Annotated in this window: 54 protein-coding genes, 1 tRNA gene and 1 pseudogene (1 of these 56 running past the window's edge); 34 read left to right on the top strand and 22 right to left on the bottom strand. The window is 67.7% G+C overall.

All coding sequences use genetic code 11. The annotated features are described in order from the left end of the window. Positions 1 to 345 precede the first annotated feature (345 nt). The 4 genes from gap to secG all read left to right on the top strand — a co-directional run bounded on the left by gap (position 346) and on the right by secG (position 3,888). The gene (gene gap / locus CXQ96_RS14170; RefSeq protein ID WP_104118670.1) at positions 346 to 1,356 is read left to right on the top strand and encodes a type I glyceraldehyde-3-phosphate dehydrogenase; all 1,011 of its coding nucleotides are present in this window, start codon (positions 346 to 348) and stop codon (positions 1,354 to 1,356) included. Positions 1,357 to 1,367: 11 nt separating this feature from the next. Beyond that, positions 1,368 to 2,618, top strand: coding sequence for a phosphoglycerate kinase (gene pgk / locus CXQ96_RS14175; RefSeq protein ID WP_104118671.1), 1,251 nt, complete (start codon positions 1,368 to 1,370; stop codon positions 2,616 to 2,618). 150 nt (positions 2,619 to 2,768) lie between these two features. Beyond that, positions 2,769 to 3,584, top strand: a complete 816-nt coding sequence (gene tpiA / locus CXQ96_RS14180) for a triose-phosphate isomerase (protein WP_104118672.1) — start codon at positions 2,769 to 2,771, stop codon at positions 3,582 to 3,584. Between the two features lie 52 nt (positions 3,585 to 3,636). Then, the gene (secG, locus tag CXQ96_RS14185; protein WP_104118673.1) at positions 3,637 to 3,888 is read left to right on the top strand and encodes a preprotein translocase subunit SecG; all 252 of its coding nucleotides are present in this window, start codon (positions 3,637 to 3,639) and stop codon (positions 3,886 to 3,888) included. A gap of 85 nt (positions 3,889 to 3,973) precedes the next feature. Here secG and pgl read toward each other — a convergent pair whose 3' ends face one another. The 6 genes from pgl to tkt form a co-directional block, all read right to left on the bottom strand. Further along, positions 3,974 to 4,792, bottom strand: coding sequence for a 6-phosphogluconolactonase (gene pgl / locus CXQ96_RS14190; RefSeq protein WP_104118674.1), 819 nt, complete (start codon positions 4,790 to 4,792; stop codon positions 3,974 to 3,976). Continuing rightward, positions 4,789 to 5,727 carry a glucose-6-phosphate dehydrogenase assembly protein OpcA gene (locus CXQ96_RS14195; RefSeq protein ID WP_104118675.1) on the bottom strand — a complete coding sequence of 313 codons (939 nt, stop codon included), beginning with the start codon at positions 5,725 to 5,727 and terminating at the stop codon, positions 4,789 to 4,791. The genes pgl and CXQ96_RS14195 overlap by 4 nt, the downstream gene beginning before the upstream one ends. Next, positions 5,724 to 7,268, bottom strand: a complete 1,545-nt coding sequence (gene zwf / locus CXQ96_RS14200) for a glucose-6-phosphate dehydrogenase (RefSeq protein WP_104118676.1) — start codon at positions 7,266 to 7,268, stop codon at positions 5,724 to 5,726. Before zwf ends, CXQ96_RS14195 begins: the two co-directional genes overlap by 4 nt. 2 nt (positions 7,269 to 7,270) lie before the next feature. Then, complete coding sequence (locus CXQ96_RS14205; protein WP_104118677.1) at positions 7,271 to 8,920, bottom strand: glucose-6-phosphate isomerase; 1,650 nt, start codon at positions 8,918 to 8,920, stop codon at positions 7,271 to 7,273. A gap of 5 nt (positions 8,921 to 8,925) precedes the next feature. Beyond that, positions 8,926 to 10,035 carry a transaldolase gene (gene tal / locus CXQ96_RS14210; RefSeq protein WP_104118678.1) on the bottom strand — a complete coding sequence of 370 codons (1,110 nt, stop codon included), beginning with the start codon at positions 10,033 to 10,035 and terminating at the stop codon, positions 8,926 to 8,928. Positions 10,036 to 10,098: 63 nt separating this feature from the next. Further along, the gene (tkt, locus tag CXQ96_RS14215) at positions 10,099 to 12,285 is read right to left on the bottom strand and encodes a transketolase (RefSeq protein WP_104118679.1); all 2,187 of its coding nucleotides are present in this window, start codon (positions 12,283 to 12,285) and stop codon (positions 10,099 to 10,101) included. Positions 12,286 to 12,781: 496 nt separating this feature from the next. Here tkt and CXQ96_RS14220 point away from each other — a divergent pair, with 496 nt between their 5' ends. The 3 genes from CXQ96_RS14220 (at position 12,782) to CXQ96_RS14230 (ending at position 15,941) form a co-directional block, all read left to right on the top strand. Then, positions 12,782 to 13,726 (top strand): heme o synthase, encoded by a 945-nt coding sequence (locus CXQ96_RS14220; protein WP_104118680.1) that lies wholly within the window; start codon positions 12,782 to 12,784, stop codon positions 13,724 to 13,726. Positions 13,727 to 13,805: 79 nt separating this feature from the next. Continuing rightward, entirely contained in the window at positions 13,806 to 14,705 is a 900-nt protein-coding gene (locus CXQ96_RS14225) for a dihydrodipicolinate synthase family protein (protein ID WP_104118681.1), read from the top strand. Between the two features lie 216 nt (positions 14,706 to 14,921). Beyond that, positions 14,922 to 15,941 carry a DUF808 domain-containing protein gene (locus tag CXQ96_RS14230; protein WP_104118682.1) on the top strand — a complete coding sequence of 340 codons (1,020 nt, stop codon included), beginning with the start codon at positions 14,922 to 14,924 and terminating at the stop codon, positions 15,939 to 15,941. A 126-nt stretch (positions 15,942 to 16,067) separates the two neighbouring features. Here the strand turns inward: CXQ96_RS14230 and CXQ96_RS14235 are convergent, their stop codons facing one another. From CXQ96_RS14235 to CXQ96_RS14245, 3 genes are read right to left on the bottom strand one after another with little or no spacing between them, the layout of a single operon-like run. Beyond that, positions 16,068 to 17,039 (bottom strand): heme A synthase, encoded by a 972-nt coding sequence (locus CXQ96_RS14235; RefSeq protein WP_104118683.1) that lies wholly within the window; start codon positions 17,037 to 17,039, stop codon positions 16,068 to 16,070. Between the two features lie 2 nt (positions 17,040 to 17,041). Beyond that, the gene (locus tag CXQ96_RS14240) at positions 17,042 to 17,848 is read right to left on the bottom strand and encodes an ABC transporter permease (RefSeq protein WP_104118684.1); all 807 of its coding nucleotides are present in this window, start codon (positions 17,846 to 17,848) and stop codon (positions 17,042 to 17,044) included. Beyond that, entirely contained in the window at positions 17,845 to 18,795 is a 951-nt protein-coding gene (locus CXQ96_RS14245; protein ID WP_258059136.1) for an ABC transporter ATP-binding protein, read from the bottom strand. The genes CXQ96_RS14240 and CXQ96_RS14245 overlap by 4 nt, the downstream gene beginning before the upstream one ends. A gap of 235 nt (positions 18,796 to 19,030) precedes the next feature. On the opposite strand from CXQ96_RS14245, the gene CXQ96_RS14250 reads away from it, so the two are divergent. From CXQ96_RS14250 to CXQ96_RS14275, 6 genes are all read left to right on the top strand, one after another. Continuing rightward, on the top strand, positions 19,031 to 19,852 hold the full coding sequence (locus tag CXQ96_RS14250) for a metalloregulator ArsR/SmtB family transcription factor (protein WP_104118751.1): 822 nt from the start codon (positions 19,031 to 19,033) through the stop codon (positions 19,850 to 19,852). Further along, positions 19,852 to 21,324 carry a Fe-S cluster assembly protein SufB gene (sufB, locus tag CXQ96_RS14255; protein WP_104118685.1) on the top strand — a complete coding sequence of 491 codons (1,473 nt, stop codon included), beginning with the start codon at positions 19,852 to 19,854 and terminating at the stop codon, positions 21,322 to 21,324. Before CXQ96_RS14250 ends, sufB begins: the two co-directional genes overlap by 1 nt. Positions 21,325 to 21,326: 2 nt before the next feature. Then, positions 21,327 to 22,667: a Fe-S cluster assembly protein SufD gene (gene sufD / locus CXQ96_RS14260; protein ID WP_104118686.1), complete on the top strand. Its 1,341-nt coding sequence runs from the start codon at positions 21,327 to 21,329 to the stop codon at positions 22,665 to 22,667. Next, positions 22,667 to 23,026: a non-heme iron oxygenase ferredoxin subunit gene (locus CXQ96_RS14265; RefSeq protein WP_104118687.1), complete on the top strand. Its 360-nt coding sequence runs from the start codon at positions 22,667 to 22,669 to the stop codon at positions 23,024 to 23,026. The genes sufD and CXQ96_RS14265 overlap by 1 nt, the downstream gene beginning before the upstream one ends. A gap of 63 nt (positions 23,027 to 23,089) precedes the next feature. Further along, positions 23,090 to 23,857 (top strand): Fe-S cluster assembly ATPase SufC, encoded by a 768-nt coding sequence (sufC, locus tag CXQ96_RS14270; RefSeq protein WP_104118688.1) that lies wholly within the window; start codon positions 23,090 to 23,092, stop codon positions 23,855 to 23,857. 56 nt (positions 23,858 to 23,913) lie between these two features. Further along, positions 23,914 to 24,243 carry a metal-sulfur cluster assembly factor gene (locus CXQ96_RS14275; protein WP_104118689.1) on the top strand — a complete coding sequence of 110 codons (330 nt, stop codon included), beginning with the start codon at positions 23,914 to 23,916 and terminating at the stop codon, positions 24,241 to 24,243. Positions 24,244 to 24,319: 76 nt separating this feature from the next. Here the strand turns inward: CXQ96_RS14275 and CXQ96_RS14280 are convergent, their stop codons facing one another. From CXQ96_RS14280 to CXQ96_RS14290, 3 genes are read right to left on the bottom strand one after another with little or no spacing between them, the layout of a single operon-like run. After that, positions 24,320 to 25,027, bottom strand: coding sequence for an energy-coupling factor transporter transmembrane protein EcfT (locus CXQ96_RS14280; RefSeq protein ID WP_104118690.1), 708 nt, complete (start codon positions 25,025 to 25,027; stop codon positions 24,320 to 24,322). Next, entirely contained in the window at positions 25,024 to 25,722 is a 699-nt protein-coding gene (locus CXQ96_RS14285) for an energy-coupling factor ABC transporter ATP-binding protein (RefSeq protein ID WP_104118691.1), read from the bottom strand. Before CXQ96_RS14285 ends, CXQ96_RS14280 begins: the two co-directional genes overlap by 4 nt. Further along, complete coding sequence (locus tag CXQ96_RS14290; protein WP_104118692.1) at positions 25,719 to 26,357, bottom strand: biotin transporter BioY; 639 nt, start codon at positions 26,355 to 26,357, stop codon at positions 25,719 to 25,721. Before CXQ96_RS14290 ends, CXQ96_RS14285 begins: the two co-directional genes overlap by 4 nt. A gap of 167 nt (positions 26,358 to 26,524) precedes the next feature. On the opposite strand from CXQ96_RS14290, the gene CXQ96_RS14295 reads away from it, so the two are divergent. Beyond that, entirely contained in the window at positions 26,525 to 28,123 is a 1,599-nt protein-coding gene (locus tag CXQ96_RS14295; protein WP_104118693.1) for an ABC-F family ATP-binding cassette domain-containing protein, read from the top strand. A 98-nt stretch (positions 28,124 to 28,221) separates the two neighbouring features. Continuing rightward, positions 28,222 to 28,626, top strand: coding sequence for an MmcQ/YjbR family DNA-binding protein (locus CXQ96_RS14300; protein ID WP_104118694.1), 405 nt, complete (start codon positions 28,222 to 28,224; stop codon positions 28,624 to 28,626). Between the two features lie 13 nt (positions 28,627 to 28,639). On the opposite strand, the gene CXQ96_RS14305 is transcribed toward CXQ96_RS14300, so the two are convergent. From CXQ96_RS14305 to CXQ96_RS18485, 4 genes are all read right to left on the bottom strand, one after another. Further along, on the bottom strand, positions 28,640 to 29,467 hold the full coding sequence (locus CXQ96_RS14305; protein WP_104118695.1) for an SURF1 family protein: 828 nt from the start codon (positions 29,465 to 29,467) through the stop codon (positions 28,640 to 28,642). After that, a complete protein-coding gene (locus CXQ96_RS14310) occupies positions 29,468 to 29,767 on the bottom strand; it encodes a hypothetical protein (protein WP_258059137.1) in 300 nt (99 codons plus the stop codon). It lies immediately after the preceding gene. After that, complete coding sequence (locus CXQ96_RS14315) at positions 29,760 to 30,185, bottom strand: DUF3099 domain-containing protein (RefSeq protein WP_104118696.1); 426 nt, start codon at positions 30,183 to 30,185, stop codon at positions 29,760 to 29,762. The genes CXQ96_RS14310 and CXQ96_RS14315 overlap by 8 nt, the downstream gene beginning before the upstream one ends. Before the next feature lie 68 nt (positions 30,186 to 30,253). Continuing rightward, complete coding sequence (locus CXQ96_RS18485; protein ID WP_181036483.1) at positions 30,254 to 30,397, bottom strand: hypothetical protein; 144 nt, start codon at positions 30,395 to 30,397, stop codon at positions 30,254 to 30,256. 39 nt (positions 30,398 to 30,436) lie between these two features. Between CXQ96_RS18485 and fabG the strand changes: the two genes are divergently transcribed. Next, positions 30,437 to 31,174: a 3-oxoacyl-ACP reductase FabG gene (gene fabG / locus CXQ96_RS14320; protein WP_104118697.1), complete on the top strand. Its 738-nt coding sequence runs from the start codon at positions 30,437 to 30,439 to the stop codon at positions 31,172 to 31,174. A gap of 62 nt (positions 31,175 to 31,236) precedes the next feature. Then, positions 31,237 to 31,986, top strand: coding sequence for an SDR family oxidoreductase (locus CXQ96_RS14325; RefSeq protein ID WP_104118698.1), 750 nt, complete (start codon positions 31,237 to 31,239; stop codon positions 31,984 to 31,986). A 170-nt stretch (positions 31,987 to 32,156) separates the two neighbouring features. Here CXQ96_RS14325 and serB read toward each other — a convergent pair whose 3' ends face one another. Beyond that, on the bottom strand, positions 32,157 to 33,038 hold the full coding sequence (gene serB / locus CXQ96_RS14330; RefSeq protein ID WP_104118699.1) for a phosphoserine phosphatase SerB: 882 nt from the start codon (positions 33,036 to 33,038) through the stop codon (positions 32,157 to 32,159). On the opposite strand from serB, the gene CXQ96_RS18490 reads away from it, so the two are divergent. The 5 genes from CXQ96_RS18490 to CXQ96_RS14350 all read left to right on the top strand — a co-directional run bounded on the left by CXQ96_RS18490 (position 33,037) and on the right by CXQ96_RS14350 (position 36,566). Beyond that, entirely contained in the window at positions 33,037 to 33,213 is a 177-nt protein-coding gene (locus CXQ96_RS18490; protein WP_181036484.1) for a hypothetical protein, read from the top strand. The genes serB and CXQ96_RS18490 overlap by 2 nt on opposite strands. Positions 33,214 to 33,301: 88 nt before the next feature. After that, positions 33,302 to 34,087, top strand: a complete 786-nt coding sequence (locus CXQ96_RS14335; protein ID WP_104118700.1) for an ABC transporter ATP-binding protein — start codon at positions 33,302 to 33,304, stop codon at positions 34,085 to 34,087. Between the two features lie 43 nt (positions 34,088 to 34,130). Further along, on the top strand, positions 34,131 to 34,982 hold the full coding sequence (locus CXQ96_RS14340) for an RNA methyltransferase (RefSeq protein ID WP_104118701.1): 852 nt from the start codon (positions 34,131 to 34,133) through the stop codon (positions 34,980 to 34,982). 78 nt (positions 34,983 to 35,060) lie between these two features. Next, the gene (locus CXQ96_RS14345) at positions 35,061 to 35,318 is read left to right on the top strand and encodes a type B 50S ribosomal protein L31 (RefSeq protein WP_104118702.1); all 258 of its coding nucleotides are present in this window, start codon (positions 35,061 to 35,063) and stop codon (positions 35,316 to 35,318) included. A 171-nt stretch (positions 35,319 to 35,489) separates the two neighbouring features. Then, on the top strand, positions 35,490 to 36,566 hold the full coding sequence (locus tag CXQ96_RS14350) for a biotin/lipoate A/B protein ligase family protein (protein ID WP_104118703.1): 1,077 nt from the start codon (positions 35,490 to 35,492) through the stop codon (positions 36,564 to 36,566). On the opposite strand, the gene pepN is transcribed toward CXQ96_RS14350, so the two are convergent. Further along, entirely contained in the window at positions 36,551 to 39,160 is a 2,610-nt protein-coding gene (gene pepN / locus CXQ96_RS14355) for an aminopeptidase N (RefSeq protein ID WP_104118704.1), read from the bottom strand. The two genes, CXQ96_RS14350 and pepN, sit on opposite strands and share 16 nt — an antisense overlap. A 109-nt stretch (positions 39,161 to 39,269) precedes the next feature. Between pepN and CXQ96_RS14360 the strand changes: the two genes are divergently transcribed. The 3 genes from CXQ96_RS14360 (at position 39,270) to CXQ96_RS14370 (ending at position 42,691) form a co-directional block, all read left to right on the top strand. Further along, on the top strand, positions 39,270 to 40,838 hold the full coding sequence (locus CXQ96_RS14360) for a circularly permuted type 2 ATP-grasp protein (RefSeq protein ID WP_104118705.1): 1,569 nt from the start codon (positions 39,270 to 39,272) through the stop codon (positions 40,836 to 40,838). A 78-nt stretch (positions 40,839 to 40,916) separates the two neighbouring features. Then, a complete protein-coding gene (locus tag CXQ96_RS14365; RefSeq protein WP_104118706.1) occupies positions 40,917 to 41,843 on the top strand; it encodes an alpha-E domain-containing protein in 927 nt (308 codons plus the stop codon). Continuing rightward, a complete protein-coding gene (locus CXQ96_RS14370; RefSeq protein WP_104118707.1) occupies positions 41,840 to 42,691 on the top strand; it encodes a transglutaminase family protein in 852 nt (283 codons plus the stop codon). The genes CXQ96_RS14365 and CXQ96_RS14370 overlap by 4 nt, the downstream gene beginning before the upstream one ends. 96 nt (positions 42,692 to 42,787) lie before the next feature. Here CXQ96_RS14370 and glgC read toward each other — a convergent pair. Continuing rightward, positions 42,788 to 44,053: pseudogene (gene glgC, locus CXQ96_RS14375) on the bottom strand (glucose-1-phosphate adenylyltransferase); the annotation flags it as partial. Positions 44,054 to 44,182: 129 nt separating this feature from the next. Between glgC and glgA the strand changes: the two are divergent. Further along, positions 44,183 to 45,376, top strand: a complete 1,194-nt coding sequence (gene glgA / locus CXQ96_RS14380) for a glycogen synthase (protein ID WP_104118709.1) — start codon at positions 44,183 to 44,185, stop codon at positions 45,374 to 45,376. Between the two features lie 26 nt (positions 45,377 to 45,402). On the opposite strand, the gene CXQ96_RS14385 is transcribed toward glgA, so the two are convergent. Continuing rightward, positions 45,403 to 47,532 carry an acyl-CoA dehydrogenase gene (locus CXQ96_RS14385; RefSeq protein WP_104118710.1) on the bottom strand — a complete coding sequence of 710 codons (2,130 nt, stop codon included), beginning with the start codon at positions 47,530 to 47,532 and terminating at the stop codon, positions 45,403 to 45,405. After that, positions 47,529 to 48,296 carry a TetR/AcrR family transcriptional regulator gene (locus CXQ96_RS14390; protein ID WP_104118711.1) on the bottom strand — a complete coding sequence of 256 codons (768 nt, stop codon included), beginning with the start codon at positions 48,294 to 48,296 and terminating at the stop codon, positions 47,529 to 47,531. The genes CXQ96_RS14385 and CXQ96_RS14390 overlap by 4 nt, the downstream gene beginning before the upstream one ends. Before the next feature lie 63 nt (positions 48,297 to 48,359). Between CXQ96_RS14390 and CXQ96_RS14395 the strand changes: the two genes are divergently transcribed. From CXQ96_RS14395 to CXQ96_RS14420, 6 genes are all read left to right on the top strand, one after another. Next, a complete protein-coding gene (locus CXQ96_RS14395) occupies positions 48,360 to 49,676 on the top strand; it encodes an acetyl-CoA C-acetyltransferase (protein WP_104118712.1) in 1,317 nt (438 codons plus the stop codon). Next, positions 49,676 to 51,052 (top strand): 3-oxoacyl-ACP reductase, encoded by a 1,377-nt coding sequence (locus tag CXQ96_RS14400; RefSeq protein WP_104118713.1) that lies wholly within the window; start codon positions 49,676 to 49,678, stop codon positions 51,050 to 51,052. Before CXQ96_RS14395 ends, CXQ96_RS14400 begins: the two co-directional genes overlap by 1 nt. Next, complete coding sequence (locus tag CXQ96_RS14405; protein WP_258059138.1) at positions 51,049 to 51,972, top strand: MaoC/PaaZ C-terminal domain-containing protein; 924 nt, start codon at positions 51,049 to 51,051, stop codon at positions 51,970 to 51,972. Before CXQ96_RS14400 ends, CXQ96_RS14405 begins: the two co-directional genes overlap by 4 nt. A gap of 155 nt (positions 51,973 to 52,127) precedes the next feature. Next, a complete protein-coding gene (locus CXQ96_RS14410) occupies positions 52,128 to 53,114 on the top strand; it encodes a serine protease (protein ID WP_258059139.1) in 987 nt (328 codons plus the stop codon). A 178-nt stretch (positions 53,115 to 53,292) separates the two neighbouring features. Beyond that, positions 53,293 to 54,543 (top strand): kynureninase, encoded by a 1,251-nt coding sequence (locus CXQ96_RS14415; protein ID WP_104118715.1) that lies wholly within the window; start codon positions 53,293 to 53,295, stop codon positions 54,541 to 54,543. Positions 54,544 to 54,552: 9 nt separating this feature from the next. Next, the gene (locus tag CXQ96_RS14420; RefSeq protein ID WP_104118716.1) at positions 54,553 to 55,302 is read left to right on the top strand and encodes a M50 family metallopeptidase; all 750 of its coding nucleotides are present in this window, start codon (positions 54,553 to 54,555) and stop codon (positions 55,300 to 55,302) included. Between the two features lie 25 nt (positions 55,303 to 55,327). On the opposite strand, the gene CXQ96_RS14425 is transcribed toward CXQ96_RS14420, so the two are convergent. Then, on the bottom strand, positions 55,328 to 55,612 hold the full coding sequence (locus tag CXQ96_RS14425; protein ID WP_104118717.1) for a hypothetical protein: 285 nt from the start codon (positions 55,610 to 55,612) through the stop codon (positions 55,328 to 55,330). Positions 55,613 to 55,891: 279 nt separating this feature from the next. Here CXQ96_RS14425 and CXQ96_RS14430 point away from each other — a divergent pair. Beyond that, positions 55,892 to 55,975, top strand: a tRNA-Leu gene (locus CXQ96_RS14430). A 424-nt stretch (positions 55,976 to 56,399) separates the two neighbouring features. Beyond that, positions 56,400 to 56,642, top strand: partial view of a hypothetical protein gene (locus CXQ96_RS14435; protein ID WP_146070903.1) — the beginning only. The gene runs 399 nt beyond the window's last position; only the first 243 of its 642 coding nucleotides appear in the window; the start codon lies at positions 56,400 to 56,402; its stop codon lies off the right edge, out of view.

Below are 56,642 nucleotides of genomic sequence, written 5' to 3' on the forward strand. Positions count from 1 at the left end.
GGCCGACGTCCAGACCCGCTTCCAGGCGGCCCGGACCGGCGCGTCCGTCCTCATCACCCCCGGCCTCTGACCCCGGACAGCAACACCTTCAGGCAACGGCACCATGCCCGTCCATTCACGGCAATCCGCGTCATGAGTGGGTGCGGGAACGCCGCGCTGAGTAAGGTTGGAGCCGTGCAGGGACGCGTCCCCGCACGGCTCCGACGAGGACACCGCTCCACAGGGAGCCAGCAGGACCCCGATTGACTTCGGCACGAAGGTGTGCCCGGTACCAGATTTATTCGTCGCCGGCGCCACCCGAGAAGGGTCGGCCGGCGGCACCACCTATGAAGGAGATGGAAACCAGTGACTACTCGTGTTGGAATCAATGGCTTCGGCCGCATCGGCCGCAATTACTTCCGCGCGGCCCTCGAGCAGGGTGCCGACCTCGAGATCGTTGCCGTCAACGACCTGACGAGCCCCGAGGCCCTTGCCCACCTGCTGAAGTACGACTCCGTCACCGGTCGCCTGAAGGCCTCCGTCGAGGTGGACGGCGGTGACCTCGTGGTCGGCGGCAAGCGCGTCAAGGTGCTGGCCGAGCGCGATCCCGCCAACCTCCCTTGGGCCGACCTCGGTGTCGACATCGTCATCGAATCGACCGGTTTCTTCACGAAGGCGGCCGATGCGCAGAAGCACATCGATGCGGGCGCCAAGAAGGTCCTGATCTCCGCACCGGCATCGGACGAGGACATCACCGTGGTCCTGGGCGTCAACGACGGAGACTATGACCCCGAGAACCACCACATCATCTCGAACGCCTCCTGCACCACCAACTGCCTGGGCCCCCTCGCCAAGGTGCTGAACGATGCATTCGGCATCGAGCGCGGCCTGATGACGACGATCCACGCGTACACGGCGGACCAGAACCTGCAGGACGGCCCCCACAAGGACCTCCGCCGCGCCCGCGCAGCAGCGATCAACATGGTTCCCACCTCCACCGGTGCGGCCAAGGCGATCGGCCTCGTCCTGCCGGAACTCAAGGGCAAGCTCGACGGCTACGCCATCCGCGTTCCGGTCCCCACCGGCTCCGCAACCGACCTGACGGTCACCCTCAACCGCGAGGCGACGGTCGACGAGATCAACGCTGCGTACGCGGCGGCGGCAGCGGACGGCTCCCTCAAGGGCTACCTCTCCTACACCGATGCCCCCATCGTCTCGTCGGACATCGTCACCGACCCGTCGTCGTGCATCTTCGACTCCGGCCTGACCAAGGTCCTGGGCAACCAGGTCAAGGTGGTGGGGTGGTACGACAACGAGTGGGGCTACTCCAACCGCCTGGTCGACCTGACCGAAATCGTCGCCGCCAAGCTCTCCTAGGCGGACCGCACGTGGCTTACGCATCACTCGACGATCTCCTCGCCGAAGGGGTACGGGGACGTCGTGTCCTCGTCCGCTCGGACCTCAACGTGCCCCTGGAGGGCGAGGTCCCGGGGCTGAGGGTCACGGACGACGGTCGCGTGCGGGCTTCGCTGCCCGTTCTGCGCAAGCTGAGCGAGGCAGGAGCCGCCGTCATCGTCATGGCGCACCTCGGACGCCCCAAGGGTGCGCCCGAGGAGAAGTACTCTCTGAAGCCGGCGGTCGATGCGCTTCGCGGGCTCGCCGACTTCCCGGTGACCCTCGCGCCGGACACCACGGGGGAGGGAGCCCGCAGCGCTGCGGCGGCACTCGGCGACGGTGAGGTGCTGGTGCTCGAGAACGTGCGCTTCGACGCGCGCGAGACCAGCAAGGACGACGCCGAGCGCAAGGCATTCGCGGCGGAGCTCGCTGCGCTGGCGGGCGACGACGGCGCCTACGTGGACGACGCCTTCGGCGCTGTCCACCGGAAGCACGCCAGCGTGTACGACGTCGCTGCACTGCTGCCGTCCTATCAGGGAGACCTGGTCAGGGCTGAACTCGTGGTGCTCGAGAAGCTGACGAAGGACCCGCAGCGGCCCTTCGTCGTCGTTCTCGGGGGTTCGAAGGTGTCCGACAAACTCGCCGTCATCGAGAACCTGATCGGCACGGCCGATCGGATCCTGGTGGGCGGTGGGATGGTGTTCACGTTCCTCGCGGCCCAGGGTTACGCGGTGGGCGCGAGCCTGCTCGAGAAGGACCAGATCGACACCGTCCGCGGGTATCTCGAGAGGGGGGCACGGGACGGTACCCAGTTCGTGCTGCCGACGGACATCGTCGTGGCCGAGAGGTTCGCCGCCGATGCCGGTCACAGCGTGGTCGCGGCCGACGCCATGGAGTCGGGCACCTACGGTGCCTCCGGCATCGGGCTCGACATCGGGCCGGCGACGGGCGAGGATTTCGCCGCCAACATCGCCGAAGCGAAGACCGTCTTCTGGAACGGCCCGATGGGGGTCTTCGAGTTCGAGGCCTTCGCAAGTGGTACTCGGGCGGTGACCCAGGCACTCGTCGACGCGCAGGCCAACGGTGCGCTCACCGTGGTAGGTGGGGGCGACTCCGCTGCTGCCGTGCGCGGCCTCGGTTTCGCCGACGACCGTTTCGGGCACATCTCGACCGGAGGCGGGGCGAGCCTCGAATATCTCGAGGGCAAGGAGCTGCCGGGCCTGACCGCATTGGCTCGCGACTAGCAGGCGGTCGATGGCCGGGCCCGGTCTCGAGCCGGGCAGGTGCAGCACCGGTAGGACCAGCCGCCCGGCACCGGGCGCAGGAGTGGCGGGATCCCATGGCCCAGGCCGTGCGGATCCCGCCGTCATGGAACGAACAGATGGAGTACGACGATGACCACCTCGACAAATGGCGCTTTCGACCGCCGTCCGCTGATCGCGGGCAACTGGAAGATGAACCTGGACCACATGCAGGGCATCACGTTCCTGCAGAAGCTGGCCTGGACCCTGGATGACGCCGGCCACGACTTCTCACGCGTCGAGGTGTCCGTCTTTCCCCCCTTCACCGATCTGCGGGGCGTCCAGACCCTCGTGAAGGGTGACAACCTGGAACTCGTCTACGGGGGCCAGGACCTCTCTCCGGAGGACTCCGGAGCCTACACCGGAGACATTTCCGGCCAGTTCCTCGCGAAGCTCGACTGCACCTACGTGCTGGTCGGCCACTCGGAGCGCCGCACCATCCACCACGAGTCGGACGAGCTGCTCAACCGCAAGGTGCACGCCGCGTACCGGCACCGACTCGTTCCCGTCCTCTGCGTCGGCGAAGGCCTCGAGGTCCGGCAGGCCGGCTCGCACGTACCGCACACGCTGGAGCAGCTGCGCCAGGGCGTCGCGGGGCTCTCGGCCGAGCAGGCGTCGTCGCTCGTTGTCGCCTACGAACCCGTCTGGGCCATCGGCACGGGAGAAGTGGCTGGTCCCGAGGACGCACAGGAGATGTGCGCGGCGATTCGCGCGGAGCTGGCAGAACTGTTCGACTCCGCGACCGCTTCGACGGCACGCCTGCTGTACGGCGGCTCGGTGAAGGCCGCGAACGCCGCGAGCATCCTGAGGGAGCGGGACGTGGACGGGGTCCTGGTCGGCGGTGCGAGCCTCGATGTGTCCGAGTTTGCTAGTATTGTCAAGTTCGAACAGCATCTGGTAACAGACTAGTTTCGTGCGCCGGCCGCTCCACAGAGCGGCTATCGAGCCTTGAAAGGGCCCCGTGGAAATCATTCGTATCATCCTGCTTGTCCTGCTCGGGATCACCAGCCTGCTGCTGACCCTGCTCATCCTGCTCCACAAGGGCCGTGGTGGCGGCATGTCGGACATGTTCGGTGGCGGCATGACTTCGAGCATGGGCTCTTCGGGCGTAGCCGAGCGCAACCTCAACCGCTTCACAGTGGCCCTCGGTCTCGCGTGGGGCGTCGTCATCGTCGCCCTGGGTCTCCTCCAGCGCTTCGCCGGTGAGTCGTAGGCCTAACTCTCCCGCACAATGACAAAGCCCCCGCTTCCATCGGAAGCGGGGGCTTTGTCGTCGTGCGGTGTACCGCGGGCGGGAACTAGGAGTCCGAGGACTCGTCATGGTGGTCGATCAGGCGTCCGGGCAGCTTCTGGGCGGCGTCCTGGTCGATCAGCCACAGGGTCTTCTTCATGCCGCGGGCGCCGGCGGCAGGCACCTGCACGTGGCCCGCGCCGGCGAGGGCGAGCCCCACGGCCCCTGCCTTGTCACTGCCACTGACGGACAGCCATACTTCCTGCGCGGTATTGATCGCCTCGAGGGTCAGGGAGATACGCTGCGGCGGAGGCTTGGGCGCATCGGGGACGCCCACCGTCGTCACCCCCTTCGTCCGGATGCCCGCCATCTCCGGGAAGAGGGACGCGACGTGCGCGTCCGGTCCGACGCCCAGCAGGAGGACATCGAAGCGGGGAAGGCGAGGATCGGGCTGGACGGTGTCGCCATCCGCCGCGAGCTCCGCCCGGGCCGCCGCTGCCAGCTGCTCTGCGTAGTCGGCAGCAGCCGCGTCCTCGTCCGGGAACTCATCCTTCGAGCCGAACTCGTGCACCTTCACCGGGTCGACGGCGATGCGGTCCAGAAGAGCCGCACGCGCCTGCACGGCGTTGCGGTCCGCGTCCTCCGCACGCAGGAAGCGCTCGTCGCCCCACCAGAAATGCACGTTGGCCCAGTCGACGGCGGTGTGCGCCGGGGACTCGACCACTGCCTGGAGTGCCGCGGTGCCGATCGAGCCGCCCGTGAGGACTACCGTCGCCGTTCCGCGGTCGCTCTGCACGTCGACCAGCCGTGTGATCAGTCGCGCGGCGACCGCCGCCGCGAGGGACGTCTGGGACGGATGGATGCTGACTTTCGGTTCAGCGCTCACGCGTTTTCCACGCTCCTTAGGTTGGTTAGGGCGAGACCCTCCGTGATGACTTCCCCGAAGACCTCGTCCGGATCCAGCCGCCTCAACTCCTCCGCCAGGCAGTCCCGCAGGCTGCGCCGTGGAAGGGAGATGCGCTGGATCGGCTGGTGCGGTTGGTGCAGTTCCGCGACGTCGTGTCCCGGGCGGTGCAGTTCGATGTCCCCACCGCTCCCGGACAGGAGCACGCGCTTGAGGCCTGTTCCCGCGGGTCCGGCCACGATGTTCACCGGGACGTCGAGCGATTTCGCCAGCCAGGCGGCCAGGAGCACGGTGCTGGGCGAGTCGGAGGCGCCTTCGACCGTCACCGCGGTGATCTGCTGATTGCCTTCCGCCTGGTCTAGGACCGCTGCGAGCTGTATCCGCCAGTTGGTCAGGCGCGTCCAGGCCAGGTCGGTGTCCCCGGCCGTGTAGGTGCTGCTGATGTTGAACAGCGCCGCCGTCGGGTCCTCCTCATTGGCAGAATCGGTGATCCTCCGATGGGCGATGCCGCCGATCGAGGTCTGGGATGCGGCTTCGGGCACGCCGTGCGGCCACCACGCGACGATCGGGGCATCCGGCAGGAGGAGGGCTGACACGAGGGACTCGTTCTCGTCCGAGAGCTCGCCGTATCCGCGGAGCACGATTACCTCCGAGGCGCCGGCGTCACCGCCGACCCGGATCTGCCCGTCGAGGCGCGTCGCTTCATCGGCCGATCCTTCAGCGAGGACGATGATCCGGCAGGGGTGTTCCCGGCTCGCCTCGTTGGCTGCGTCGATCGCCTCCTCCTCGTAGCCGGACTTCGTGATGACGACCAGGGTCAGCACGCGTCCCAGTGCGACGACGCCACCGCGTTCGCGCATCGTCATGAGTTCCTTCGACACCTTCGAGGTGGTGGTGTCCGGCAGCTCCACGATCATGGCCTTCTCCAGGTTCGTCCGTCGGCTGCGAGCAGCTCGTCAGCGGATGCAGGGCCCCAGCTACCCGGCACATAGGGCTCGGGCTGTCCGTCGAGCGACTCCCAGTACTTCTCGAACGGGTCGAGGATCTTCCAGGACAGCTCCACTTCCTCCTGTCGCGGGAAGAGCGGCGGCTCGCCGAGCAGGACGTCGAGGATGAGTCGTTCGTAGGCCTCGGGGCTGGACTCGGTGAAGGAGTGGCCGTAGCCGAAGTCCATCGTCACGTCGCGGACCTCGGTCTGGGTGCCGGGCACCTTGGAGCCGAACCGGATGGTCACGCCCTCATCGGGCTGCACCCGGATGACGACGGCATTCTGCCCGAAGTCCTCCTCGTTGTGATCACGGAACAGCAGGTTGGGAGCACGCTTGAACACGACGGCGATCTCCGTGACCCTGCGCCCGAGCCGCTTGCCGGCCCGCAGGTAGAACGGAACACCGGCCCACCGACGCGTGTTGATGTCCAGACGGAGCGCCGCGAAGCTCTCGGTGGTCGAGTCGGACGGTATGCCGTCCTCCTCGAGGAAGCCGTTCACACGCTCACCGCCCTGCCACCCGGCCTCGTACTGGCCCCTGGCGGAGCGTCCCGCGAGGTCCTCAGGCAGGGAGACGGCCGCGAGGACCTTCTCCTTCTCCGACCGGAGGTGGTTGGCGTCGAACGAGATCGGTTCCTCCATCGCCGTCAGGGCGAGCAGCTGGAGCAGGTGGTTCTGGATGACGTCGCGGGCCGCCCCCACGCCGTCGTAGTACCCCGCCCGGCTGCCGATGCCGATGTCCTCGGCCATGGTGATCTGGACGTGGTCGACGTAGTTGGCGTTCCAGAGCGGTTCGAAGAGCTGGTTGGCGAAGCGCAGCGCCAGGATGTTCTGGACCGTCTCCTTGCCCAGGTAGTGGTCGATTCTGAAGACGGCGTCGGGTGGGAAGACCTCCTCGACGATGCTGTTGAGCTCACGGGCGGACTCGAGGTCGTGACCGAAGGGCTTCTCGATGACGACACGGCGCCACTGGCCGGCGTCGGGCTGAGCCAACCCGTGCTCGGACAGCTTCTGGCACACCGACTCGAACGCGTTGGGCGGGATGGAGAGGTAGAACGCGTGGTTGCCCCGCGTGCCCCGGCTCTGGTCCAGCTCCTCGATGCACTCCTTGAGGTTCTTGAATGCCTCGTCGTCGTCGAAATTGCCCTTCACGAATCGGATCCCCGCCGAGAGCTGCTCCCACACCGTGTCGTTGAACGGCGTCCGCGCGTGGCGCGTGACGGAGTCCTTGACCTGTTCGACGAACTCCTCGTCGGTCCAGTCACGCCGGCCGAAACCGACGAGCCCGAAGCTCGGCGGCAGCAGCCCACGATTGGCGAGGTCGTAGATGGCGGGCATGAGCTTCTTGCGGGCGAGATCCCCGGTGACACCGAACAGGACGAGCGACGATGGTCCCGCGATCCGGCTCAGCCGCCTGTCGCGCGAGTCACGCAGGGGGTTCGCGGCTTTCGCCGTGGTGCTTTCTGGCATGCTTACCCGTTCTCGTGCCGGTCCTCGCCGCGCACGGCAAGGGAGGAGATGACGTGATGGAGCTGCGCAACTCCTGCAGCGCGGTGCGTGAGGTGGAGGCGGAGAACGGGGCGTCCGTGGTCCGCGAGCACCTGCGCATCACCGGCGGCCTGGGCGGAGATGAGCTGCCCGAACGTGAAGGGCCGGTCCGGGATGGCGAGGTCGGTGCTGCTTGCCCCAGTCAGCTGGAGGTACACACCGATGGGGGAACCGCCCTTGTGGTACTGCCCGGTGGAGTGCAGGAAGCGCGGTCCCCAGCCGAAGGTCACCGGGCGCCCGGTGGCTGCAGCGAGCGGTGAGCGGATCTCCTCGAGGGACGCCTGATGGTGACGGTCGAGGTAGGCCTGCACGGACAGGTAGCCGTTGGCGGGCAGGGCTGCGAGGAGCGCTTCGAGGGCTTCCGCGACTGTGCTCGACGAACCGAGCAGGCCGGCGTCGCCACGCACTTCCAGTTCGCCGTCGACGAAAGCGGCAGGGACCGGTTCCGGCTGTGCGTCCAGCAGGCCGCGGGCGGCCTTCTTCGCTGCCTCGACGTCGGGCTGGTCGAACGGATTGATCCCCAGCAGGCGTCCCGCGACGGCGACGGCGTACTCCCAGACGAACAGCTGGCTGCCCAGAGTGCCACTGACGGTGACTCGCGTACCCTCGGTGGCCTCGTCGCTGGGCGCCTCGTCGAACGGAGCCAGGATCACGGGCAGGACGTCGTCCGCCACGTCAGCCAGCTCGGGCGCGTCGAGGGTGGCGACGACGGGAAGCAGTCCGGTGCCGAGCTTCCCGGTCGATTCCGCGATGAGCTGCTCCGCCCAGTCCGCGAACCCGGGCAGGCCCGAGCCGGCGTCGGCGAACACGATCTTGTCCCGCAGCGGAGTCGTGCCGCCGAGGACGGCGCCGAGTTGCAGTCCCACGTTGTCGGTCGTGTCGTCACCGAGGAACTCGGCGCTGTCCTCGGCGTCGTTCAGGAGTGCCTCGATGTCCGCGCCCGCGAGGCCGGACGGTACGAGACCGAAGGCCGTCAGGGCCGAGTACCGGCCTCCCACCTCGGGGTTGGCGTTGAACACCTTGCGGTATCCGGCCTTCCGGGAAGCCTCGTCGAGCGGAGAGCCCGGATCGGTGACGATGATGATGCGCGAGGCGGCGTCGATGCCCGCGTCGCTGAATGCCTGTTCGAAGAGGCGGCGCTGCGAATCGGTCTCCACGGTGGAACCCGACTTCGACGACACGACGATGGCAGTGCGCTGGAGGTCCTCCTCGAGGGCCGTCCGGACCTGCTCCGGGTCGGTGGCGTCGAGCACGACGAGCTCGACGCCCGCTTCCTTGGTGATGACCTCCGGCGCGAGCGAGGACCCGCCCATGCCGCACAGCACGATGCGGTCGACGCCTTCGGCCTGGAGATCCGCCCGCAGGCCCGCGATCTCCGGCAGGAGGGCGCGCGAACCTTCGAACAGATCGAGCCAGCCCAGGCGGATCGACGCCTCGGATTCGGCATCGGCGCCCCAGAGGGTGGGGTCCTTCGCCATGAGTCGTGAGGCGAACCGGTCACTCACGAGCGCGGGCACGGCCGCATCGACGGCGGCGAGCGCCGCCCCCGATGCGGTGAGAGCGAATGAGCCCATCGGGATCAGCCCTTCGAAGCGTCGAGTGCGGTCTGGACGGTCTCGAGGAGCTCCGACCAGCTGGTGACGAACTTGTCCAGGCCCTCGGTCTCGAGCTGCTCGACGACCTCGTCGTAGGAGATGCCGATGGCATCGAGCTTGTTGAGGATGTCGTTGGACTCGTCGTACGTGCCGGTGATGGTGTCGCCCTCGACGACGCCGTGGTCCGCCATGGCTTCGAGCGTCTTCTCGGGCATGGTGTTGACGACATCCGGTGCGACGAGACCGGCGACGTACAGGGTGTCCGGCAGGTTGGGGTCCTTGACGCCCGTGGAGGCCCAGAGGGGTCGCTGTGCGTTTGCGCCCGCGGCCTTCAGGACCTGCCAGCGCTCCGAGGAGAACTGCTCCTGGAAGACCTGGTAGGCGAGACGCGCGTTGGCGAGGCCTGCCTTGCCCTTGAGTGCCGTCGCTTCATCGGTCCCGATCGCGTCGAGCCGGGCGTCGATCTCTGCGTCCACGCGGGAGACGAAGAACGAGGCGACGGAGTGGATCCTGGCCAGGTCGTGCCCATTCTCCTTCGCCTGCTCCAGGCCCACCATGAAGGCGTTGATGACGGCGCGGTAGCGCTCGAGGGAGAAGATCAGCGTCACGTTGACGCTGATGCCCGCTGCGAGCGTCGACGAGATGGCCTCGAGACCCTCGACGGTTGCCGGGATCTTGATCAGCACGTTGGTGCGCTGCACCTTGGCGTGCAGGCGCTTGGCTTCGGCCACCGTTCCCGCGGTGTCGCGGGACAGCCGGGGATCGACCTCGATGGAGACACGGCCATCGGCACCGTTGGTGCGCTTGGCCTCCTCGGCGAAGATGTCGCAGGCCTGCGCGACGTCGTGGGTGGTGATGTCGAAGACTGCCTGGTCGACGTCGGCGCCGGCCTCGGCGAGTGCGCCTACCTGCGAGGCGTAGGACTCGCCCTTCTTCAGCGCTGCGGCGAAGATGCTCGGGTTGGTGGTCACGCCGACGACGTTGAGGTCCTCGATGAGGTGCTTGAAGGCGCCCGAGTTGATGCGCTCCCGGGAGAGATCGTCGAGCCAGATGGATACGCCGGCGGCCGAGAGGTCAGCTGTGGGTGTTGTCATGGTGTGCTCCTTGTCCGCTTCCGCGGAAATATGTGCTGGACGGGTCTGACGGATGGGGCTGACTTACTGCTGGTCGCCGGTCTCGGTGGCGCGGTGACCGGACGGCATCGCCGAGGTGCCGTTCGGCGCCAGCGGATCGGCGGCCACGGCCTCGAGCGAGTCCTTGGCTGCAGCGACGACGGCGTCCGCCGTGATGCCGAACTCACGGTAGAGCGTCTTGTAGTCGGCGGAGGCGCCGAAGTGCTCGAGCGAGACGCTACGGCCGGCGTCGCCCACGATGCCGTGCCAGCTCTGCGAGACTCCGGCCTCGACCGAGACACGGGCGCGGACGGTGCGCGGGAGGACACTCTCGCGGTAGGAGACGTCCTGCGCGTTGAACCATTCGAGGCACGGCATCGACACCACGCGCGCGGAGATGCCCTGCGCTTCGAGTGCGTCGCGGGCCTCCACGGCGAGCTGGACCTCCGACCCGGTACCGATCAGGATGACGTCGGGGGAGCCGTTCTTCGCTTCCGCGAGGACATAGCCGCCCTTGGCGACCCCCTCGGCCGACCCGAAGGTGTCTCCCTCGGCCGCGCCCTCGCCCCGCTCGTAGGTGGGGATGTTCTGGCGCGTCAGGACGATGCCCGCCGGGTTCTCGGTGTTCTCGAGGATCGTTCGCCAGGCGATGGCGACCTCGTTCGCATCCCCGGGGCGGACGACGTCGAGCCCCGGGATGGTGCGCAGCGAGGACAGCTGCTCGACGGGCTGGTGGGTGGGGCCGTCCTCGCCGAGGCCGATCGAGTCGTGTGTCCAGACGTAGATCGCCGGGACGCCCATCAGTGCACCGAGACGGACGGCAGGACGCTGGTAGTCGCTGAAGATCAGGAACGTGCCGGAGAACGCCCGCGTGCTGCTGTGCATCACGATGCCGTTGACGATCGCGGCGGCGGCGTGCTCACGGATACCGAAGTGCAGGACACGGCCGTACTCGTTGCCGGACCAGGCCTTCGTCTGCCGGCTCGGGGGGATGAACGACGGCGAGCCCTCGATCGTGGTGTTGTTCGACTCCGCGAGGTCCGCGCTGCCTCCCCAGAGTTCGGGAAGAACGGGTCCGATGGCTGTCAGCACCTTGCCGGACGCCGCGCGGGTGGACATGTCCTTGCCGGACTCGAACGTCGGGAGGCTGGCCTCCCAGCCCTCGGGCAGCGTCCGTGCCTGGATGCGCTCGAGCAGGGCTGCCTCGTCCGCGTGGCCGGCCTTCCAGGAATCGAAGCCCTCCTGCCACGCGCTGTGAGCCTCAGCGCCACGCTGGACGACGCCGCGTGCGTGTTCGAGGACCTGGGGGTCGACGTCGAAGTGCTTTTCGGGGTCGAAGCCGAGGGCTTCCTTGAGGCCCACCAACTCGTCCTTGCCCAGCGCCGAGCCGTGGATCTTGCCCGTGTTCTGCTTGTTCGGGGCAGGGTAGCCGATGATGGTGCGCAGCGAGACGATGCTCGGCCTGGAGGTCTCGTTCTTTGCGGCCACGAGGGCGGAGTACAGCTCGGCGACGTCCTCGACGTACTCGCCGGTCTTGGTCCAGTCGACGCGCTGCGTGTGCCAGCCGTAGGCCTCGTAGCGCTTGAGGACATCCTCCGTGAACGCGATGTCGGTGTCGTCCTCGATGGAGATGTGGTTCTCGTCGTAGAGCACCACGAGGTTGCCGAGCTCCTGGTGGCCCGCGAGGGAGGACGCTTCGGCGGTCACTCCCTCCTGCAGGTCGCCGTCGGAGGCGATGACCCAGATGGTGTGGTCGAAGGGGCTGGTGCCTGCGGGTGCATCGGCGTCGAACATGCCGCGCTGGCGGCGCTGGCCGTATGCGAAGCCGACCGAGGTCGCGAGACCCTGGCCCAACGGGCCCGTGGTGATCTCGACGCCCTTGGTGTGGCGGTACTCCGGGTGGCCCGGAGTGAGCGATCCCCACGTGCGCAGCGCCTTGAGGTCGTCGAGCTCGAGCCCGTAGCCGGACAGGTAGAGCTGGATGTAGAGGGTCAGCGACGTGTGGCCGGGGGAGAGGACGAACCGGTCGCGGCCGGTCCACTCGGGGTCCGACGGATCGTGACGCATCAGCTTCTGGAACAGGAGATAGGCCGCCGGCGCCAGGCTCATCGCCGTTCCCGGGTGCCCGTTGCCCACCTTCTCCACGGCGTCCGCCGCGAGGATACGGGCTGTGTCGACCGCCTTCTGGTCGAGCTCGGTCCAGGTCAGTTCCTGCTCTTGCGTCTGTGGCACGTTTCCGGGCCCCTCTCTGTGCGGAACGGTCGCTGACGGGGAAGTGCCTCCAGGCACGCCGTCAGGCTGGCCGTTCACCGTTGAATCCTGCGAAGTTCGGCGCCGAGCGGAGACAGCACGAACCCGGACGACATATTCCGGGCATGCTTCCACAGCGGGCTTTCGAATCCACACTATCCCTTCCGCCCTTAGTTGCGGCGTGGGTGTCGAAGAATGTCGTGCGTCACTTTTCGTGGTCACGCAGCTGCTTCTCGGGTTATCCCTCCGAGCGGCGGATTGCCGGCGCAGCGTTGACGCTCCACGCGTCCGCGGATGCGCACCGGCATGGACGGTAGCGCGACGGAGGGAGCAGGACATCCCTGCGGCCCCGCTTCGCTCTCACGCGGGTGGCGCCTCGGCAAGGATCGTCAGGACCCCGACCGCGCCAATTTCTACACAGCGTAAAAGGGTATGATGGGGGTGTCTTTAACTCCGGAAGAAACGAAAGTGTTGCCTTGTGAAGACCCAGCAGGCTCCTGCTCCGGCACGTTCCCCGCAGGCCCGTGAGGGTTTCGGCCGCAAAGCGAAGGCCTACCTCGCGCTGACGAAGCCTCGCGTGATCGAGCTTCTCCTGGTCACCACTCTTCCCACCATGATCTTCGCCCAGGGCGGGTTCCCTCCGCTCGGTCTGATCCTCGCCACCATGATCGGCGGAGCCCTCGCAGCCGGTAGCGCAGGAGCCTTCAACTGCTACATCGACCGCGACATCGACAAGCTGATGCACCGCACGGAGAACCGTCCGCTCGTGACGGGAGAGATCACGCCCCGCGAGGCGCTCGTCTTCTCGTGGATCCTGGGTGTCGTCGCGATCGCCGTGCTCTGGTTCGGGGCCAATCCGCTGGCCGGCATGCTCGGTGTCGCAGCGATCTTCCTCTATGTGGTCGTCTACACCCTGGTGCTCAAGCGCCGCACGCCGCAGAACATCGTGTGGGGTGGAGCGGCCGGCTGCATGCCCGTCCTGATCGCGTGGGCCGCCGTGACCGATTCCGTCGAGTGGCCCGCGGTCGTCCTGTTCCTGATCATCTTCCTCTGGACGCCCCCGCACTACTGGCCGCTGTCCATGAAGTACAGCGACGACTACAACGCGGCAAGCGTCCCCATGCTCGGAGCGATCGCCGGTGCCAGGGTCGTGTCCGTGCAGGTCGTCCTCTACGCATGGGCGATGGTCGCCTGTTCGCTCCTGCTGATCCCAGCAGGAGCCGGCTGGGTCTACTCCGTGGCGGCGCTCGTCGGAGGTGCGTGGTTCATCCGCGAGTCGCACCGCTTGTACTCGCTCGCGCAGCAGGGGGAACTGAGCAACAAGGCAGCCATGAAGGTCTTCCACGGCTCCATCAGCTACCTGACCGTGCTCTTCCTCGGTCTCGCCGTCGATCCCTTCGTCGGATCGGCGCTCCTGCCCTGATCCGCCCTGGTCGGACCGGCTGACTGCGCAATGGTGTTCGCTGCAGCGATTCGGCTCGCTCGCCCCTAGGCTGGCACTCATGGATTTCACCGGACTGATCGCGTACCCCGTCACGCCCTTCTCCGCGGACGGGAGCATTTCGCACGATGCCCTCAGCGGTCTCGTCGAAGGACTGGCGACCTCCGGAGTCGACGCCATCACCGTGCTCGGCTCGTCGGGCAGCTTCGCCTACCTCGACCGGGCCGAACGATCCGCAGTGGCGCGGACGGCCATCGAAGCAGTCGGCGGGCGCCTTCCAGTAGCCGTCGGCATCAGCTCGGTGGGTACCCGCGAGGTTCTCGACGCCGCCGTCGACGCCCAGGCGGCAGGGGCCTCCGGGCTGGTCCTGTCACCGGTCTCCTACGTCCCCCTCACCGACGACGAGGTGAAGACGCAGGTGCGTGCTGTCTGCGCAGCGACCGATCTGCCGGTCTGTCTCTACAACAACCCGGGGACCACGCAGTTCGACTATTCGCTCCAGGTGGTCGCCGAGCTGTCGGTCCTTCCGGAGGTCGTCGCGTTCAAGGACACGGCCGCCGATGCCGCGACCTTCAACGCACGGCACGCCGCACTCTCGGCGCTGGTTCCCGGCGTCCTCAGCCACGGGGTCAGCGGAGACCTCCTCATGATGACGGGCGAGATCGCCGCGGACGCGTGGCACAGCGGCCCTGCCGCCCTCCTGCCGGTGCACTACGCCCGCCTCCGGTCAGCGGTCGTCGCCGGCGACCAGCACGAGGTCGACCGCGTGCGCCACGTGCTCGCACCCCTCGTCGACCACGTCGCCGGCCTGCGCAAGATCAGCGGGCTGCACCTGCTGGCGCGGGCCTGCGGGGTCGCGGCCGGCGATCCGCGCCCGCCCCTGCTGCCGAGTCCGGGCTCGGAACTCCGCGAACTGGGCAGGCTCCTCGACGTCCTCGAGTCGGAGTTCGGCGACGACTGACGGGCGCGCACTCTCCCTCGGGACGGTCTGCCCGACGGCGATGCCGTCGTCACGGACCTAGGGCAGCAGCTGCCCGGGGACTCGCGGTGTACCCGTGATCGGTTGAGGCTGCCCATCGGCAGGCGTCCTCCGACCGTATAATTCGAGCATGCCGATCACGCGCCCCCATGGCCTTCCCTGTCAGCCGTTCGCACACGAGCCGTGCGGAGGCCGGCTGTGAGCGGCGGTCTCGTCGCCCTGCTCGACGACGTCGCTGCCCTGGCGCGCATAGCGGCCGCCTCGGTCGACGACGTCGCTGCCGGGGCGGCGAAAGCAGGGGCGAAGGCCGCCGGCGTGGTGATCGACGACGCCGCCGTCACTCCGCAGTACGTGTCAGGCGCCGATCCGTCCCGCGAGTTGCCGATGATCAAGCGGATCTTCTGGGGCTCGCTGCGGAACAAGCTCGTGATCATCCTGCCGGCTCTGCTGCTCATCAGTGCTTTCATCCCCGGTGTCATTCCCTTCATCCTCATGCTGGGCGGGACCTACCTCTGCTACGAGGGCGCAGAGAAGGTGTGGCACAAGCTCCGCGGCCACTCCGCGCACGAGGAGAAGGCTCCGGCCGTGGAACGCGGCCCGGAGGCAGAGGCCAAGGTCACCAAGGGTGCGATCACGACGGACTTCATCCTGTCCTGCGAGATCATGGTGATCTCGATGAACGAGGTCGCGGCGGAGTCCCTGTGGGCCCGCGCGCTCATCCTCGTCGTCGTAGCTCTCGCCATCACCGTGCTCGTGTACGGCGCAGTCGCGCTCATCGTGAAGATGGACGACATCGGCCTGCACCTGACGACCAAGGATTCTGCAGGCTCCCAGCGGTTTGGAGCGCTCCTCGTCAAGGGGATGCCGTCCGTGCTCGCGGCGATCACCCTGGTGGGAACGATCGCCATGCTATGGGTCGGTGGCCACATCATGCTCCAGGGGGCCTATGACCTCGGCTGGCACCTGCCCTACGACGTCGTCCACAGCCTCGAAGCTCCCGTCGCCGGCATCGCCGTCGTCGGCGGTGCCCTGGCCTGGCTGGTGAACACCCTGTGCTCTGCGATCCTCGGCGCCGCCTGGGGCCTCGTGGTGATGGCCGTCGTGCACCCGCTGCTGAAGATGCTGCCGTTCGGGAAGAAGGACGGCCACGAAGAGGGCGACGTGCGCGCCGCAGTGGCCGGCCATCGCTTGACGAAACATGGAAGCGATTCCGCCTAGGACAGGGCGAGCTCCCTTCCGGGGGTCGGAACTCCGGCCCCCGGTGCTCGGAAGGACAACTCCCGAGGCCTGGCGTGCTGAACGGTACTCCGGCGTGGCTGGCCGGGTCCTAGGAGAGGCCGAGTCCTAGGAGACGGTCTGCGGCAGCCTGGTGTCCGCAGCGCTGCCCGGCAAGGGTTTGCGCGTCGTGCCGGAGTACAGGGCATGGACCGCCGCGGCCATGAGCAGGGACGCGCCGAGCATGTGAAGGGCCACCAGCGCGATGGGCAGGTGGAGGAAGTGTTGCGTATAGCCGATGGCACCCTGTACCAGGACGACGGCCGCGAGCATCACGACCGGCTTCCGCAGCGTGCTGTGCGCCTCGGAACGGTAGGCGACCACCACAGCGAGGACCACCGTGGCGACCAGGAGATACACCGGGAGGGCGTGCACGCGGGTCACGAGGTCGGAGTCCAGGCCGTTGCGGGCGGCTCCGTGGTCACCGGCATGCGGCCCGGACCCGGTCACGACGACGCCCAGCAGCACAGCGAGCGACGTCAGCACGGCTGATGTGACGAGCAGCTGCCGCATCAGGGGTGAGCCCACGGGTCCCGTGTCGGCCCGGTACTGCTCGGTGGTGAGCCGCGCGCGGTTCACGAGGACGGTAGCCAGGGAGACGAGGACCATCGAGACGACGAAGTGGAGACCGACGACCCACGGGTTCAGTCCCGTCCAGACCGTGATCCCGCCGATGACGGCCTGGGCGGGGATACCGAGGAAAAGCCCGATGGAGAGCCGGAACAGGTCCTTGCGCTCGCGCCTCATGCCAATCACCGAGACGATCATGGCGACGGCGATGAGGACCAGCACGAAGGTCAGGAGCCGGTTCCCGAATTCGATCACGCCGTGGAACCCCATCTCCGGGGTGGTCACGAGGGAGTCGGGCGTGCAGCGCGGCCACTCGGGGCAGCCGAGACCGGAAGCGGTGAGGCGTACCGCCCCTCCGGTGACCACGATCGCGATCTGCGAGACGAGCGAGGCCAGTGCCAGTCTGCGCACCAACGGCGTCGTCGTTCGGGGAAGGTTGTTCCTGAGGCGGGAGAGCGCGGGAAGGGTCATGGTCAGCTCCATTTGAACCAGCGGATGGCCGCCAGGCTAGCGAGAGCGGCCCAGGCGAGAAGCACGAGGCACGCTATGGGGTCGAGGAAGCCGTCCGCCAAGGCGTGCCGCAGCCCGTCACCCAGAGCGGCGGAGGGAAGCACGGCGACGAAGGGCTCGGCCGCCGCCGGCAGGGCGGCTGCGGGGATGATCACGCCACCCGCAGCAGCCAGCAGGATCCAGACGAGGTTGGTGACGGCGAGGGTCGCCTCGGGACGGAGGGTGCCCGCCACGAGGAGCCCGAGGGCGGTGAACGCGGCGGAACCGATCAGCAGGAGCAGGGCGGCCGGCAGGATGCCCTCCGGCCGCGGCGACCACCCCATGAGGGCCGCGGTGCCACCGATCACTACGAGCTGGACGGCCAGCACGACCGCGACCGCGACCGCCTTGCCCAGGATGAGGCCCGAGCGGCCCAGTGGTGTCGTCGACAGGAAGCGCAGCACACCGTACCGGCGGTCGAAGCCCGTCGCGATGCCCTGGCCGGTGAAAGCGGTGGACATGGTGCAGAGCGCGAGGACGCCCGGCGCGGCAACGTCTATGCGGCTCGATCCGTATGCGTCGAGCAGGGGAGTGAGGACGAGCCCGGTGAGCGCGAGCAGCGGCAGGACGATCGCCAGGACGAGCTGCTCGCCGTTGCGGAGCATCGCCAGCGCCTCGTAGGCGCCGTGTCGCAGGACGCGCGTCGGCAGCGGAGCGGCGCTTCCGCCGATGATTCCCTGCGCTTCGCCGGGCGCAGCGGGGCGTGACGGCACTCCTGCCCTCGTACTCATCGGATGCTCCGTCCGGAGATGTCGAGGAAGACGTCCTCCAGAGACCGCGGCGCCATCGCGATGGCCGTCGGCATGACACCGAGGGAGGCCCACCACGTAGCCAGCTGCGCGACGTCGTCGGCTGTCAGCGCTCCGCGGAGTACGTACTGGCCGGGCTCCGGCTCACGCTGGTGCAGGTGGGGGAGAAGGTCCGCAGGGAGCATGAGTCCCGGTACCGTGTCGAAACGGAGCTCGCGCATTCCGTCGGTGTCCGTGTCGGCCGTCAGTTCGGCGACAGTGCCCTCCGCCACGGTGCGGCCGCTCTCGATGATGTAGACGTAGTCGGCGAGCTTCTGTGCATCGTCGAGCAGATGGGTGGTGAGGATGACGGCGAGGCCGTCGGCGCGCAGTTCGTTGATGAGGTCGAACACGATCGTGCGGGACTGGGGGTCGAGCCCTGCGCTCGGCTCATCCAGGAACACGACCTCCGGCCTTCCCACGAGCGCACACGCGAGGGCCAGGCGCTGCTTCTGCCCGCCCGACAGCCGACGGATGGAGACCGCGCCGAACTCGTCGAGCCCGAGGCGCTCGGCCAGCGCGTCGACGGGCAAGGGGGAGCTGTACATGGACGCGACGTGGCGCAGCAGGGCGAGCGGCCGTACGGAGGGTGGGAGTCCGCCGTCCTGCAGCATCACGCCCACGCGCGCACGCAGGTGCGGGCTCGCCCGGTGGGGATCCTCACCGAGCAGCCTGATCGTGCCGCCGTCGGCGCGCTGAAGACCCTGGGCGCACTCCAGCGTCGTCGTCTTCCCGGCCCCGTTCGCTCCCAGCAGCACCGTCACGGCGCCGTGTGCGGCGCTGAGGCTCACGCCATCGAGCACGCGTACCATCCTGCCGTCGAGGGAACCGACGGGACCGAAGTCCTTGATCAGGCCGTCGATGACGAGGGCGGAGGGAGTTGTCGGCACGGCACTATTCTACGTCAGGTAGTAGGAGGGCGGCGGGGCCGAATGGAAGCCTCACCTAAGTGGTGGGGCGGAATACATTAGGTCATGATTATGTTGTGTATTTTGTCGCCTACGGGAGGAATGGATCGTGACCGCATCAGCCCGCGCTGCCGTGTCGGTGGCAGTTTCCCCTCCCACCGCGTCGGCTCGCACGACCTCGAACCCTGGTGGCACGCCGTCCGAGCGGACAGCCCAGATCGTCTCGCCGGATCCGGACGAGCGGACTCGTGACCGAGTTTTGTCGGCCGTGCTGGAGAGGGGTCCGGTCAGCGCCGCCGAACTCGGCGATTGCCTGGGGTTCACCCCCGCCGCCATGCGCCGTCACCTCGATGCACTGTCCTCCGACGGCCTGATCGAGGTCAAGCGCGTGCGGAGCTCGGCCAGCGGAGCCGGTCGGCCGGCCCGTCGCTACGTGCTCAGCCAACGCGGCCAGACCAAGATGGGCAACGACTACCTCGACATCGCGACTGCCGCCCTGGCGCAGCTCGGGCAAGCGGCCGGACCCGAGGCCATCGAGGAGTTCGCACGGACACGCTTCGCCGGCATGGAGGAGCGCTACCGGCCTATTGTCGAAGCTGCTGGTCCCGACCTCGTGGCGCGTGCCCACGCGCTGGCCGGCGCGCTGACGACCGATGGTTTCGTCGGATCGACCAAGACGGTGGGCCTTCCGCAGGGCGGCGGCAGCCGGACAGTAGGAGTCTCCCGACCCGTGATGCTGAGCGTCCAGTTGTGCCAGGGGCACTGCCCTATCCAGGGACTCGCCTCCGCGTTCCCGGCATTCTGCGAGCAGGAGACCGGCGTCTTCGCCCGCCTGCTCGACGTCGACGTGCGCCGCCTCTCGACCCTGGCCAGCGGCGGTCATGTCTGCACAACCCACATACCCCTGGGACGGACGACGACGGCTCCGGCTCCTGCCGGCCCGGAAGCATCCATGCCGGCCGTCGATCAGGCGGCAGCGGATGCGGCTTCCCCCAGCAACCCCGCAACGTTATCCATCCATCAGCAAGGAAGGCCGTGATGACGGATCAAGTAGACCGCAAGCCAGCTGCATCGGCAGTGCCGGAGTCGGTGATCAATGACATCCTCGAGAAGAACCCCGAGCTCGAGGGCATCGGCACCTACCAGTACGGGTGGGCCGACAAGAACGAGGCTAGCGACAACGCACGACGAGGGCTCAGCGAGGAGGTCGTCCGCGACATCTCGGCCAAGAAGAACGAGCCCGAGTGGATGCTCGACCTCCGCCTCAAGGGTCTCAAGTACTTCGACCGCAAGCCGATGCCCGCCTGGGGCGCCGACCTCTCCGGCATCGACTTCGACAACATCAAGTACTTCGTGCGTTCCACGGAGAAGCAGGCGAACACGTGGGAGGACCTCCCCGAGGACATCCGCAATACCTACGAGAAGCTGGGCATCCCCGAAGCCGAGCGTGCCCGCCTCGTCTCCGGCGTCGCTGCCCAGTACGAGTCCGAGGTGGTCTACCACCAGCTCCGTGAGGACCTCGAGCGCCAGGGAGTCATCTTCCTCGACACCGATACCGCGCTGCGCGAGCACCCGGAGATCTTCAAGGAATACTTCGGCACGATCATTCCCGTGGGCGACAACAAGTTCGCGTCGCTGAACACGGCAGTGTGGTCCGGCGGCTCCTTCGTGTACGTCCCCAAGGGCGTCCACGTCGAGATCCCCCTGCAGGCCTACTTCCGGATCAACACCGAGAACATGGGCCAGTTCGAGCGCACGCTGATCATCGCGGACGAGGACTCCTACGTGCACTACATCGAGGGCTGCACCGCTCCGATCTACACATCGGACTCCCTGCACTCGGCCGTCGTCGAGATCGTGGTGAAGAAGGGCGCACGCGTCCGGTACACCACCATCCAGAACTGGTCGAACAACGTGTACAACCTCGTGACCAAGCGGGCCATCGCGCACGAGGGCGCCACCATGGAGTGGATCGACGGGAACATCGGCTCGAAGGTCACCATGAAGTACCCGGCCGTGTACCTGGTGGGGGAGCACGCGAAGGGCGAGACGCTCTCCATCGCCTTCGCCGGCGAGGGACAGCACCAGGACACCGGATCGAAGATGGTGCACATCGCGCCGAACACGAAGTCCTCGATCATCTCGAAGTCCGTGGCACGCGGTGGCGGGCGGGCCGCCTATCGCGGGCTCGTCCAGGTCCGTGAGGGCGCCAAGCATTCCGCGAACACCGTGCGCTGCGACGCGCTCCTGGTGGACACGATCTCCCGCTCGGACACGTATCCCTACGTGGACATCCGCGAGGACGACGTCACGATGGGGCATGAGGCGACGGTGTCACGCGTCAGCGAGGAGCAGCTGTTCTACCTGATGTCCCGCGGGCTTCCCGAGGACGAGGCCATGGCCATGATCGTGCGTGGGTTCATCGAGCCGATCGCACGGGAACTGCCGATGGAATACGCGCTCGAGCTGAACCGGCTGATCGAACTGCAGATGGAAGGGGCCGTAGGCTAGCAATGGCTGAGACCACCCACACGGAATTTTCACCCAACACCGCCCCTGAGGGCGAGGTCACCGATCTCGGCGACCTCGACGAGAAGGCCCGCCTGGGGGCACCGTCGGGCGCCGCGGCGTCGGCCTCGATCGACGGCTTCACCGAAGAGGGCGAGCGGCTCTCGGCCCAGAACACGGGCAGCGAGCAGTTCGGGCTCAAGAAGCACAGCCACGGCAACGCCACCGTCATCCCAGAGGCATCGCGCGGGGAACGCCGCAGGTCCTTCGACCTCGCGGACTACCCGACGCTGACGGGCCTCGAGGAGGACTGGCGCTTCACGCCGCTCAAGCGCCTGCGCGGGCTGCACACCGATGCCCTCACGGGAGCGTCCCCGGCCGTCGCGGTGACGGGTGCCGGGAAAGTCACGGTCGAGACGGTCGGCCGGGACGACGCCCGCCTGGGCACCGCCGCGACGCCGGAGGACCGCGTGTCCGCAGCGGCATGGAACGCGTTCACCGAAGCCACCGTGATCACCATCCCGAAGGAGACGGCTGCGGACGGCGAGGTCATGGTGAGCGTCACCGGCTCGGCGATGGAGGCAGCAGCCCAGCAGATCCTGATCAACGCCGAGGCCTTCTCGAAAGCCGTCGTGGTCCTGGATCACTCCGGCTCCGCCACGCTTGCACAGAACGTCGAGATCATCGTGGGCGACGGCGCGGAGCTGACCGTCGTCAGCGTCCAGGAATGGAACGACGACGCCGTGCACGTCTCCTCCCAGCAGGCCAAGGTAGGTCGGGACGCCCGCTACAAGCACGTGGTCGTAAGCCTCGGCGGCGATCTCGTGCGTCTCACGCCGTCGTCGATCTTCACCGCCACCGGTGCCGAGGTCGAGATGTACGGACTGTACTTCGCGGATGCGGGCCAGCACCTCGAGCAGCGACTGCTCGTGGATCACGCCGTCCCGAACTGCAAGTCGCGTGTGACCTACAAGGGTGCACTGCAGGGCCAGGACGCGCACACCGTCTGGGTGGGCGACGTCCTGATCCGCAAGGCCGCCGAGGGGACGGATACCTACGAGACGAACCGCAACCTGATCCTCACGGACGGTGCGCGCTCGGATTCGGTACCGAACCTGGAGATCGAGACGGGCCTCATCGAGGGTGCGGGCCATGCCAGCGCCACGGGCCGGTTCGACGACGAGCACCTCTTCTACCTCATGGCGCGTGGTATCCCCGAGAAGGCTGCACGCCGGCTCGTGGTCCGCGGATTCCTCAACGAGGTCATCCAGCAGATCAAGGTGCCGGCCCTCGAGGAGCGGCTCTCCGAGTCGGTCGAACGCGAACTCGCGGCGGGCAACCTCTGATGGCGGATGCACCCCGCGGGGAGCTGATCTGCAGCGTCGACGACATCCAGGTCAAGCAGGCGCTGCGCGTGCTGATCGACGACTACCCCGTCGCTGTCGTGCGTGATTCGGACGGCGAGATCCACGCGCTGGGAGACACGTGCTCGCACGCGGACATCTCGCTGTCCGAGGGCGATGTCGAGGGATGCGCAATCGAATGTTGGGGCCACGGCTCGCAGTTCGACCTCCGTAGCGGGGCTCCCCTGCAGCTCCCTGCCTACGAACCGGTTCCCGTCTTCGCACTCGAGATCCACGACGGCAACGTCTACGTCGACGTCACGACGGTCACCAATGGAGCACCCGCGCCGCAGCTCGGCTAGCTGCCGCCGACCCACGTACTTCCTGCACACTTCCTGCACAGCAGGCGAAGGAGAAAGAACACGATGTCCACACTTGAAATCAAGGACCTGCACGTCAGCATCGACACCGAGCAGGGCAACATCCCCATCCTCAAGGGCGTCACGCTGACGATCAACACCGGCGAGACCCACGCGATCATGGGTCCGAACGGTTCCGGAAAATCGACGCTCGCGTCGACCATCGCCGGCCACCCCCGCTACAAGGTCGACAGCGGGTCCATCACGCTCGACGGGGAGGACGTCCTCTCGATGAGCGTCGACGAGCGCGCCCGCGCCGGGCTCTTCCTCGCGATGCAGTACCCGGTCGAGGTCCCCGGCGTCACGATGACGAACTTCCTGCGCACGGCCAAGACCGCACTCGACGGCGAAGCTCCGAGCCTGCGGCACTGGACCAAGGACGTCAAGACGGCCATGGCGCAGCTCCGTATCGATGCGGACTTCGCCCAGCGCAACGTCAACGAGGGCTTCTCCGGCGGCGAGAAGAAGCGTGTCGAGATCCTCCAGCTCGAGCTCTTCCGCCCCAAGTTCGCGATCCTCGACGAGACCGACTCCGGCCTCGACGTCGACGCCCTCAAGGTCGTCTCCGAAGGAGTCAACCGCGAGCACTCGAAGGGCGAGATGGGCACTCTGCTCATCACCCACTACACGCGGATCCTGCGCTATATCAAGCCCGATTTCGTGCACGTGTTCGTCGCGGGGCGCATCGCCGAGGAGGGCGGCCCGGAACTCGCTGACCGCCTCGAGGAAGAGGGCTACGATCGTTTCACGGCCCAGTCCGCGGTCGAGGCCTAGGACCACCAGGATTACCGGCACGTCCGCGTGCCGAATCGCCCGAAAGGAAAAGTGCGATGAGTGATGTGCAGCAGGCGCAGACCGCGCTGGATGACGTCGAGGAAGCGCTGAGGGACGTGATCGACCCGGAGCTCGGTGTGAACATCGTGGACCTCGGCCTCCTCTACGGACTGAAGTACGCCGACGACGGCGCCCTCCTGATCGACATGACCCTCACCACGGCCGCGTGCCCCCTGACCGACGTGCTCGAGGAGCAGGTCGGCCAGGCGTTGGACGGCGTCGTCGACGAGTGGCGGCTCAACTGGGTGTGGATGCCGCCGTGGGGTCCCGAGCGGATCACCGAGGACGGCCGCGACCAGATGAGGGCTCTCGGCTTCAATATCTGATCGGCAGGACAGTCGTTCCGACCACAGGGCGGTTCCAGCGGTTGCTGGGGCCGCCCTGTGGTCGTTTCTGCTCGGGTCAGCTCGTGCCCGTGTCCTCGTGGTCGAGTGACGGGTCATCGCCGATGTCACCCGCTGATTTGGCGTCGCTCTTCTCACCACGGTCGTCGTGATCACCGAGGCCCCGTGCGGCCAGGGCTTCCCCCGTCCGATGGGCATAGGCGACCGCACCGACGACGAGGGGAGTGACGGCGACACGCGGATTGCGTTCGAGGCCGCGCGCCTTCGCCGCCTCCCGGACGTCGACGAACAGGCCGGCGAGGTAGGGGATGCTCCGCAGCATGATGGACAGTGCGAGCGCGAAGCGTTCGGGGTCCGCGCCCACGGCGCGGAGGGGCGTCACGAGCCGCACGATGCCGTCGAGCAGCGCCTGCGTCGGCGTCGTCAGTGTCACCGCTCGCGCCACGAGCAGGCACGCGGCGACGCCTCCCACCACGACGAATGCCCGCAGCCACCCCTGCGTCATGCCCTGATAGAGCCCGAGAATGCCGAGCACCGGTGCGGCAGGCAGCAGCATCCGCAGGATCCTCAGGGGGGAGAGGCGTGCGCCGGTCAGGAGCGCTCCGAGGGCCATCACCAGCACGGCCGAGGTGGTGGGTGGGGAGCGCCAGGCGACGACGGCCACGGCGCACCCGACGGATACCGCCGCCTTGACGCACAGCGGAGTCCGGTAGAGGAACCCACGGCCCTCCTCGTACAGCCCCAGCGTGCTGCCGAAACCCCTCATGCGCCGGCGGCCGGGGTTCCAGCGAGGGTGCGATAGTGCGCCACGGCGGCGGCGGGAGCGCCGTCGAACACCACCCTGCCGTCGTCGACCACGAGCGTCCGCTGGGCCTCGAGCGCGAAGTCAAGGTTGTGGGTGGTGTAGACGACCTGCTGGTCGAGCCCGGCGAGGAGGGTCCGCACCAGGACATCGTTGCGCAGGTCCAGAAGGGTCGTCGGTTCGTCGGCGACGAGGATACGCGGATCCACGGCGAGGACGACGGCAAGCGCGAGGACCTGGCGTTCGCCGCCCGAGAGATCGTAGATGCTGCGGTCGGCAAGGTGCTCCACGCCGAAACGCCGCAGGACCTCCTCACCACGCCGGCGGCGGTCCGTCGCGGACAGCCTGCGGGTCCGGAGGGACAGTTCGACGTCCTCCCGGCCGGTCGGCATGACGAGCTGGGAGAGGGGGTCCGTGAAGACGAACCCGACGGCGCGTCGCACAGCCCGGCCCCCAGCACGCGTGTCGTGGCCGAAGACCGCCACCGATCCTCGGCTGGGAAGAAGGAGGCCGTTGATGAGGCGCAACAGCGTGGACTTGCCGGACCCGTTGGCTCCGATCACGCTGACGCGTTGCTCGGCCAGCGTCAGCGAGGTCGGATGCAGGAGCGTCCGGGTGCCGTCGTCCGTGCTGACCTGCGCTCCCCTGAGCTCGATCACTGTGCGCCGCGCGCCCTCGCGCCGAGGAGTCGGGGGAACGCCCGATGGACCGACACGGCAACCGCTGCGGCGAGAAGGTCCTTCACGACGTCGCCGGGCAGGTACGCGGCGTCGACGATGATCGCGTCGCGCAGCGGGAGGCCCGCGTTCACCATGAGTCCTGCAATGCCCAGCGGATGAATGGTCAGCAGGCTGGCCGCGAGGCAGGCCAGGAACAGGAGGCCGACGCGGAACCTGCGCGTCCTGCGGAGGACGACGACGGCCAGCAGACCGGCCACGAGGGCCGCGAGGGGGAACGCCACGAGGTATCCGGCCGACGGTCCGGCCAGGACGCCGAAACCTCCGTTGAAGCCGCTGAACACCGGCAGGCCGATCAGCCCGGCGGCGAGGTAGAGCAGGACGGCGGCCGCTCCGCGGGTGGGGCCGAGGACCACCCCGGCGAGCAGGACGCCGAGCGTCTGCAGTGTGATCGGCACACCGAGCGGACCCACCGGTATACCGGGTAGGATTGCAAGGGCGGCGATGAGGGCGGCGAAGACCGCGACCAGGGAGAGATCGGTGGTATCCCACCGCTTGCGCGCCGGGGACCGGCCGGTGTCGGTCGATCCGGCAACGGTTTGCTCCGCTGGCTGCATGGCACACGCTCCTTCAGCAGGCCGGAGTCGCACCGACTGCTCCGGTGCTTTGTCGACTTCCTCCAGCCGCAACTGCTTCTGTACCGAGACTAGCGCCGGTCATCAGGGGATCCCTTGTGGGATTCCTACAACAAACGCCGTCTCCGGCACCATTGAAAGGCCTCACCGTGATTAGCGTATCGAACCTGGAGCTGCGGGCCGGAGCCCGCCTGCTCATGGATGAGGTGTCCTTCCGCGTCGACAAGGGCGACAAGATCGGTCTCGTCGGGCGCAACGGCGCCGGGAAGACGACCCTCACGAAGGTGCTCGCCGGGGAATCGCTGCCCGCCGGAGGTACCGTGACCCGCTCGGGCGAGATCGGGTACCTGCCACAGGATCCCCGCACCCCGAACATGGAGCAGCTCGCTCGCGATCGGATCCTCTCCGCGCGCAACCTCGACGCCGTCGTCGGCGAACTGCGCCAGGCCCACGAGGACATGGCGAGCGAGAAGACGTCGGTGCGCAACAAGGCGATGGCTCGCTACGACCGCATCGAATCCGCATTCCTCGCCGGCGGTGGCTATGCAGCCGAAGCCGAGGCGGCTTCCATCTCGTCCAACCTCGCCTTGCCCGAGCGCATCCTGAACCAGCCCCTGAAGACGCTGTCCGGCGGTCAGCGTCGGCGCGTCGAGCTCGCCCGGATCCTGTTCTCCGGCGCGGAGACCATGCTCCTCGACGAACCGACCAACCACCTCGACGCCGATTCAATCACCTGGCTGAGGGATTTCCTGAAGAACCACCAGGGCGGGTTGATCGTCATCAGTCACGACGTCGAGCTGCTCGAGGCCACCGTCAACAAAGTGTTCCAGCTGGACGCCAATCGGGCGACGATCGACATCTACAACATGGGTTGGAAGCGCTACCAGCTGCAGCGCGAGACCGATGAGCGCGCCCGCAAGCGCGAACGCGCGAATGCCGAGAAGAAGGCGCAGGTCCTCATGGACCAGGCCAACAAGATGCGGGCCAAGGCGTCGAAGGCCGTCGCCGCCCAGAACATGGCCAAGCGCGCCGAGCGGCTGCTGGGCGGACTCGACGCCGTGCGCGCCTCGGACCGGGTGGCAGCGCTCCGCTTCCCGGAGCCGTCCCCGTGTGGCAAGACCCCCATGACCGCGGAGGGGCTCAGCAAGTCCTACGGGTCGCTGGAGATCTTCACTGATGTCGACCTCGCGATCGACCGCGGCTCGAAGGTGGTCATCCTGGGACTCAACGGTGCGGGGAAGACCACCCTGTTGCGGATGCTCGCAGGTGTGGACAAGCCCGATACGGGGAAGGTCATCGCGGGCCACGGACTGAAGGTGGGGTACTACGCGCAGGAGCACGAGACGCTCGACACGCAGCGTACCGTGCTCGAGAACATGAAGTCCTCGGCCCCGGACATGCAGGACGCGGAGGTCCGCGGGATCCTCGGGTCGTTCCTTTTCTCCGGGGACGACGTCGACAAGCCTGCCGGCGTACTGTCCGGCGGCGAGAAGACCCGACTGGCCCTCGCGACCATCGTCGCGTCGTCGGCGAACGTCCTCCTGCTCGACGAACCGACGAACAACCTGGACCCGGCAAGCCGCGCCGAGATCCTCGGTGCGCTCAAGAACTACAGCGGGGCGGTCGTCATGGTCAGCCATGACGAGGGCGCCGTCGACGCCCTCGATCCCGAACGGGTCGTGATGCTGCCGGACGGCGTGGAGGACCTGTGGAACCAGGACTACCTGGAACTCGTCACGCTGGCGTAGACGATGCGACGCCCCGACGGGAGCAAGCAGCCCTACGGTCGCACTGCACATGAGCGACGCGCGGGGCACAGCGGTCCTGCTCCGGGCACGCTAGGGTGATGCCCGTAAACTTGGATCGGCTGCGAACCTCGTGCCTGTCCTTCACGGGCGCCGTCGAGGATTATCCGTTCGGTCCGGAAATCGCCGTCTTCCGGGTGCGGGCGCCGCAACGGGCGGCGATTCCGAATCGCGGGAAGATCTTCGCGCTGGTCCGTCTCGACGTCCATCCGCCCGCGATCTCCCTCAAGTGCGACCCTGCACTCGCCGTGCAGCTGCGGGCGGCCAATCCCGAGATCACCGGCGCCTGGCACCTGAACAAGAAGCACTGGAACTCGGTACGGCTGGACGGAGCGCTGTCACCCGGGACCGTGCTGGACATGATCGAGGATTCCTACGACCTCGTCGTCGCCTCGCTCACTGCTGAGCAGCGGGCTTCGCTCGGCTGGTCGGCGGGTGCTCCGTGAGAGTCTGCAGCTACTAGCGGATTCCCTGCGAATCGAGGATGGCGTCCTCTTCATCCTCCGAGGAAGGGCGGCGCCGCGGTCGAACGGGCTGCCGTAGATCGCTGCCGTCCTGCTCGGAGTCGCTCCTGCGTTGCTGGCGCGCGGCATAGCCCAGCCCCACGAACGCCAGGACCCCGAAGGCGAACCACTGCATCGAGTACGAGAGATGCGGGCCCTCGTCGATCGACGGTTTCGGTGCAGCAACAGGCGTCTGCGCCGCTGCCGGCCGTTCCAGCGCCAGAAGGCCGTACGCGGCGTCCTGCACGGGATAGTCCAGGGTGGCGGCCAGGGCCTGCAGGTCGATCGATGCCACCTGTCCCTCCGGAGCGCCGCGGTTGACGGCGGGTTCCCCGGGCTTCATCCTGGCGGTGACCTCGACCCGCCCGGCCGGCGGTGCCGGAATCTCGTCCGGACGGCCGGCCTCTACGTTTCCGATGGGAAGCCAGCCACGATCGATGATCACGGCGGTGCCGTCCTCGAGCTTCAGGGGAGTGAGCACCTCGTAGCCGGGTTGGCCATTGAGCGGCCGGTTGCGCACAATCACCTGGTTCTCGACGTCGTAGGTCCCCTCGAAGGTGATCGGCGTCCATTCGCGGGAAGCGTCATAGCTGTCGAAACCGTTCTCGCCGGGCGCGTACCGTTCCGGTGCGGCGTCGTAGTTCGCCTCGATGCGCTGGATGTCCTCCACGACCGCCTCACGACGATCCAGCTGCCAGCGTCCGAGACCCACGCATCCGGCGGCGATCACCATGACCATGGCCAGCCAGCCGAACCAGCGGGCGGAGAAGAGGAAGCGGTACACCTAGCGGGTCTCCATCGGTCGGTCGGACGCCAGCGGAAGGGTCTCCTTCCAGAGGCCACGGGCGCGAAGGTACTCCTCGAACCACTCGACGTGGTCGGGACACGAGGCCCAGGCCTTCCTCCGCTCCGGGGTGTGGATACGCGGGTTGTTCCACATTAACTGCCACTCGGCGTCGCTGCGACAGCCCTTGCGCGAGCACACGGGTACGGCGTCGTGCGCCCGCTGCGGCCCGGCGAACAGTCCCAGACCCGCGGGTGGAAACGCCCCCGCCGGCTCCGGGTTCTGTGCTCCGTCAGCCATGTGTGGACGGCCTGTCGTGACCGGCGGCGTGCGAGCCGTGCTGAACCGGCCCGGTGTCGTCGTCGATGATCTCGCCGCTGAGCACGTCGTCGCCGTCCCCGGGATCCGCATCGACGACCTTCGCCTCGATCTCGCGGACGGGCGCCCGGTCGATCAGCGCGTCGCTGTGTCGGATGTTGCTGGTGTCGCTGCCACCATTGGCGACGATCACGGCGAAGTACGGCAGGAACACCGCCCCGGCGATCATCACCCACTGCAGCCATACGTAGGGAACGACGAAGACCAGGACGAAGCAGACGAGACGGATGCTCATCGACACCGTGTACCGGATCATTCGTGTACGCATTTCCTCGCTGTGTGATTCACGAGCGTCGGAGATGCTGTGGACGTCTGTGTTGTGCTTCGTTTGTCTACTCATCACACTCCATAAAGACTCCCTCTATTGTCTCACTCAGGGTCCCGTTCCCGAAGTTGAGGGATGCGCCGCTAGGATCGTCGGGATAGTTTGACGAAAGAGTCGCCGAGCCGGTTCGACGGCGCCGAAGCCCTCGCCGGATCGCCTCCGTCGTCGGGATCGAACCGGACACCGGACCGGACGTCGAACTGGACATCGATCGGTATCTCGAACAACGCGGGCCCCTTCGAGCCCGCAGACAGAGGAGTTTCCCCTTGGCACCTGATGCAGACAGCACGACCACCGCGACTGGACGCAGTGTCCTCGTCACCGGTGGCAACCGAGGGATTGGCCTTGCCATCGCACAGGCATTCGTAGCGAACGGCGACAAGGTTGCCATCACTCATCGAAGTGGCGAGGTTCCGGAGGGGATGCTCGGCGTCAAGGCGGACGTGACGAGTCAGGAGCAGGTCGACGCGGCCTTCACCGAGGTCGAGGCCCAGCACGGACCGGTCGAGGTGCTCGTCGCGAATGCCGGCATCACACGGGACACGCTGCTGCTCCGGATGACGGAGAGCGACTTCACCGACGTCATCGACACGAACCTCACGGGCGCCTTCCGGGCGGTGAAGCGCGCATCACGCGGCATGATCCGGATGCGTCGGGGGCGCGTGATCCTCATCTCGAGCGTCACCGGCCTCTACGGGGCACCAGGGCAGATCAACTACTCCGCATCGAAGGCGGGGCTCGTCGGCGTCGCGCGGTCCCTGACCCGCGAACTAGGGTCCCGCGGCATCACGGCGAACGTCGTCGCTCCAGGATTCATCGACACCGACATGACGGCCGAGCTGCCCGAGGAGACGCGCAAGAGCTATCTCGCCACCATCCCCGCGGGACGCTTCGCTTCGCCGGCCGAGGTAGCCGGCGTCGTAGCCTGGCTCGCAAGTGATTCAGCGGCCTACATCTCCGGCGCCGTCATCCCGGTCGACGGCGGCCTCGGCATGGGTCACTGACGCTCCTGCCGAGCCACCGCACCGATCCACTCCCTATCCCAGACTTCACCAGAAGGAGCACCATGGCCACTCTCGAGGGCACCACAGCTATCGTCACCGGTTCGTCGCGCGGCATCGGAGCCGACGTCGCGCAGCAGCTCGCTGCGCAGGGCGCCGCCGTCGTCGTCAACTACCGGCAGAAGGCCCCGCGCGCCAACAAGGTCGTCGCGGGCATCGAGGCAGCGGGCGGCAAGGCCGTCGCCGTGGGAGCGGACCTCACGACGCCGGAGGGACCGGCCGCGCTGGTCGATGCTGCCGTTACCTCCTTCGGCGGCCTCAACCTGCTGGTCCTCAACGCGTCCGGCGGCATGGAGACGGGAATGGGGGAGGACTACGCGCTGAAACTCAATCGCGATGCCCAGGTCGCCATGCTCACGGCTGCTGTCGAGGTCATGCCCGCCGGCTCGCGCGTCGTCTTCATCACGAGCCATCAGGCCCACTTCATCGAGAAGGTGGAGACGATGGACGCCTACGAGCCCGTGGCGCGCAGCAAGCGCGCCGGTGAGGACGCCCTGCGCGCCCTGATCCCGCAACTCGACGAGAAGGGCATCTCCCTCGTCGTCGTGTCCGGCGACATGATCGAAGGAACGGTCACCGCGACCCTGCTCGACCGGGCGACTCCGGGCGCGATCGAGGCACGCCGCCAGGAGGCCGGACGGCTGTATTCCGTCGCCGAGTTCGCCACCGAGATCGTCAGGATGGTCACCGCCGACGTCCCCACGGGTCACACCGAGTATGTGGGTGGCGCCGAGGACTTCCTCGCCAAGAGCTGAGCCGCGCGCCGCGGCGCGCCCCTGCCACCCCGGCCGGCACGGTCCATGCGCCGGAGGGGTTTGCAGGGGCGTGGGTCCGGCCGTGCACTCTCCCCCCGGGGACCGCGCTCTTGCCGTTCGCAAGGCGGACTCCAAAAACCCTTGGGCCGGGAGCCTGCAGCCGTGCGGGCCTAGAGTCCGGCGAAGTGCCGCACGAGGTCGAGGTCCGGAAGATCCACTGCGGCATCGGCTGCTGCACGTACGGCGGGCTTCGCATTGAAGGCGACGCCGAGACCTGCCGCCCCGAGCATGTCGAGGTCGTTCGCTCCGTCGCCCACGGCGAGTGTCGCGGCGAGGGGCACGCCCGCCCGCTCCGCCTCGGCCCGCAGCATCCGCTCCTTCTCACGGCGGTCGACGACGGCGCCCACCACTCGACCGGTCAGCACCCCATCGACGATCTCCAGGTCATTGGCCTTTGCGAACGACAGCCGCAGGCGCGTGGCGAGTGGCTCGAGGACCTGCGTGAACCCTCCTGACACCACCCCGACACGGTGACCCGCGTCGAGGAAGGCGGCCACGAGCTCTTCCGCGCCATCGCTCAGCTCAATCCTTCCGACCACCGCGTCGATGACGGACGCGGGCAACCCCTCCAATGCTCGTACGCGGTGGTGCAGGGACTGGGCGAAGTCGAGCTCCCCGCGCATCGCCGCCTCCGTCACCGCCGCCACCTCCGACTCGCGCCCGGCGTGTGCCGCGAGCAGTTCGATAACCTCCTGCTTGATCAGCGTGGAGTCGACGTCCATGATCAGCAGCCGCGGACCCGCGCTGTAGAGAGCCTCCGGGACGAGGGCGGCACCGATGCCTGTCCTCGCGGTCCAGTCGGTGAGGCCGGCACGCGTCCTCGCGGGATCGGTGAGCTCGACATCGAGCGTCAGGACGTCGTAGGTGCCCGCGCCGGTGAGCACCTCGGTTCTGACATCGGCCCCGAGGCGTCGAAGCATCGCTGACAGATCGTCGCGGTGTCCGTCGTCGAGGCGGCGCGCGTACGCAACCACCCTGGCGTTGTCGGGCATGTGTTCCGCTCCTGTCCGGGCGCTGTCGGCGCCCCTGATCGTGCTCGAGTTCCTGCTCGCGTGGTTCGTTCTTCGTGTCATCCGTACCCGTACCCTGGTGCCGATCGCAGGACCCGATCGCCTTTCCCCGATGCGCCGGGACAAGCGCGTGAAGGAGCCACGCCGAAGCGAGTAGCGGAACCGGAGTGTGACCAGCGAGCCCGACCGGGCCGGGGGCCGTTGGTTTAGCCACGAAGCCGGTCCTTAGCCTAGTGTCTAGAACCATGAGTGGCGTTCTGGAACTGGCGGGAGTGAGCCTCGTCAGGGGTGGCAAGACACTGCTCGACGACATCGACTGGCAGGTCAGCGAGGGCGAGCGCTGGGTGGTCATGGGTCCCAACGGAGCGGGCAAGACCACGCTTCTGCAACTTGCGGGCGCACGCCTGCATCCCACCCGCGGCGTGGTCGGCATCCTCGACGAGGTCATGGGCGCCGTCGACGTGTTCGAACTCCGCCCCCGCATCGGCCTCGCCTCCGCGGCCCTTGCCTCCCAGGTGCCGGACCACGAGACCGTCCTGAACGTCGTCGTCACCGCGTCCTACGGCGTCACGGGGCGTTGGCGCGAACAGTACGAGCGGCTCGACGAACGCCGCGCTTTCCGGCTCCTCGACGCGTGGGGTATGTCGCGCTTCATGAACCGACCCTTCGGCTCGCTCAGCGAGGGTGAGCGCAAGCGCGTCCAGATCGCGCGGGCGCTCATGGCCGATCCGGAGCTGCTGCTCCTCGACGAGCCGGCGGCCGGCCTCGACCTTGCCGGCCGCGAGGACCTCGTGAAGCGGCTGACCGAACTCGCACGGGACGAGGACGCCCCTGCCATGGTGCTCGTCACGCACCATCTCGAGGAGGTCCCCCCGGGCTTCACGCACGCGCTGCTCCTGCGTGACGGGAAGGTGGTATCGGCCGGTCCGATCCGTGGCGTGCTGACCGAGGAGAACCTCAGCACCGCCTTCGACGTCGCGCTCAGGGTCACCGAGGAGGACGGCCGGTACAGCGCAGTCGCCAGGGCGTGAACACAGGCGCCGGCAGTGGTCCTTTCCCAGCGGACGGCACCCGATGACCGTCGTCGAACTCGATTCCGTCGACGATCCGCGGCTCGCCGACTACCGGAACCTCACGGACGTCCAGCTCCGCCTCGCGAAGGAGCCTGCAGAAGGGCTCTACATCGCTGAGAGCTCGAAGGTCCTGCGCCGGGCGGTCGATGCCGGCCACGCTCCGCGTTCGTTCCTGCTCGCACCCAAGTGGTTGCCGGACCTCGGCGACGTCCTCGCCCGCTTCCCCTCCGTTCCGGCTTTCGTAGCACCCGAACCGACCCTCGAGGCGATCACCGGGTTCCACCTCCACCGGGGTGCCCTGGCCGCGATGCAGCGCCCCGAGCCGCTACCGCTGGCCGAGGTCCTGGCGTCCGCCCGCCGCGTGGCGGTGATCGAGGACATGGTGGACCACACGAACCTCGGCGCGGTCTTCCGGTCGGCGGCTGCTCTCGGGATCGACGCCGTCCTGGTGAGTCCCCGCAGCGCCGACCCGCTGTATCGGCGGGCGGTGCGTGTGAGCATGGGCAGCGTCTTCCAGGTGCCATGGGTGCGGCTGGTGTCGTGGCCGGACGACCTGGCGGCTGTGCGGCGGGCGGGCTTCACGCTGGCTGCACTCGCTCTCACACCCGGGGCCGTGCCCCTCGGCGATTTTCCGGCGCAGCAGCATGAACGCCTGGCCCTCCTGCTGGGAACCGAGGGTGACGGCCTCAGCGAAGGTGCCCTCGCCGCAGCCGATGTCGCACTCACCATCCCCATGCATGGCGGGGTCGATTCGCTGAATGTCGCCGCGGCGGCCGCCGTCGCCTTCTGGGAGTGCCGGTACGACGGCGACGCGGCACCCTCCGCTTTAGCCTCACAGCCCCTCCTGCGCTAGTATTGACAGCTGGCGCTGTCGCCAACCTTTCAATTTCCCGTGCCTGGCAAAATCCAGGCAACCAGAGAAGGTAGTCCCGTGAAGTCTGATATCCACCCCAAGTACCAGTCGGTCGTATTCCGCGACCTGGCCTCCGACAAGGCGTTCCTGACCAAGTCGACGGTCGGTTCGTCCAAGACCATCGAGTGGGAAGACGGCAACACCTACCCCCTCATCGAGGTCGAGATCTCCTCGGAGTCGCACCCGTTCTACACCGGCAAGCAGCGCATCATGGACTCCGCCGGCCGCGTCGAGCGCTTCAACGCCCGCTTTAAGGGCTTCGGCGCGAAGAAGTAGTCAGCTCTGCAGGAGCATCCGGAAATGAGGGCCTGCCTGCCTCATGTCCTCGAGGGAAAGCCACGTCATCACGGCGTGGCTTTCTCCGCTTAAGACGACCAGCCACGGCCAGTCACAACCAGTACCGACACCGCGCCCCCCGAAGGGGCCGGAGCACCCAGGAGACCATTCATGGCAGCAGTATCGGATCCAGGCCGCCTGCACGGGGAGTTCAAGACCCCCGGCGGCAAGCTCACCGCCGTGGACCTCTCGCTCCTTAAGGGACGCCTCGCCGACGTCTCGGTGAACGGGGACTTCTTCCTCGAACCGGACGAGGCACTGCTCGACATCAACGCGGCCCTCGAGGGACTGCCGGCGGATACCGCGCCCGGCGAACTCGCGGCAGCTGTCAGGGCGGGCCTCGATAGCGACGCCGTCCTGTTCGGCTTCTCGCCGGAAGCCATCGCAACGGCGGTGCGTCGTGCCCTGGGACGGGCCACGAGCTTCGCGGACCACCAGTGGGAGATCATCCCGCCGACCCCGCTGTCCACAGCGATGCATGTCGCGATGGACGAGGTCCTCACCCACGAGGTCGGTTCGGGTGTGCGGAACCCCACTGTGCGGTTCTGGGAATGGCAGGCGCCCTCCGTGGTGATCGGCAGCTTCCAGTCGGTGCGCAACGAGGTGGATCCTGGCGGTGCGGAGCGGCACGGGGTGACCGTTGTTCGCCGGATCAGCGGGGGAGGTGCGATGTTCATGGAGCATGGCAACGCGATTACCTACTCCATCTACGTGCCGCAGTCCCTCGTCGACGGCATGAGTTTCGCCGACTCCTACCCCTTCCTCGACGCCTGGGTGATGGAGGCTCTGGAGAAGCTGGGCATCAAGGCCTGGTACCAGCCTCTCAACGACATCGCGACGGAGCTCGGAAAGATCGGTGGAGCGGCGCAGAAACGGCTGGCCAATGGTGGCATGCTGCATCACGTCACGATGAGCTACGACATCGACGCGGACAAGATGCTCGAGGTGCTGCGGATCGGCAAGGAGAAGATGTCAGACAAGGGAACCAGGAGCGCGAAGAAGCGCGTCGACCCGCTGCGTCGCCAGACGGGGAGGACGCGCGAGGAGATCATCGATGTTCTGATGACCACCTTCCGCGAGCGCTACGGTGCCGTGGAGGCAACGCTGTCCGAGGATGAGCTGCGCCACGCCGAGAAGCTCGTCGAGCAGAAGTTCGGCACGGATGCGTGGCTCTACCGCGTGCCCTGAGCCTGGGCCTGGAGGGAGCGCAGCAGCTGGTCCCTCTCCTCGATGACGATCCTCCGGAGCGCGGCCGGCGCCGTCGGATGCGCCGCGAGCCAGTCGTCGGTCCTCACGACGACCGGATGCTCCTCCGGTAGGCCATCGAGGTCCTGGTGCCCCGGATACAGGCCGCGGACGATCCTGCTCGCCATCTCGATGCCGCGCGTGTCCCAGACGCCACGTAGCGCCTCGAAGTACGGTTCCTCGTAGGCTGCGAGCAGCTCGCGCGGACCGAGCGTGAAACCCTCGATCGCCGCACTCAGCAGTTCGTTCGACAGCCGGTCGCCGTGCACGGCTTCGTTCCAGGTCGCCTCCTTGATGCGGGCATCCGGGATCGCTGCGGAAGCGAGGGTGAAGCCCACCCTTCCCGAAGCCGTCGCGTCCGCGGCCCGCTCCGCTTCCAGCTCCCCGGGACGCACGCGCTGCTGGGCGGCGAGACCCTGCAGGAACAGCCACCGCAGCTCGGCGTCGAGGGGCAGCCCGGGGACGGCCTCGTCACCGCTCAGCACCGCCCGGACGACGTCGGCCGCCCGCGGAGCGGTGCGTGCCATGGCTCCGAGAGCGCGCGCCCACGCGAGCTGCAGATCGGAGCCTGCCTCTGCGGAGCGCAGGCCGTCCCACAGGGAAGCACTGACGCGCTCGCGCAGCGCAGGGCGGTGATCCACCGGGGCGAAGCTCTCGACGGCGGTGCGAACATTGGCCAGCAGGACCTGCAGGACGCCCACCCCGGTTTCCGCCGGGGCAGCGAGGAGGACGGCGTCGAGGTATGAGCCCACCGGCAGGCGCGCGTCCCTCGTGCTCGACCAGAGCGCTGTCATGCAGGTGGCGCGGGCCAGGGGATCCTGCACCCGGTGGATCGACGTCAGCAGGGTGGCGAGCGACCGCTCGTCGAAGGAGAGTTTGGCGTAGGTGAGGTCGTCGTCATTGATCAGGAGGAGATCCGGCTGGGCCACTCCCACCAGGGCTGGGACCTCGGTCCGCCCTCCTTCGACGACGACGGCCTCCGCTCCTGTCCGGACCAGCCGGTCCTCGTCGTCGAAGGAGTAGAGCCCGAGCCGGATCCGGTGCGGGCGTGGTTCGTCGAGGCCGCTGACCGGATCGACGGCATCCTGCAGGACAGCGACGCCGGTGAACAGTCCCTCGGCTACCGTGACCTGGGCGGAGAGGGACGGGACGCCGGATGTCTGCAGCCACGAGCGTGACCAGCCTTCGAGATCCTGACCGGTCGCACCTGTCAGCACTTCGAGCAGGTCTGCGAGGGTGGTGTTGCCGTACTCGTGCTTTCTGAAGTACTGCCGTGCGGCCGCGATGAAGGCGTCGCGGCCCACGAACGCCACGAGCTGCTTCAGGACCGAAGCGCCCTTGGCATACGTGATGCCGTCGAAGTTCTGCTTCGCCGCCTCGAGATCGGGCACGTCCGCGACGATAGGGTGCGTCGTCGGAAGCTGGTCCTGCACGTACGCCCAGGATTTCCGGCGATTCGCGAAGCTGACCCAGGAGGTGCTCCACCGCGTCGCCTCCGCTACGGCCAGCGCTCCCATGTAATCGGCGAAGGATTCCTTGAGCCACAGGTCATCCCACCAGGACATCGTCACGAGGTCCCCGAACCACATGTGCGCCATCTCGTGCATGATCGTGTTCGCCCTTGCCTCCCGCTGGGCCTCGGTGGCTGCGGACTGGAACACGTAGTTCTCGGTGAAGGTCACGAGACCGGGATTCTCCATGGCCCCGAGGTTGTACTCCGGCACGAACGCCTGGTCGTACTTGCCGAACGGATAGGGGTAGTCGAACAGGTCGTGGAAGAAGTCGAGGCCGCGCTTGGTCGTGTCGAAGATCTCCGGGGCGTCGAAGGACGAGGCCAGGGAGCGGCGGCAGAACAGCGCAAGGGGCACTTCGAGGCCTTCGCCCGCGGTTCCGGGACGGCCGGTCCACGAGTCGTCCTCCCGGTGGTACGGCCCCGCGAGCACGGTGGTGATGTAGGTCGAGATCCGTCGTGTCGGCTCGAAGGTCCAGAGCGTCGCCGGGGCCCGGGGGCCGTCGACAGTCTCCGTCCGCGCGAGCGCACCATTGGAGGCGACCGTCCAGCCCTGTGGTGCGATCACCGTGAAGGAGAAGGTCGCCTTGAGGTCCGGTTGCTCGAAGGTGGCGAAGACGCGTCGAGCATCCGCCGGCTCGTACTGCGTGTACAGGTAGGTCTCCCCGTCCACGGGGTCGACGAAGCGATGCAGACCTTCTCCGCTCGAGCTGTAGCGGGCTCGGCCGGTCACGGTCACCGTATTGCGCTCGGCGAGATCGTCGAGCAGGATGCGGGCGCCCTCGCGAACGGCCGTCGGTTCGAGCGCGAGTCCGTTGAGTTCCACCGCGGTGACCTCGCCGATGAAGTCGAGAAAGGTGGACGAACCCGGTTCCCGACACGAGAACACCACCGTGGTGGTACTCCGGTAGGTGCCCTCTGCGGGATTCCGCGCGTCCGAGAGGTCGAGTTCCACGGAGTAGCTCTCTGTCGCCAGGAGCGCTGAACGGGCAGCCGCCTCGTCGCGGCGCAGGTTCTCGTTGTCCATCCGGCCATTCAACCACGCACCCTGCGCAGTGTGTTTCGGGCAGGTTAACGGCCAGCGTGCCGGTGTGTGCCTGTGTGTACGAACGCGTGATCCATGGCACTGTTGTCCCATGTCCGAGCTCTTCGCTGACTATGCAGCAGCCGCCCGCAAGACTCCCGCGTTCGACGAGATGTTCGATGTAGGACACCTGCCGCGCACGGAATACGGCCAGGTCGCGGCCGCTCTCGACGAGCTCAACCTGGCGGACGTGACGGCACGCGCAGACTCCATGGCGCGCACCTTCCTCGACCGCGGGGTCACTTTCGACTTCGCGGGGGAGGAGCGTCCTTTCCCGCTCGACATCGTGCCGCGCGTCATCGCGGGCAGCGACTGGGACGTGATCGAGCGCGGAGTGGCCCAGCGGGTCAAGGCGCTCGAAGCGTTCCTCGACGACGTCTACGACAAGATGGCGGTGGTGTCCGACGGCGTCATCCCGCGCCGGCTGATCACGTCCAGCGCCCACTTCCACCGTGAGGTGTCGGGCTTCGCCCCAGCAGGGGGTGTGCGGGTCCACATCTCCGGGATCGACGTCGTCCGTGACCAGCAGGGCATCTTCCGTGTGCTCGAGGACAACGTACGCGTCCCGAGCGGCGTCAGCTACGTGCTCGAGAATCGGCGTGCCATGGCGAAAGGCCTCCCGGAGGCCTTCGGCCAGCAGCACATCCGGCCCGTCGAGGAGTACCCCCGTCGCCTCCTGGCCGCGCTGCGGAAGACCGCGCCCCCAGGGGTCGAGGACCCCACCGTGGTCGTCCTGACCCCCGGAGTCTTCAACTCCGCCTACTTCGAGCACACGCTCCTCGCCGGTCTCATGGGCGTCGAGCTCGTCGAGGGCCGTGACCTGATCTGCCGTGGCAACCGGGTCTACATGCGGACGACGGCAGGAGAGCAGCGCGTCGACGTCATCTACAAGCGCATTGACGACGAGTTCCTGGATCCCCTGCAGTTCCGCGCGGATTCGGTGCTGGGATGCCCCGGTATCGTCAACGCCGCGCGTGCCGGTCTGGTGACGATCGCGAATGCGGTCGGCAACGGTGTCGCGGACGACAAGCTCGTCTACACCTATGTCCCGGACCTCATCCGCTACTACCTCGGCGAGGACCCGATCATCGCCAATGTCGACACCTACCGGCTCGAGGACGCGCCGGCACGTGAGGAGGTGCTCGACCGTCTCGACGAACTCGTCGTCAAACCGGTCGACGGCTCGGGAGGCAAGGGCCTCGTGATCGGCCCGGACGCCTCGAAGGCCGAACTCGAGGTGCTTCGCGCGAAGGTCCTCGAGGATCCGCGAGGCTGGATCGCCCAACCGGTCCTGCAACTCTCCACCGTGCCCACGATGTCCGGCGGGCAGTTCAGCCCCCGCCACGTGGACCTGCGGCCCTTCGCGGTGAACGACGGGGACGAGGTCTGGGTGTTGCCCGGCGGGTTGACCCGGGTGGCCATGAAGGAGGGTTCGTTGATCGTGAACTCCAGCCAGGGCGGTGGATCGAAGGACACCTGGGTGGTCGACGGCGAGGTGCGAGGACCGACGGTTGCCGATACCCCGCAGGAGCGATCCGTCGTCACCGTGCGTGAGCGCACGAGTGTCTGGCCGATCGAGACGAACTGGCAGGACAAGCAGTCGGAGCAGCAACAGCAATGATGCCCGTCGGCTCCCCGCCCGGAGCGGGTGCACCTTCGTCCGCCATACTCGCCACGACCGCCACGGAAGGCAGGCCCCATGCTCAGCCGCATCGCTGAATCACTCTTCTGGATCGGCCGTTACGTCGAGCGCGCCGACGGCACGGCGCGCATCCTCGATGTCCACCTGGAACGCCTCAACCAGATGCCGCTGGCACAGCAGCGGGAGACGTCGAAGCAGCTCCTTGGCGTGATGGGGAGCCGGCCGGAGTCGGACGACATCGACCTCTCGGACCTACTGCAGGCCCTGGCCTACGACAGGTCGAGCGCAACCTCGATCGCCGGAGCCCTCGGCGCGGCCCGCGAGAACGCCCGGCGTGCCCGTGAGACGGTATCCAGCAGTGTGTGGGAGAGCCTGAACACCACCTGGTACGGACTCACCCAGCACCGCAAGGACGTCGTCGGCACCTACCGCTTCTGCCACTGGGTCGTCGAGCGTACCGCCATGGTGCGCGGGCTCTCGGACACCACCATGAGCCACGATGAGTCGTGGCAGTTCCTCGTCCTAGGGCGCAGCCTCGAACGCGCCGACATGACGGCCCGGATGCTCACGACGCACGACGTGCACGCAGCCGGCCTGTCCTGGGTCAACATGCTCCGGTGTGCCGGAGCCTACGAATCGTTCCTGCGCACGCGGCGGGCGTCCTTCGGCGACCAGCAGGCCGCGGAGTTCCTGCTGCTCGACCGTCTGTTCCCGCGTTCCATCGTGTACGCACTCAGCGACGCGGAGAAGTGCCTCACGCAGCTCAACCCCGCGTACCAGCGGGTCGGCTTCATCAACGACGCGAGCCGCATCGTCGGGCAAGCCAGGACGTTCCTGGAATTCCACCAGACGCAGGACCTCATGTCCGAACTGCCCGAGCACATGGAACGTGTCCAGAAAGCCTGTGCCCGGGCCTCGGACGCCGTGTCCCGCACATACTTTTCCCAGGCGGACGAGCTGTCCTGGGTCGGAGAGGTCTCATGACACGCCTACGGATCGAACACCGCACCGGCTACGACTACCTCCGTCGCGTCTCGCTGTCCTACAACGAGGCCCGCATGACACCGCTGACGGATCCGCACCAGGTGGTCCTGGAGTCGACGCTCAAGGTGAACCCGTCCAGTGCCGCCATCTCCAGCTACCGGGACTACTGGGGAACGCGCGTGACGTCCTTCGACGTCCACGTGCCGCACGAGCACCTCGAGCTCACAGCAATTACCACCGTGGAGGTCAGCCGCACGGAGCGCGTCCCGGGGGAGGACGACATCCTGAACTGGCAGGACCTCGCGTCCGATTCGCTGACGAGCGAGTTCTCGGACTGGCTGAGCCAGACGGCGCTCAGCGAACCGGGGGAGGAGGTCCGCGCGCTCGTGGCCGATCTCGCGCAGGAGCGCAATCCCCACGAGGCCGCGCGGGCCGTCTTCAGCTGGCTGCGCACGGAGATGGATTACGTCCAGGGCGCCACCGGCGTCCAGACCAATGCGCAGGACGCCTGGACCGAGCGGAAGGGAGTATGCCAGGACCTCGCGCACGTCGCGATCGGGGCCCTCCGCAGCCTAGGCATCCCTGCGCGGTACATCTCCGGGTACCTGCATCCGCGGCGCAGCGCCGGCATCGGTGAGACGGTTGCCGGGCAGTCCCACGCGTGGGTGGAATGGTACGACGGCGAGTGGCGGGGCTGGGATCCAACCAACAGCGGCCCGGTGAGCGACTTCCACGTCTCCGTCGCACGCGGCCGCGACTACCGGGACGTCTCGCCGCTGAAGGGAATCCTGTCCGGTGGCGGAGGGTCGACGCTCAACGTGACGGTGGCGATCACGCGGGTCGCCTAGCTCCTGCCTGCAGTAACTGATCCGCGTGCATAGACCGCACACCGAAGAGGCCCCCGGCACTGCCGGGGGCCTCTTCGGTGCACTTCTGCCTGCGCGCTATAAGGCCGGATCAGGACGGAGAGCGACGACCTGACCCTTGCTGACGATCGTCAGCCCGGAGTCCGTGACCGCGAAACCACGGCTGCGGTCCAGTTCGAAGTCGACGCCGATCTGCGCACCCGGCGGGATCCGGACGTTCTTGTCGATGATCGCCCTGCGCACCACCGCGCCGGCTCCGACGTTGACCTTGTCCAGGAGCACGGAGCCCGTCACCTCGGCGGACTCGTCGATGAAGACGTCTGTTGCCAGGATGGAGGACTGTACGGCTCCACCGGAGACGACGACACCTGCCGAGACGATCGAGTCGTGTGCCTCGCCGGGCCGGCCCGACGCGCTGCGGACGAACTTGGCCGGCGGCGAGACGCTCTGCCGCGTATAGATGGGCCACTGCAGGTTGTACAGGTTGAACAGCGGCAACGGGGAGATGAGATCCATGTTCGCGTCGTAGTACGAGTCCATGGTGCCGACGTCGCGCCAGTACTGGCGGTCACGGTCTGTAGCACCCGGGATGTCGTTCATGGTGAAGTCGTAGACCGCGGCGTCATTGCGCTCGACGAAGTAGGGGATGATGTCCCCGCCCATGTCGTGCTTCGTGTCCAGGCGCGCGGCGTCGTCCTCGAGCGCCTTCAGCAGTGCATCGGTGGTGAAGACGTAGTTGCCCATGGAGGCGAGGAAGCTGTTGGGATCGTCGGGCAGACCCGGAGTGGTCTTCGGCTTCTCGACGAAGGCGGCGATGCGCCCGGGGTCGTGCTGATCCACCTCGATGACGCCGAACTGGTCCACGAGGTGCATAGGCTGCCGGACGGCTGCAACACTCACGGACGCGCCGCTCTTCACGTGGGCGTTGACCATCTGCTCGAAGTCCATGCGGTAGACATGGTCAGCGCCGATGACCACCACGATGTCCGGCTGGGCATCGTGGATGAGGTTCAGGGACTGGTAGATGGCGTTGGCGCTGCCGAGGAACCAGCTCTTGCCCCGACGTTGCTGCGCGGGCACGGAGGCGATGTACTGGCGGAGCTGCGTGGACATCCGCCAGGTCTCGGAGATGTGCCGGTCGAGGCTGTGGGATTTGTACTGCGTGAGCACCACAATCTGCAGGTACCCCGAATTGACGAGGTTGGAGAGGGCGAAGTCGATGAGCCGATAGCTTCCGGCGAACGGCACGGCCGGCTTGGCCCGGTCCGCGGTCAGTGGCATGAGGCGCTTGCCTTCGCCGCCAGCCAACACCACGGCGAGTACTTTCTTAGGTGCCATTGAGACCTCCCGCTCTTCTTTGAGTGTTCTGCAATCCCGACCGGTGGTTCGTCGAGCGTAGGTCCACACATCCCCGGAACCTTTCCGGTCCACTTCACACTAGAGGACTCCACCGCACTGCACTACGTTGAGATAGTGCGAGTAGACATTGTGACCAAGGAGTTCCCACCCGAGATCTATGGTGGCGCGGGGGTGCACGTCGCCGAACTGAGCAGGGTCCTGGCGCCGCAGGTGGATCTTCGGGTCCACGCATTCGGCGCTCCTCGGCCCGAGGATTACCACGGCGCCTCGGTGCTCTCCTACGGCGTTCCCGAGGGTCTGGGCGGCGCCAATGCGGCGGTGCAGACCCTCGGCACGGACCTCCAGATGCTCGGTGCCATCGGGGGCACCGACCTCGTGCATTCGCACACCTGGTACGCCAACATGGCAGGGCACCTCGCGTCCCTCCTCCACGGCGTCCCGCACGTGGTGAGCGCACACAGCCTGGAGCCGCTACGCCCTTGGAAGGCCGAACAGCTCGGCGGCGGGTATGCGCTGTCGTCGTGGGTGGAGAAGACGTCCTACGAGGCTGCCGCCGCAGTGGTTGCCGTATCGGCGGGCATGCGGACCGACATCCTCCGTAGCTATCCCGATGTCGATCCGGGCAAGGTGCACGTGGTGCACAACGGGATCGACGTAAATCAATGGGCGCGTGACGAGAACGACGACGCGCTTCGGGCCCACGGCATCGACCCCGACCGTCCGAGCGTGGTCTTCGTGGGCCGCAACACGCGGCAGAAGGGTGTTCCGTACCTGCTCCGCGCGGCCGCACACCTGCCGTCCGACGTACAGCTCGTCCTGTGCCTCGGTGCAGCCGACACGCCGGAACTCGCAGCAGAGACCGAGGTGCTGATCTCGGAACTGCGGGAGCGCCGGGGCTCGGTGGTGCTCATCGAGAGGATGCTGCCGCGGCGCGAGGTCGTCCAGATCCTCAGTCACGCGACCGTCTTCGCGTGCCCGTCCATCTACGAACCCCTCGGCATCGTCAACCTCGAGGCGATGGCCTGTGGTGCCGCCGTCGTCGCCTCGGCGACGGGAGGAATCCCCGAAGTCGTCGACGACGGCGTGACCGGCACCCTGGTGTCGCTCGAGCAGGTCCAGGACGGGACGGGCACCCCTCTGGACCCGGAGAAGTTCGTGGCGGACTTCGCTGCCGCGCTGAACGCGCTCGTGGGAGATCCGGGCAAGGCCGCCGCCATGGGAGCAGCCGGGCGCGAGCGCGCCGAGAGGCACTTCGACTGGGGCTCCATCGCCGAGACCACGCTGGGCGTCTATCGCAGCGTCCTCTGACGCGGGCGACGGCGGTCCGGCGAGGTCTAGCTCCTGCGGCGGGGCGTGGCCGCCTTCTTCGCCTTCTTCTCCTTCTTGTCCCTTGCCGCCCGGGCAAGGAGCGTCTTCTCGTCGATCGGAGCGTCACCGCTGGCACGACGTCGGCGCGTGTACTCGGCGGCTTCCGACTGGCGCTGCTGCTCGGCTCCCGTCGCGACGGCGGATCGGAGGTGTTCCTGCCCGTATCCGAAGGCGTCGACGAGGTCGAGGGCGTGCGGTCGGATCTTGACGAGCAACCGGTTGATGTAGCCGTCCAGCGTCCGCGCCCGCTGTGCTGACAGGCGGCCGTTCATCAGGAACCAGGCGAGGTCCTTCTCGATCAGGCACAGGCCGAACAGGTCCCGGAGGCGCGTGAGGACTTCCCGCGTCCCGGGATCGTCGACTTGCTTGAGCCCACGGGTGAACGCCTCCCACTGCAGCAGTTCGGCATGGGCGTGGGCCACCTCGATCAGTTCGTTCTGGTGCTCGTTGAAGAGCGCGGCGGCCTTTTCCTGGGACATACCCTTGGCCCCGCGCAGGACGGCGGCCAGGGCGGCGACGCGTGACTGCACGCGGTCCGACAGCAACTCGTGCTGGGTTCCCTCGTCACGGAGCGCCTTCGCCGACTTCTTCCCGGACCCGGAATCGGCGACCGTCTGAGCGACCCGCCGGAGACCGGAGCGGTGCAGGGTCCTTCCCGCCGCCTGCGACACGGCGTAGCGCGCCAGAACCCCGAAGTCGACGCCCTTGAACTCCTTGGCGTAGTCGGTGAGCAGCCGCTTGGCGACGAGCTGCAGGAGGACGTTGTTGTCGCCCTCGAAGGTGACGTACACATCGAGGTCGGCGCGCAACGAGGCGAAGCGGTTCTCGATGAGGAAGCCCTGACCGCCCGTGGCCTCGCGGCACTCCTGCAGCGTGTCCAGGGCCAACCAGGTGCTCAGCGGCTTGAGGGCGGCAGCGAGCGTCTCGAGGTCCTGGCGGTCCTCGTCGGTGTCGTGCTCGCCCGAGAAGACGTCGTCGAACTTCTCGAGGAGTTCCTCGTGGGCGAAGGATGCGGCGTAGGTCGCGGCGAGGCGCGGCAGGAGCCGGCGCTGGTGCCGCTGGTAGTCCAGCAGCACCTCTTCCTTGAGGTCGGACGACGCGTTGAACTGGCGACGCTGTGTGGAGTAGGTGATGGCAGCGGCGAGCGCGAGTTTGCTCGCGGCGACGGCAGCACCGTCGAGGGACACCCGACCCTGGACCAGGGTGCCGAGCATCGTGAAGAAGCGGCGACCGGGAGAGGCGATGGGCGAGCTGTAGGTGCCGTCCTCGGCCACATCGCCGTAGCGGTTGAGCAGATGGGTGCGGGGGACCCTCACATCGGTGAAGTGCAGGCGTCCGTTGTCGATTCCGTTGAGGCCGCCCTTGATGCCGTCGTCCTCACCACCGACACCGGGCTTGAACGTCCCGTCGTCGTTGCGCAGTTCCACGTAGATGCCGTGGACGCCGTGGTTCACGCCCTTGGTGATGAGCTGCGCGAACACGACGGCTGCCCTGCCGTCGATGGCTCCATTGCCGATGTAGTCCTTCCACGCTGCGCGGAAGGGCGTGTTGATGACCAGCTCGTCCGTGGTGGGGTCGAAGGTCGCGGTCGTGGCGATGCTGGCCACGTCGCTGCCATGGCCCGTCTCAGTCATCGCGAAGCAGCCGGGGATCTCCATGGTCATGATGCCGGGAAGCCAGGCCTCGTGGTGTTTCTCGGTGCCCAGGTGCATGACCGCCGAGCCGAAGAGTCCCCACTGCACGCCGGCCTTGATCTGGAGCGACGGGTCGGCCACCACGAGCTCCTCGAAGCCCGCGACGTTGCCGCCGTGGTCGTCGTCCCCGCCGAAAGCCCGGGGGAAGGCGCGGTGGACGGCCTTCTGCTCGACGAGGTAGTGAAGCTGGTCGAAGCACCGACGGCGGTGATCGTGGTGCGTCAGCCCCTCGATCTTGTGCACTTCCGGGCGTCCGGCGAGTTCGCGGGCGGTGCGGCGGACGTGTGCCCACTTGCCCAGGAGCAGCTCGCCGAGCTCCGCCGTGTCCACGATGGCCCGCTCATCGTCCCGGATGTCGACCGTCGCGGGAATCTGCTGGGGCGTCGAGAGGGTCTGCGTCATGGCGTGACCTTTCCTGGTCGTCGAGCGGGTTCGGGGGAGAGTGAGGCGCTGGGTGGAGCGAGCGATTCGTACCGGCTGATGCCGTCGAAGAGCCAGGCCGTGATGTGCCGTGCCATGAGTTCCTCGCTCGGCTTGTCCGGCCCCTCGGGCGAGGAGAGCCAGTGCTCACCGGCGGCACGCACCATGCCGATCGCCGCCGCGGGCCAGTACTCGGGTGCGGCATCGTCCGGTCCGGCGGGCCGCTCCGGAGAGAGGAGATAGGCCCTCATCGGCCGCGAGATCATGGCGGTGATCGCGGCGAGGAAGTGGGCGAGCGTGTCCTGCCCGCCGTCATCGCCCGGGTTCGTCTCGGTGATGCCGGCCCGGGTCACGAAGGCGTAGACGTTCGGGGAGGTCTGGGCCATCTGCAGGTAGGCCAGCACCATCGAGTACAGCCCCTCGCGGGGCGTCGACGCGGCCTTGGCGGCGTCGAGCACCTTCTGCTGCATCTGCCCGATGACCACCTCGGCCATGGCCCGCTGCAGGCCGGTCTTGTCGCCGAAATAGCGGTAGTAGACGGATTTGGAGGTGTCCGCGGCTGCAGCGATGTCCTCCATCGATGCTCCTGGGCCGAGAGCACTGACTGCGCGCCTTGCTGCCTTGATGAGTTGCCGCCGACGCTCCGACCGGTGCTGCTCCCATCGGCTCGACCGTCCGTCCTGCGCGGGCGCCCGACCATCAGTCGCCTTCGGGGAGGCGCTCTTCAGGGTGGCGGCAAGCTTCATGATACCCAGCGTATCAGGTACGCTAGGTATCGGTAATCCACCCCTCGGACCAGGAGCTACTCCATGGCAGATCAGGCCGGCGCGTCCAACGCGGCCCCGTCACCCCGCACGGCAGTCGTCATCGGCGGCAACCGCATCCCCTTCGCCCGCGCCGGCGGCGCGTACGCCTACTCCTCCAACAAGGACATGCTGATCGCCGCGCTCGACGGCCTCGTCGCGCGCTTCGGTCTTCAGGGCGAGCGCATCGGCGAAGTCGCTGCCGGCGCCGTCCTCAAGCACTCGCGCGACTTCAACCTGACACGCGAAGCGGTCCTGGGATCCGCCCTGTCCGCCGCGACTCCCGCCTACGACCTGCAGCAGGCCTGCGCGACAGGCCTCGAGACCGTGGTGGGGCTGTCGAACAAGATCAGGCTCGGGCAGATCGAGTCCGGCATCGCCGGCGGTGTCGATTCCGCCTCGGATGCGCCGATAGCCGTCAGCGAAGGGCTCCGGCGGGTGTTGCTGGATCTCTCCCGGGCCAGGACCACGCAGCAGAAGATCAAGGCGCTCGGGAAGCTCCGCCCGAAGGACCTCGCACCGAATGCGCCGACGACGGGCGAGCCCCGCACAGGTCTGTCCATGGGCGAGCACCAGGCCCTCACGACGGCGGCGTGGAAGATCAGCCGCGAGGCCCAGGACGAGCTCGCCTACCTCAGCCACCGGAACCTCGCTGCGGCGTACGAGCGAGGCTTCTTCTCCGACCTCATGACGCCCTACCGGGGCCTGACCAGGGATGCCAACCTCCGTGCGGACACCTCGCTGGAGAAGCTGGCGACGCTGAAGCCTGTCTTCGGGAAATCCCTCGACACGACGGCAACGATGACCGCCGGCAACTCGACACCTCTCACCGACGGCGCCGCCGTCGTCCTGCTCGGCAGCGAGGAGTACGCGACCGCCAACAACCTGCCCATGCTCGCGAACATCGTCGACGCGGAAGCCTCGGCGGTCGATTTCGTCCACGGTGAGGAGGGCCTGCTGATGGCGGCCGTGCACGGCATGCCCCGCCTGCTGGCGCGCAACGGCCTGACGTTCGACGATTTCGACTTCTTCGAAATCCACGAGGCGTTCGCCGGGACAGTCCTCAGCGCGCTCGCGGCATGGGAGGACGAGGACTACTGCAAGCGCGTCCTCGGGCTCGACGGCGCACTCGGCAGCATCGACCGCTCCAAGCTCAACGTCAACGGATCGTCCCTGGCTGCAGGCCACCCCTTCGCGGCCACCGGCGGCCGTATCGTCGCCTCTCTCGCCAAGACACTCTCCGAGAAGGGCGGCCGAGGACTCATCTCCATCTGCGCCGCCGGCGGGCAGGGCGTCATCGCGATCCTCGAAGCGAGGAAGTAATGGCCGACAGCTACCTGAACCTCGTCAACACGCCGCTGCCCGCCAAAATCGCGAAGGCTCTCGGCCTTCCACGGCCGTCGGTGCTGCGCCGCTACACGCCGGGCGAAGCACTCGCGGTGAACCCGGTCCTCGTCGCGGGTTCGGGCCCGGGTGCGGATGCGCTCGCCGACGTCCTGCTCGGCTGGGACGTCGAGGTGCGGCGCCACGTCCTGCCGGGGGAGAAGCTGAGCGCTGCCGTCGTCGTGCTCGATCGCGCCGCTTCTCCCGCCGACCTCGCAGCCCCCATGCTCGAACTCGGCCAGGCGGTGAGACTCCTGGTGCCCGGAGGCCGCGTGATGGGCGTCTTCCGGTCGCCGGCCGACACGACCGATCCTGCCGAGGCCGCCGCGCGCCAGGGCGTCGACGGCGCCATCCGGTCGGTGGCCCACGAACTACGGGGTGGAGCCACCGCCAACGGAATCGTTCTGCGCGGCAGCACCACGACGACGGATGCCACAGCCCTCGGAGCGCTCAGGTTCTTCCTGTCGGGAAAGAGTGCCTACGTCGATGGGCAGTTCATCGAGGTGTCGTCCGCTCCCGTTGAGAGCATCAGCGGACTCGCCGCGTCCACCGCAGCGACCGGAGAGGGCGTCGCCGATCAGCCACTCGCCGGCAGGACCGCCGTGGTGACAGGAGCGGCACGCGGTATCGGTGCGAAGATCGCCGAGGTCCTGGCACGGGACGGCGCCCGCGTGGTCGTCGTCGACGTGCCGGCAGCCGGTGAGCAGCTCGCCCAGGTCGCCAACCGCGTGGGCGGAACGGCTCTCCAGGTTGACATCACCACGGCCGATGCCGCGACACGCATCCTCGATCACGTGAGGCAGCGGTACGGCACGCTGGACATCGTGGTGCACAACGCAGGCATCACGAGGGACAAACTGCTCGCCAACATGGACGCGTCCCGGTGGGACTCCGTCATGGCGGTCAACATCGCGTCCCAGTTGAGGATGAACGAGCACTTCCTCGCCTCGCCCGTCTTCTCGGGCACGGGGCGCATCATCAGCCTCGCATCGACGAGCGGCATCGCAGGCAACCGCGGCCAGAGCAACTACGCAGCGTCGAAGGCAGGCGTCATCGGCATGGTCCGCGCGCAGGCCGCCGCTTTCGACGGCGGCGGCCGCACCATCAACGCCGTCGCCCCCGGATTCATCGAGACGGACATGACGGCGAAGATCCCGCCCCTCACGCGCCAGGTGGCACGACGACTGAGCAGCCTCCAGCAGGGCGGCCTTCCGGTCGATGTCGCCGAGACGATAGCGTTCCTCGCCTCGGACTCGGCGGCAGGTATCAACGGGCAGGTCCTGCGCGTGTGCGGGCAGAACCTGGTAGGCGCGTGAACGGGACGGCCGCCGACGACGTGACCCTGCCGGAAGCGCCGGAGCTCCCGACGCTCTATCGCTCGGCGCTGACACTCGCCGTGCAGCGCAGGGCGGGGCGCGGCGACGTCCCGACGCGGCTTCCTGCTGCTCGGCACCGTGTCGACCGTGTCGCGGTCGACCTCGGCGCCCTCACCCGCTTCCAGCAGCTGCTCGGCTCGCCGGTTCGCGATCAGCTGCCGTCGGCCTACATCCACACCATCGCCTTCCCTGTGGCGATGAGCGTCCTCGCCCGGACGGACTTCCCGCTGCCGTTGCTGGGTATGGTGCACCTCAGGAACGAGGTACACCAGGTCAGGCAGGTCGGTTTCCACGAGAAGCTCGACGTCGTCGCCTTCGCCGAGAACCTGCGGGCCCATCCGGCCGGTATGCAGGCGGACCTCGTGACGCAGGTCGACATAGACGGCGAGCAAGTCTGGACAGGCCGCTCCGTCTACCTGGCCCGTGGCGTCCGCATCGGCCCGGCCATGGGGGAGCGGCACGACGAGGACCGACCGCCATTCGTGGCGCCCGCGCCAACGGGCGTCTGGCGGCTCGACAGGGGCGTCGGCCGACGGTACGCGGCGGTATCGGGGGACTGGAATCCCATCCATCTCAGCGGACCGACGGCGAAGGCACTCGGGATGAGAGGCGCCATCGCGCACGGCATGTACCTGGCCGCACGGATGGTGGACCAGGCCGTGCCTGCTCCATCCGGTGCCCTGCAGTGGCGCGTGGATTTCGCGGCACCCGTCCTGCTGCCCGGCACCGTGACGACGTCGTTCACCCGGGTGGCAAGCGGTATCGACAGTGGTGCCGACAGTGGTGCCCGGGTCGACGTCGTCGGCTGGTCCGCGAAGCGGAAGCGGCCCCACTTCACCGGATCGGTCCGCGCGGGATAGTGGCATGGCTTCGATGCCCTGTCCAGAGGCACGCGGATTCTCACAGGAGATTCAGGCGAACTCCCGCATCGCTCTGGGCAGGGCGTTCTTCGGCGGGGCAGACTCCTCTCACCAGCCCACGAAGGCTGGCCCCACTGTATGGAAAGAGGAGTTCCGTGAACTCTCGAGGTCTCAGAGCCGCCATGGCCGCGGCGTCGGCCCTGGTTGCATCAGCGCTGATGGCAGCCGGTCCGGTCCAGGCAGCACCCGTGGCTACGGCCCCTGACACCGCCGCCGTCGGCGCGGTCACCCCTGGCGCCACGGAGTCCTATGCGCAGAACGAGGATCAGGTTGCCCTGGATGCCTATTGGACGGCGGACAGGATGAAGAACGCCAAGCCCGCAAACACGATCAACTCCGGCTGGGCGGCCGAGGGCCGATCGATCATGCCGAAGGCAGGGAAGGAGACGGTCGCGAAGGCACCGAAGGAGCCGGTGGCCCAGCCTGCCGCCACGGCACAGTCTCCGGTATCGCGCATCGGCAAGGTCTTCTTCACCATGGCCGGCCAGAACTACGTGTGCTCGGGTAACTCGGTACAGAGCGGCAACCAGAGCACCGTTGCCACCGCCGGTCACTGCACCCACGATCTCGCCTCGGGGTGGGCCACGAACTTCGTCTTCGTACCCGCCTACAACAACGGTGCGGCGCCCTACGGCAAGTGGTCCGCGCGCTCGCTCCACGCAGCCAGCGAGTGGGTTGCCCGCAACGACATCAACTACGACGGCGCCTTCGCGGTGGTGAACACGCTCAACGGCAGGACGCTTTCCGCGACGGTGGGAGCGTCGAGCATCGGCTTCAACATGGCCCGCAACCTCACCTACAGCGCCTACGGCTACCCTGCAGCCTCGCCGTTCAACGGCGAGCGCCTGTACAGCTGCTTCGGCACGGCATCCGCGGACAGGATCGGCGGCACCCAGTCGCAGGGCATTCCCTGCGACATGACCGGAGGGTCCTCGGGCGGCCCGTGGTTCGTCGGTTCCGGCGCCTCCGGCACGCAGAATTCGGTCAACAGCTTCGGCTACAACGCGCAGAAGAACGTGATGTACGGGCCGTACTTCGGCAGTTCCATTCAGTCGGCGTACTCCACGGCGGCAAGCCGGTAGTCGGAGCCGGTCGTCGGCCGCCGGCCATCCGGGACGGGCAGTCGGGCGGTTCCCTCGCAGGAGCCGCCCGAGTGCTGTCGGCGCTGACCGCGCGCTCCTCGCGCTGTCAGCGGCGGCGCCCTCGAACGGACCACGGGTTCCTGCGCCCCGGCGTGATCCGCAGTCCTAGACTTGACCAATGACCGGCTTCTCCATTGCAGACCGCGCGGCCGAGCTCGACGCCGCAGACTCCCTCGCCCACTACCGCAAGCTCTTCCTGGGGACCGGCGATGATGCCGTGCGATCGTACGTCGACGGCAACTCGCTCGGCCGCCCGCTGGCGGCGACTGTCGAGAACCTCACGGCCTTCGTCGAGGACCAGTGGGGTGGTCGCCTCATCCGTGGGTGGGACGACGGGTGGCTCGACCTCCCGCAGCAGATCGGGGACCAGCTCGGGCGGGTTGCGCTCGGGGCCGCGGCGGGTCAGTGCATCGTGGCGGACTCGACCAGCGTTCTGCTCTACAAGCTCGCGCGCGCAGCCGTAGCGGCGAGGCCCGAGCGCACCGAGATCGTGATCTCCCGCGACGAGTTCCCTACGGACCGATTCATCGTCGAGGGCATTGCGCGGGAGCGCGGTCTGACACTCCGCTGGGTCGAGGTGGCCCGTGACGGCGGTTCTACGCCCGCCGATGTGTCCGCCGTCGTCGGCCCCGACACGGCGCTCGTCCTGCTCAGCCACGTGGCCTACCGGTCCGGGTTCGTCGCCGATGTTCCTGCGATCACGCGGATCGCCCACGACGCCGGCGCCCTCGTACTGTGGGACCTCAGCCACTCCGTCGGGTCCGTTCCCGCGGAGCTGGACGCCTGGGACGTCGACTACGCTGCCGGCTGCAGCTACAAGTACCTGAATGGAGGCCCTGGCGCGCCTGCGTGGGCCTACGTCGCACAGCGGCATCTGGCCACGCTGGACCAGCCGATCCTCGGTTGGCTGGGCAGCGCCGATCCCTTCGCGATGGGCTCCGCCTACCAGCCGGCAGATGGCATCCGCCGGCTGGTCTCCGGCACCCCACCGATCATCGGCATGGTGGCCATGCGCGACATGCTGACGCTGATCGAGGACGTCGGTATGGCGGCAGTGCGCAGCAAGTCCGAAATCCTGACCGCCTTCGCCGTCGAGGCGGTCGACGAGGTGCTGGCGCCCCACGGAGTCGTCCTCGCGTCTCCTCGCGCGGTATCCGAGAGGGGCAGTCACATCACGATCGATCACCCCGCTTTCGTGGGCATGGTGCCTGAACTCTGGAAGGACGGCGTCATCCCCGACTTCCGCAATCCGAACGGGATCCGGCTGGGACTCTCGCCCCTCTCGACGTCGTTCCACGAGGTGGGGCTGGCCATCGAAGCCATACTCGAGCGACTCGTAGCCCTCGAGAGCGACGCGGCAGAACAGTAGGGGCCATCCATGGATGATTGGCTCGGCCAGCTCTGGGAGCGCATCAGCGACGGCTTTGCCAGGGCGTCCCCACCGGAGGTCGGCGTCGTCGGCCTCGTCACCTTGGCGCTGGTGGCCGCGGTGCTGTCCGTGCCGCCCCGATCGTGGCGGATCTTCGGTCTCTTCGTCACCGTGGTGCACGAGCTCGGACATACGGCTGCGGCCCTGCTCACCCTGCAGCGCGTCACCGGGATCACGCTCCGCCTCGACCACTCCGGAACGACCACCAGCAGGGGGCGGCGCGGGTGGCGTTCCGCCTTCACGACGTTCTGGGGCTACCCGGTACCCGCCGTCGTCGGTGCAGCGCTCGTCTGGTGCGCCGCCTACGGCTGGGCATCCGTCGCACTGTCCGTCGGCGCGCTGGTGCTCGTGTCGGCGCTCATCCTGGTCCGCAACGTGCAGGGTGTCCTGATACTGGGCGGCAGCGCCGCCGTGTCGCTGGCGCTCGTGTGGTTCGGCGGCGCGGCATCATCCGGGTACGCCTGCCTCGTTCTCGGAATCGCCCTGCTGGTGGGGTCCTGCCGCGACTGGCTGAAGGTCGTGCGAGTCCATACGGGACGGCGGGATCTTGCATCGTCTGATGCGTACCTTCTCCAGGGATCCACGCGTGTTCCGTCCTTGCTCTGGCTCGGGCTGTTCGCCTTCGTCATCGCGGGTGCGGTGGCCTCGTCCATCAGGCCGCTGGCGCTCATCGCTGCCGGCGCAGGTGCCTCCGGCTGAACTCCGGCGACGCCCGTCGATTTGGTCAGTCGCTGCAATGGCGGGTGTGCCCGGAGCTGTAGGGAGCACCCTGTTGCCGGCACAGGTCGTCGAACAACTCGTTGACCGCCTGCGAGATGCAGTCCCGCTCGTGGTCGGGCAGGTCGATCAGGCCGTGCAGGTAGGCATTGACCTCGTACTCGTCCACGCCGCCACCCATGCTGAAGTAATGGAGCCACACCTCTCCGGTCGGGATGTTGGCGCGCTTCATGGCGTCATAGGTCAGGGCGTACTGTTCCCGGTCGGGATTCGTCTCGCTGGTCTCGCTCACGTCATCCAATCCGTCCGCTCAGCGGCTGCTACGGGTAGTACGAGGCAGCGCTGCAGCCAGCGTAATCAACTCCCCGACTTCCGTCCCCGCGACGGTGTGGGTTGCCAGTTCGTCACGGCTGGCGTAGCCGCGACCCTCCCGGGGCGATCGGGAGCCCCACCTGAGGGCGTCTCGGTCCGTCTCGGCCAGCCGGTGCTTCCGCCGATTCAACAACTCGGGCTTCCTCGTGTTAGAGTCTTTCTCGTTGCTTTCGCCGGTTCAGACCGCGAAAAACCACCCGCGCGGGTGGCGGAATGGCAGACGCGCTAGCTTGAGGTGCTAGTCCTCTTATTGAGGGTGGGGGTTCAAGTCCCCCTCCGCGCACAAAGAAAACCCCGGTTCGCCGGGGTTTTTTTGTGCCCTCGATCCGTGTAGCAGCATGAGCTAAATCACACGTCGTCCAGAGCAATGCGCCCGAGTGGGCCCTCCGTCGCACAGGGAGGACTCCCGACCTGTGTCAGTCGGTGGTGCTACGCACCCAGCCCTGGAGGTGCACGGGTTACCTGGCGCCGTAGTCGGCACGAACCTGGGAATAGTCCCTTCAATATCGGGCACGCGCCGCGGTCTACGGAGCAGCCGGTCCTACGTTTTCCAACGACGTTCCCATAACAGTTCGCACAACGACCTGCTGCGCGGTGTCCGCCACCAGGGGTTCGCGGTACTGTCGGCGATGGGGGATAGAGCAGCAGTGTTCGTGCAGAGCGATCCCTTGCCGCCCTATCCCGTCGCACCGAGGAACCCTACGACCGTGTCCAAGCTGTCAATCGTCATCGCTTCCGCCGCTATCACCGTTCTCCTCACCGCCTGTTCGAGCAGTGCTTCCGATCAGCCCGATGCTGGTTCGGTCGCGGCTGCCCCGACCGGGTCGTCGTCGGTCAGCGCATCCCCGGATCCCTCCCCGACTCTCTCGGCGGCTCCCTCCGCCGATTCTTCCGCTGAACCTTCCCTCGAACCCGGCACTCCGCCGCAGGAAGCATCGCCTGAAGCGGTC

This window comes from Arthrobacter sp. B1805 (assembly GCF_002929745.1).
Lineage (GTDB): Bacteria > Actinomycetota > Actinomycetes > Actinomycetales > Micrococcaceae > Arthrobacter_D.

Bases quoted from the DNA above. Each gene is read 5' to 3' on its own strand.
- CXQ96_RS14340 (WP_104118701.1), top strand. From the start codon at position 34,131: ATGACCGTCGTCGAACTCGATTCCGTCGACGATCCGCGGCTCGCCGAC.
- CXQ96_RS14395 (WP_104118712.1), top strand. From the start codon at position 48,360: ATGGCAGATCAGGCCGGCGCGTCCAACGCGGCCCCGTCACCCCGCACG.
- CXQ96_RS14385 (WP_104118710.1), bottom strand. From the start codon at position 47,532: ATGACGCAGACCCTCTCGACGCCCCAGCAGATTCCCGCGACGGTCGAC.
- sufD (WP_104118686.1), top strand. From the start codon at position 21,327: ATGGCTGAGACCACCCACACGGAATTTTCACCCAACACCGCCCCTGAG.
- CXQ96_RS14195 (WP_104118675.1), bottom strand. From the start codon at position 5,727: ATGATCGTGGAGCTGCCGGACACCACCACCTCGAAGGTGTCGAAGGAA.
- pepN (WP_104118704.1), bottom strand. From the start codon at position 39,160: ATGGACAACGAGAACCTGCGCCGCGACGAGGCGGCTGCCCGTTCAGCG.
- CXQ96_RS14365 (WP_104118706.1), top strand. From the start codon at position 40,917: ATGCTCAGCCGCATCGCTGAATCACTCTTCTGGATCGGCCGTTACGTC.
- CXQ96_RS14350 (WP_104118703.1), top strand. From the start codon at position 35,490: ATGGCAGCAGTATCGGATCCAGGCCGCCTGCACGGGGAGTTCAAGACC.
- sufB (WP_104118685.1), top strand. From the start codon at position 19,852: ATGACGGATCAAGTAGACCGCAAGCCAGCTGCATCGGCAGTGCCGGAG.
- tpiA (WP_104118672.1), top strand. From the start codon at position 2,769: ATGACCACCTCGACAAATGGCGCTTTCGACCGCCGTCCGCTGATCGCG.
- CXQ96_RS14205 (WP_104118677.1), bottom strand. From the start codon at position 8,920: ATGGGCTCATTCGCTCTCACCGCATCGGGGGCGGCGCTCGCCGCCGTC.
- zwf (WP_104118676.1), bottom strand. From the start codon at position 7,268: ATGCCAGAAAGCACCACGGCGAAAGCCGCGAACCCCCTGCGTGACTCG.
- tal (WP_104118678.1), bottom strand. From the start codon at position 10,035: ATGACAACACCCACAGCTGACCTCTCGGCCGCCGGCGTATCCATCTGG.
- serB (WP_104118699.1), bottom strand. From the start codon at position 33,038: ATGCCCGACAACGCCAGGGTGGTTGCGTACGCGCGCCGCCTCGACGAC.
- CXQ96_RS14315 (WP_104118696.1), bottom strand. From the start codon at position 30,185: ATGAGTAGACAAACGAAGCACAACACAGACGTCCACAGCATCTCCGAC.
- CXQ96_RS14360 (WP_104118705.1), top strand. From the start codon at position 39,270: ATGTCCGAGCTCTTCGCTGACTATGCAGCAGCCGCCCGCAAGACTCCC.
- CXQ96_RS14420 (WP_104118716.1), top strand. From the start codon at position 54,553: ATGGATGATTGGCTCGGCCAGCTCTGGGAGCGCATCAGCGACGGCTTT.
- CXQ96_RS14415 (WP_104118715.1), top strand. From the start codon at position 53,293: ATGACCGGCTTCTCCATTGCAGACCGCGCGGCCGAGCTCGACGCCGCA.
- sufC (WP_104118688.1), top strand. From the start codon at position 23,090: ATGTCCACACTTGAAATCAAGGACCTGCACGTCAGCATCGACACCGAG.
- CXQ96_RS14300 (WP_104118694.1), top strand. From the start codon at position 28,222: ATGCCCGTAAACTTGGATCGGCTGCGAACCTCGTGCCTGTCCTTCACG.
- CXQ96_RS14225 (WP_104118681.1), top strand. From the start codon at position 13,806: ATGGATTTCACCGGACTGATCGCGTACCCCGTCACGCCCTTCTCCGCG.
- CXQ96_RS14400 (WP_104118713.1), top strand. From the start codon at position 49,676: ATGGCCGACAGCTACCTGAACCTCGTCAACACGCCGCTGCCCGCCAAA.
- CXQ96_RS14335 (WP_104118700.1), top strand. From the start codon at position 33,302: ATGAGTGGCGTTCTGGAACTGGCGGGAGTGAGCCTCGTCAGGGGTGGC.
- CXQ96_RS14390 (WP_104118711.1), bottom strand. From the start codon at position 48,296: ATGAAGCTTGCCGCCACCCTGAAGAGCGCCTCCCCGAAGGCGACTGAT.
- CXQ96_RS18490 (WP_181036484.1), top strand. From the start codon at position 33,037: ATGTGTTCCGCTCCTGTCCGGGCGCTGTCGGCGCCCCTGATCGTGCTC.
- CXQ96_RS14235 (WP_104118683.1), bottom strand. From the start codon at position 17,039: ATGACCCTTCCCGCGCTCTCCCGCCTCAGGAACAACCTTCCCCGAACG.
- CXQ96_RS14240 (WP_104118684.1), bottom strand. From the start codon at position 17,848: ATGAGTACGAGGGCAGGAGTGCCGTCACGCCCCGCTGCGCCCGGCGAA.
- CXQ96_RS14370 (WP_104118707.1), top strand. From the start codon at position 41,840: ATGACACGCCTACGGATCGAACACCGCACCGGCTACGACTACCTCCGT.
- CXQ96_RS14290 (WP_104118692.1), bottom strand. From the start codon at position 26,357: ATGCAGCCAGCGGAGCAAACCGTTGCCGGATCGACCGACACCGGCCGG.
- CXQ96_RS14275 (WP_104118689.1), top strand. From the start codon at position 23,914: ATGAGTGATGTGCAGCAGGCGCAGACCGCGCTGGATGACGTCGAGGAA.
- CXQ96_RS14280 (WP_104118690.1), bottom strand. From the start codon at position 25,027: ATGAGGGGTTTCGGCAGCACGCTGGGGCTGTACGAGGAGGGCCGTGGG.
- CXQ96_RS14265 (WP_104118687.1), top strand. From the start codon at position 22,667: ATGGCGGATGCACCCCGCGGGGAGCTGATCTGCAGCGTCGACGACATC.
- CXQ96_RS14310 (WP_258059137.1), bottom strand. From the start codon at position 29,767: ATGGCTGACGGAGCACAGAACCCGGAGCCGGCGGGGGCGTTTCCACCC.
- CXQ96_RS14325 (WP_104118698.1), top strand. From the start codon at position 31,237: ATGGCCACTCTCGAGGGCACCACAGCTATCGTCACCGGTTCGTCGCGC.